The sequence below is a fragment of the Marinobacter panjinensis genome, assembly GCF_005298175.1.
GTDB classification, from domain to species: domain Bacteria; phylum Pseudomonadota; class Gammaproteobacteria; order Pseudomonadales; family Oleiphilaceae; genus Marinobacter; species Marinobacter panjinensis.
On record NZ_SZYH01000002.1, the window covers coordinates 342,394 to 397,879 of the forward strand.

Consider the following 55,486-nt stretch of genomic DNA (forward strand, 5'->3'; position numbering starts at 1 on the left):
GGGGCAAGCCTTCGGTAGTGAACAATGTGGAAACCCTGTGCAACGCGCCGGGGGTGATTCTCCATGGCGCGGACTGGTATCAGGGACTCTCCGGTGACCGGAGCGAGAATGGCGGCAGCAAGCTGTATGGCATTTCTGGCCTGGTAGAAAAGCCAGGGCTTTGGGAGCTGCCGATGGGGACGACAGGCGGCGAGATCCTGGACCGGGCAGGGGGCATGCGTAACGGTCGGCAACTCAAGGCGTGGCTGCCGGGGGGCGCCAGTACCGGCTTCCTGTTGCCGGAGCATCTGGATATGCCACTGGATTTCGACACCGTGGGCAAGGAGGGCAGTCGCCTGGGCACCGGCCTGCTGACGATAGTGCCGCAGGAGCAGAGTATTGTGGCGCTGGTGCGCAACCTGGAGGAATTCTTCGCCCGGGAGTCCTGTGGCTGGTGCACCCCGTGTCGCGACGGCCTGCCCTGGACCGCCAAGGTGCTGCGAGCTCTGGAGCTGGGGCAGGGGGAAGACGGCGATATCGAGTTGCTGGAGAAGCTGGCGGCGGACTGCGGCCCGGCGCAGACCTTCTGTGCCCATGCGCCCGGTGCTGCGATGCCCCTGAAGACGGCGCTGAAGCACTTTAGGCACGAGTTTGAAGCGGGGGTCAGCGCACGCCCGGTTAAAGCAGCGGAGGGACAGGCAGACTAATGGCAACGATTCACGTGGATGGACAAAGCTACGAGGTTAACGGAGCCGATAATCTGCTCCAGGCTTGCCTGTCCCTGGGCCTGGATATTCCCTATTTCTGCTGGCATCCGGCCATGGGCAGCGTGGGTGCCTGCCGCCAGTGCGCCGTACGCCAGTACAAGGACGAGGACGACGACAAGGGCATGCTGGTGATGTCCTGTATGACCCCGGCGGCGGATCAGACCCGCATCGATATCGACGACGAGGAAGCGAAGGCTTTCCGCGCCAGTGTGGTGGAGTTGTTGATGATCAATCACCCCCACGACTGCCCGGTCTGCGAAGAGGGCGGCCACTGCCACCTGCAGGACATGACGGTAATGACCGGCCACGACCGGCGCCGTTACCGGTTCAGCAAGCGCACTCGCCGTAACCAGTTTCTGGGCCCGTTCATCGCCCACGAGATGAACCGGTGCATTACCTGTTACCGCTGTGTGCGCTTTTATAATGATTACGCCGGGGGCACCGATCTTGGCACCTTTGGCAGCAAGGACAATGTCTATTTCGGCCGCTACGAGGAAGGCACCCTGGAAAGTCCCTTCGCCGGTAATCTCACCGAGGTGTGCCCCACCGGTGTGTTTACCGACCAGAGCCATTCTGATCGCTACACCCGCAAGTGGGACATGCAGTTTGCCCCCGGTATCTGTCACCAGTGCTCGATGGGCTGCAATATCAGTCCGGGGGAACGCTATGGTGAAATTCGCCGGATCGAGAACCGCTATCACGGCGAGGTGAATGGCTATTTTCTCTGTGATCGCGGTCGTTTTGGCTACGGCTACGTAAACCGCTCCGACCGGCACCTTACACCAGAGTGGCGGCAATCGCCGGACAGCGAGCCGGTCAGCCTTGGCGTGGATGACGCACTTGCCCAGGCAGGCGACGCCCTGCGCCACGCCCGCCGGGTTATCGGCATCGGCTCGCCAAGGGCCAGCCTGGAGAGCAATCACCAGTTGCAGGCGTTGGTCGGAGCGAACAACTTTTCCACCGGCATCGAGGCCCGGGAGCAGGCCTGCCTCGAACTGATGAACCATCTCCAGCGTCACGCTGGCCTGCCAACCCCGACGCCCCGGGAGATCGAAAACCACGACGCCGTGCTGGTGCTCGGGGAGGACCCGGTTCAGAGTGCCGGCCGCCTCGGTCTGAACCTGCGTCAGGCAGCCGTGACACGATGTGCGGCACTGGGCGAAACCATTGGTATACCGGACTGGAACGCCGAAGCCCTCAAGACCCTGGCACAGAACCGCTATTACCCGCTGTTTATTGCCTGGCCGGCGCCCACGGACCTTGATCAGGTGGCTGCAGCGCGTTATGCCCTGGACCCGGACGGCATTGCCCGGCTGGGGTTTGCGGTGGCTCATGCCATCGATCCCGCGGCACCGGTCGTGGAGGGTCTGACGCCTGACGATGATGAAGCTGCCCGGAGTATCGCCAGGGCACTGATGGCGGCGGAGCGACCGCTGATCGTCAGTGGTGGCTCACTCGCCTCCGAGGCCGTGCTTGAGGCCGCAGGCAGTGTTGCTCGGGCCCTGTCCCGTCGCGCCAAAAGAGGCGGGCTGGTGCTGATCCGGCGCGAAGCCAACAGCACGGGATTGTCCCTGATGGGTGGTCAGCCACTGGACTGGGCGCTGGACGAACTGGCCCAGGGTAATGCCGATGCCGTGGTTGTGCTGGAGAACGACCTTTATCAGCGCTTGCCCACCCAAAGGGTGGATGAGGCCCTGGCGCGGGCGGAGATGCGCATAGTGCTGGACCACCAGCGCACTGCCACGGCTGCCCGGGCCAACTTTCTGTTATCGGCTGGCAGCTTCGCGGAGTCCGATGGCACCCTGGTGAACCTGGAGGGTCGTGCCCAACGCTTCTTCCAGGTCTACGAACCCGGCTATATGCGGCCGGAGACTCGCATTCATGAAAGCTGGCGCTGGTTGCACGCACTTTCCGCGAATCTGCGAGGCGAAGCCGCCAGCCATATCAACCTGGATACCGTTGTTCGGGCGTGTGCCGATGCCCACCCGGCGTTAGCCGGCATGGTCGACGCTGCTCCGGATGCTCAATTCCGTATTGATGGCTTGCAGCTGGCCCGAGAGCCTCACCCGTACAGCGGTCGCACAGCCATGCGTGCAGACCAGGATGTCAGTGAGCCACGGGTACCTCAGGATGCTGACACGGCCTTCGCTCACTCCATGGAGGGTTACAGTGGCTACCAGGAGCCCCGGCAACAGGTGCCTTTCGCCTGGGCGCCGGGCTGGAACTCGCCCCAGGCCTGGAACAAGTTCACCGATGAGGTGGGTGGGCACCTGCGCGGTGGTGACCCCGGGGTTCGCCTCTTACACCCGGTGCCCGGACAGGGGAGCTACCGCCAGCCCACTCAAAGCGTTAAAAGCACCGATGCCCTGCGGGCCCTGAACCTGCCCCGCCTGTTCGGAGGCGAGGAGACCTCCGCCCGGGCTACGCCTATCCAGCAACGGACGGAGTTACCCTGCCTTACTCTGAGCCCTGACGATGCCCTACGGCTGGCGGTCAGGAGCGGAGACCTCGTAACCATTGATCAGGGCACGAAGCTTCCGGTTCACGAGCAGGAAAACTGGCCCACTGGCTGGGCGGGCCTGCCGGCCGGGCTGATCCCTGGTTTGCTGACAGGTGAATCCGTAACCCTGAACGAGTCCGCGGGAGATCAACCATGAACTGGTGGACTCCGCAACTCGAGGCCATCCTCTGGGGTATGGCGCAGGCACTGGTGATCCTGCTCGGTGTGGTGCTGGTGAGCGCCATCCTGATCGTGGTCGAGCGTCGCCTGCTCGGCTTGTGGCAGGACCGTCACGGTCCCAACCGGGTAGGGCCTTTCGGCACCCTGCAAGTGGTTGCGGACATGATCAAGATCTTTTTCAAGGAAGACTGGATACCGCCCTTCGCTGACCGCCCCCTGTTCGTGCTGGCTCCGGTCATCGCCTTCGCCTCGTTGCTGTTGTCGTTCGCGATTATTCCGATCACGCCGGACTGGGGCGTGGCGGATATGCATATCGGGCTGCTGTTCTTCCTGGCCATGGCGGGCATTAACGTATACGCCGTATTACTGGGAGGCTGGGCCAGTGGCAACAAGTACGCCCTGCTGGGTGCCATGCGGGCCTCGGCCCAGACACTGTCCTACGAGGTGTTCATGGGCCTGGCGCTGATGGGGGTGGTCGCTCTGGCCGGGTCCTTCAACCTGCGTGATATCGTCGCGGCGCAGGAAGGCCTCTGGTTCGTGATCCCCCAGTTTTTCGGGTTCGCCACTTTCCTGATCGCCGGCGTCGCCGTCACCCACCGTCATCCCTTCGACCAGCCCGAGGCCGAGCAGGAGTTGGCGGATGGTTATCACATCGAATACTCCGGCATGAAATTCGGCATGTTCTTTATCGGCGAGTATGTGGGCATGTTGCTGGTGTCGGCGCTGATCGTGACGCTTTTCTTTGGCGGCTGGCATGGCCCATGGCTGCCACCGATCCTGTGGTTTGCACTCAAGACGGGCTTCTTCCTGCTGCTGTTCATTCTGTTGCGGGCTTCGTTGCCCCGGCCGCGCTATGACCGGGTGATGAGCTTTGGCTGGAAGGTGTGCCTGCCGCTGACTCTGGTTAATTTGCTGGCCACCGGAGCGGTGATGCTCCTGGTGGGCGCATAGGGAGGACTTATGGAAAAAGAGGAAAAAGAAAAGGTCCCACTGATCCGGTCGTTGTCCTCAACCTCTTTTCTGAGGCTGGTGCCGGCCACCTGGTCCCAGATACGTACCCTGGGAATGGTGTTCATGCACAGCTTCCGCAAACGGGAGACGGTGAATTATCCGGAACAGGCGGTTTACCTGCCGCCACGCTATCGCGGCCGCATTGTGCTGACCCGCGACCCCGACGGCGAGGAGCGCTGCGTGGCCTGTAACCTGTGCGCCGTTGCCTGCCCGGTGGACTGCATCTCCCTGCAGAAGGGGGAGCAGGAAGACGGCCGCTGGTATCCGGAGTTCTTCCGCATCAATTTTTCCCGCTGCATTTTTTGCGGCATGTGCGAGGAAGCCTGCCCGACGTCGGCCATCCAGCTGACACCGGACTTCGAGATGGGCGAATACGATCGCCAGCAACTGGTGTACGAGAAGGAAGACCTGCTGATCAACGGCCCCGGCAAGGATCACGACTACCACTTCTACAAGGTGGCGGGCCTGGCCATTGGCGGCAAGGACAAGGGTGAGGCGAAAAACGAGGAGGCACCGGAGGATGTGCGTACGCTGCTTCCCTGACCAGGTAAGGAGACACTCATGGAACTGGCTTTCTACCTCAGCGGCCTGGTGGCAATTCTGGCCACCGTGGGCGTGATTACCGGCACCCACGCAGTGCATGCGGTGGTGTACCTGATCGTTTCGCTCATTGCCGTGGCGCTGGTGTTCTTTGCCCTGGGCGCACCCTTTGCCGGTGCCCTGGAGATCATTGTCTACGCAGGGGCCATCATGGTGCTCTTCGTGTTCGTGGTAATGATGCTTAATCTGGGTCCGGACACCGAACGGGAACAGACCCTGATGCACCCTCGCTACTGGGCAGGGCCATCAATGCTGGCCCTGGTACTGCTGGCAGCACTGGCAGCGCTGATCAGCCAGGGTGTCGTGGGCGAAACCATTGATGGGGAACTGCTTACTGCACGGGCGGTGGCGCTGACGCTGTTCGGACCCTGGCTGATGGTGGTGGAATTATCGGCCATCCTTCTGCTGGCGGCCCTGGTTACGGCCTCACACGTGGGGCGGCGCAGCAACGCCCCCGGCACCTCGTCACGCTCGACAGGAGGCGACTCATGACGGGTATTCCCATGGAGCACGGGCTGATCCTGGCGGCCATATTGTTCAGCCTGGGGCTGTTGGGACTGATGCTACGCCGCAATATGTTGTTCGTGCTGATGAGCCTGGAAGTGATGCTCAATTCTGCTGCGCTGGCTTTTGTGGTGGGCGCGACTGCCTGGAACCAGCCGGAAGGACAGGCCATGTTCCTGCTGGTGATCACCCTGGCGGCGGCGGAAGCCAGCGTCGGGCTGGCGCTGATGATCCAGCTGTACCAGCGATTTCGCTCCCTTGATCTCGATGCAGCCAGCAGGATGCGCGGATGATGGCATTGGCGGTCGTACTCTCGTTTCTGTTTCCCCTGGCAGGCACGCTGGTGCTGGCTTTTTCCGCTGGGCGTCTGAGCATACGGGCCGCCTCGCTCATCGGGGTGGGCAGTGTCGGGCTGTCAGCGTTGGCGACGGCGTGGGCGGCGATGACCCACTCCGGCGGCAGTGAGAGCGTGGTCCTTTGGAATTGGATCACGGTGGGGGCTTTCCAGCCCACCATCGGTCTGGCGGTGGATGGGCTGTCACTGGTAATGATGTCGGTGATTACCGGCGTGGGCTTCCTGATCCACCTGTTTGCCGCGTGGTACATGAGCAGGGAGGAAGGCGTTACCCGCTTCTATGCCTGGATGAACCTGTTCGTGTTCAGCATGTTGCTGCTGGTGCTGGGGGACAACCTGCTGCTGTTGTTCCTGGGCTGGGAAGGCGTGGGCTTGTGCAGCTACGGGCTTATCGGCCATTACTATCGCAGCCATGCCAACGGCCAGGCCGCTTTCAAGGCCTTTGTGGTTACCCGCATCGGTGATGTGTTTCTGGCTCTGGGGCTGTTCCTGATCTTTATGGAGCTGGGCACCCTCGATATCCGCACGGTGCTGGAACTGGCGCCGCAGGCCTGGGCACAGGGCAGTACCACCGCCAACCTGGCGGCGCTGCTGGTGCTTGGTGGCGCCCTGGGCAAGTCGGCCCAGGTGCCACTGCACACCTGGCTGCCGGATGCCATGGCCGGCCCGACGCCGGTGTCGGCACTGATCCACGCTGCCACCATGGTGACCGCCGGTGTTTACCTTATTGCCCGACTGCACGGGCTGTTCCTGCTGGCGCCTGACGTCATGCTGCTGGTGGGCGTGATTGGCGCGGTCTCACTGCTGTTGGCGGCGTTCGCAGCCCTCGCCCAGACCGATATCAAGCGAGTACTGGCCTATTCCACCATGAGCCAGATCGGCTACATGTTCCTGGCGCTGGGGGTAGGGGCTTTTGATGCCGCCATTTTCCATCTGGTGACACACGCCTTCTTCAAGGCCCTGCTGTTCCTCTCCGCCGGCGCAGTGATTGTCAGTTGCCACCATGAGCAGGACATGCGCCGCCTGGGTGGGCTCTGGCGCAAACTGCCGGTCGCCTACGGTGGCTTCATTGTCGGCGGCGCCGCGCTGGTGGCGCTGCCCCTGGTCACCGCCGGTTTCTACAGCAAGGACGAGATCCTGTGGCAGGCCATGGCCGCGGACCAGACCGGGCTGCTGTTGGCAGGCCTGCTGGGCGCCGTGCTGACCGGACTCTATACCGTGCGGCTGATCCTGGGCACGTTTCATGGCGAACCCGGCCATGGCGCACCGACCAGCGACCACGTCCGCGATCCCGAGCCGGGCACCAATCCGGTCACCCATCACCTGCCATTGGTCGTGCTGGGAATCTGCTCCACCTTTGTCGGGGCGTGGCTTTATCCCGGGCTGGGCGAGCTGTTTCCCGCATCGCCGGGAGAGACTGCCGACACCGGCCATACCCTCTTGCAGGTGCTGGCCATGGGTGCGGCCATCGCCGGCCTGCTGCTGGCGGCGTGGCTGTTCCTGTGGCAGCGCACCTGGCTTGAGGAGACGGTACGCCAGGGCTTCGGTAGCGGTCTCTGGAGACTCTGGCACAACGCCTGGGGTTTTGATGCGCTGTTCGACCGGATTCTCGTACGGCCCTGGCAGTTGACGGTGAAATACCTGCGGGTCGACCTGATCAACCTGATGATGAACCTACCAGCGCTGGTGGCGCGAGCCCTGAACGCCGGCCTGGTGCGTATCCAGAATGGCCGGGTACGCAGCTATGCCCTGGTGATGGTGTTCGGCGCCACGGTGATCCTGTTGACGCTGGCCCTGGTGCCGGGAGGGTCCGCATGATCCTGGTGTGGCTGATACTGATCCCGTTTGTCGGCGGCCTGTTGTGCTGGCAGGCCGAACGCTGGAGTCACCAGGCGCCTCGCTGGATTGCCCTGGGCACCATGCTGTTTGTGCTGGTGATCAGCGCGGCGGTATGGCTGAGTGGCGACTTCGCTCTGGCGGGTGATGGCGGAAGCCAATGGCTTCTGGAATGGCGGGCACCCTGGATTCCCCGTTTCGGCATCGAGATTCACCTTGCCATGGACGGACTGTCGCTGATCCTGGTGGCGTTGACCGGCTTTCTCGGCTTGTTGGCGGTGCTCTGTTCCTGGCAGGAAATTGCCGACCGGGTGGGTTTCTTCCACCTGAACCTGCTGTTTATCCTCGGCGGCGTGGTGGGTGTGTTCCTGGCCCTGGATCTGTTCCTGTTTTTCCTGTTCTGGGAAATGATGCTGGTACCTATGTACTTCCTGATCGCCCTTTGGGGGCACAGCGGTTCGGCAGGGCAGACACGAATCCGCGCAGCCACCCGATTCTTCATCTACACCCAGGCCAGCGGCCTTTTGATGCTGGTGTCGATCATTGCGCTGGTGTTCGTGTACTACTCAAACACCGGGGAGTTGTCATTCAGCTACGACAGCCTGCGGGGGACCGATGTGCCGGAGCCGCTGGCCTTCTGGTTGATGCTTGGATTCTTCATCGCCTTTGCGGTCAAGCTGCCGGTGGTGCCCTTTCACGGCTGGCTGCCCGATGCCCACGCCCAGGCGCCGACCGCCGGCAGCGTTGACCTGGCGGGCATTCTGCTGAAAACGGCCGCCTACGGCATACTTCGGTTTGCGCTGCCGCTGTTCCCGGAACAGTCCCAGGCTTTCGCGCCAGTGGCGATGGCCCTGGGGCTGGTCGGCATTGTCTACGGTGCAGTACTGGCCTGTGGGCAACAGGACATCAAGCGATTGATTGCCTATACGAGCGTTTCCCATATGGGCTTTGTGCTGATTGCGCTCTATTCCGGATCGGAACTGGCGATCCAGGGCGCCATTGTGCTGATGGTCGCTCACGCCTTCTCGACCGCTGCCCTGTTCATCCTCAGTGGCCAGCTTTATGAACGCATTCATAGCCGGGACATGCGCATCATGGGTGGACTCTGGGGGCGCGTACCGGTGTTGCCCGGGTTTACCCTGTGCTTTGTGGCGGCCTCCCTGGGAATGCCCGCCACTGCCAACTTCGTGGGGGAGTTCATGATCCTGTTCGGGACCTTCCCTGGCGCACCGGTGGTGGTGGTTATCGCCAGCATAGGGCTGGTGCTGGCGGCCATCTATTCCCTGCTACTGATGCAGCGGGTGCACTTTGGCACCGAATACCGTTCGGGCCCACTCGCCGGGCCTGATGCCCGGGAGTACGGCATCATGCTGGTGCTGCTGGTGCTCACTCTGGCAGTAGGACTCTATCCGCAACCCCTGCTGGATACCACCGCGGCCGTGGCCGCACCGATATCCGAACTGTTCACTGGCAGTGTGGACCTGGCAGTCCGGGCAGGGAAGGTAAACTGATGCTGACCCTGGCGAATCTGATCGCAATTCTTCCGCTGATCATCGTTGCCGCTACCGCGATCCTGGTGATGCTGGGTATTACCTGGCAACGGCACCACGCTGGAACGGCAATAGTGTCTGCGGCCGGGCTGATACTGGCCCTGGTAAGCGTGCCGCTGGCCTCAGCGGCGCCATCGTCACCGCCGCTGATGATCATGGACGGACTGGCCATAATGGGCAGTGTTCTGGTGCTGATCTGCGCTCTGGTGACGGTGGCCCTGAGCCACCATTACCTGACCGGTTACATCGGCTCACGGGAGGAGTTTTACCTGTTACTGCTGTGCGCCGTCACCGGCGCACTGGGACTGGTGGCCAGCAACCACCTGGCTACCCTGTTCATCAGTCTGGAACTGCTTTCGATGCCGCTCTACGGAATGCTGGCCTACAGCTTCCGGGCGGAAAGGTCGCTGGAGGCAGGCATCAAGTACCTGATTCTCTCCGCTGCCGCCACGGCCTTCCTGCTGTTTGGTATGGCGCTGATCTATGCTCGCACCGGTCGCCTTGACCTGATCGGTCTGGTATCGGGGCTGGTCACCAGCGCGGATGTCTGGAGCCTGGCCGGGGCTGTGCTGATGCTGGTTGGTCTGGGTTTCAAGCTCTCCATTGTGCCTTTCCATCTCTGGACCCCGGACGTTTACCAGGGCGGACCCGCCCCGGCCACGGTTTTCCTGGCCACGGTCAGTAAACTGGCGGTGTTCGTGGTGCTGGTGCGTTTGATGATGACCACGCCCATCTTTGACAGTGACTGGCTACGGGTCCTGATTACAGTGCTGGCTTTGCTGACCATGCTGGGCGGCAACCTGCTGGCGTTGTTCCAGCAGAACCTCAAGCGCCTGCTGGGGTACTCATCCATTGCCCACTTCGGGTACCTGATGGTGGCGATCGTCGTGGGGCGCGCGCTTGCTGTAGAAACCGTTGGGGTTTACCTTGTAACCTATCTGGTCGCCACCCTGGCGGCCTTCGGTGTGGTCACCCAACTGTCCAGTCCTTTCGGGGGTGAAGACGCGGCCGGACTGCACCACTATCGTGGCCTGTTCTGGCGCCGGCCCTGGCTGGCGGCGGTGATGACGGTGAGCTTCCTGTCCCTGGCGGGCATCCCGCTCACCGCCGGCTTTATCGGCAAGTTTTACGTACTGGCGCTGGGTGTTTCCGATAGCCGCTGGTGGCTGGTGGGCGGTATCGTGGCCGGCAGCGCCATTGGCCTGTTCTATTACCTGCGGGTAATGGTCACACTGTACCTGCCGGAACCCGGCATGCGCCGGATGGACGCCACCAATGACTGGGGCAGTCGGGTTGGCGGGCTGACGCTGTTGGTCGTCGCGGTGTTGATTCTGGTTTTCGGGGTGTACCCCACGCCCATGATTCAGTGGTTAACAGGACTATCTATTGGAGTCAGTTGAAGTGACAGTAAGCCCCCAGGAGCTTGAAACCCTGCTGGAAACCATCCCGGACGCGCGCGATGGTCTTACCCGCACCGAGCGCATCATTCTGTATGTGCTGCACGAAACCCAGCGAGAGCTGAACGGCCGCAATGTACCGACGGTGATGCTCTATGGTCGGGTGGTGGAACACGTTAATATCAGTGAGCAGGAGCTTCACGTTTATCTCGACAGGTTGGGCGTGCAGGGGTGACGGTGGTCGTTGTAAAAGCGAGATATGGGCAATGGAGGAGTTTTTCGTGGGCGGCGAGCTGATTGTCGTGTCAGTGACAGCGCTGGTAGTGGGTCTGGTTGTCGTCTTCCATTTTGAGGTCACTCAGCTGCTGAACCGTTTTCGCCCCAGTCAGAAACTCTCGTCACCAGGGACCTTCCGAAACCGGCCGGTTATACTCGCAAACATGTTCGTGCTGCTGATCGCCCATGTTGTGGAAATCTGGCTATTTGGTGTGGCCTTCTGGTACCTGCTGGATCAGGATGGCCTGGGTGCCATTGATGGCTACGCCCACCTCAGCTTGCTGGATAGTGTTTATTTCTCCGCGGCTACTTACACCACGGTGGGATGGGGAGACCTGGCGGCAACCGGCCATGTCCGGTTTCTGGCCGGCACAGAGGCCCTGGTGGGATTCATGATGATTACCTGGTCGGCATCCTTCAGCTATCTGGTCATGGCCCGCGCCTGGGGAGACGGTGCTCAAGGGTCATAATCAGTGGCCGACCGGTGCTTCGACGGGCGTCAAGGTCACCGGATCTAACCGGTAGAACCCGCGTAATACCTCGTATACCTCTGGTTGCTCCGCTTTGAGATGGTCGGGCTGCTGGAAGAAGGCTTCTGTCAGCACGGCAAAGAACTCGGCGGGCTCGGTGGCGCCGTATGGGTCCAGCCAGGGCTTCCGGTGGTGATGGAGCGAGTGCCGCAGATTTTCATAGGCCCGGGTCATGGTTTCCTGCCAGTGGCTGGCCTGCTTGCCGCTCAGAGGAGGCGCGCCGTCGGCAGTGCCATCCAGGTAATCCAGCTGATGGGCAAATTCGTGGAGGATGACATTATGCTGCCCGGCAGGATTGACCGCACCTTCCTCACATTGGGCCCATGCCAGCACCACCTGGCCGTGGCTTGAGGCTTCACCGGAGCGTATCTGGTTGCTCTCGCTGACCACGATCCCGTCGCTCTCGATATCCCTGACATGATAGGCGTCCGGATACACCAGAATGCTGCTTACCTCGTCGAAATCGGAGAAGCTGCGGGCAACGATTAGCAGGCAGGCGTGCCCTGCAATGGTAAGGCGCACAGTGTCGTCCACTTCAAACCCATCGCAGCCATAAAAGGATTTTTCCGCCAGGAAAAGCTGTATGTGCTGTTCAAGCTGCTGCCTCAGTTCCAGAGGTAGCCTGTCATAGACGGGCACCCGGGACTGGAGTATTTCCCGCCAATAGGTCGGGAAGGGCTGTTGCAGTTGCCTTTCCCGCCGCCAGCTGCGATAGAAAAACAGATAGAAAACAGAGGCGCCGATAACGGCCAACGCGCAGAGGGTGTAGATCAGCATTGGCGGGGCTCCGGTGCGTGTTAATGGCCTGATAGTGTAATTGGTCTTGGTAGGTGTCACCAGACTCTACTGTTACCAACCTGCAGTGTTAACCTTGCGCTGGTGATCATGGTGGTACTTGGCCGTTTTGAACGGGAACTGATTTCCGAAGAGAATCCGTGAACTCTTAATACAGACCAGGAGGTTTCCATGTCTGATACCAGAACTGTTGTTATTACCGGTGCCAACCGCGGCATTGGCCTTGAACTCGCTCGCCACTATGCCGGTGAGGGCTGTGATGTGATCGGAGTCTGCCGTGAAGCATCAGCAGAACTGAAGGAAGTGGCCACGCGGATCATCGAAGGGGTGGATGTAACCACCGACAGCGGCATCCAGAAACTGACGGACGGGTTGAAGGGGCAATCGATCGATTTGCTGATCAACAATGCAGGCCTGCTGCAGGATGAAAAGCTGGGCAGTATCGACTTCGACTCCATCCGCACCCAGATGGAGATCAACGCCTACGCACCGCTTCGAGTAGCGGAGGCGCTGGTGTCGCAGATTCCTTCTGGAGGAAAGATTGCCAATATCACCAGCCGTATGGGCTCCATTGCAGATAACGATTCCGGTGGTCGCTATGGCTACCGCGCCTCCAAGGCAGCGTTGAATGCCTTTGGCAAGTCCCTCGCCATGGACCTGAAACCCAGGGGCATAGCCGTTGCCCAGCTTCATCCCGGTTATGTGCAAACCCGCATGGTGAACTTCGGTGGGTTGATTACGCCTGAAGAGTCGGCAAAAGGCCTTGCAGCGAGGATTGAGGGGTTAAACCTGGAAAACACTGGCTCGTTCTGGCATAGCAATGGTGAGGAGCTACCCTGGTAACGGACGTCGCCCCATTGAGGAAGCAGGGAAGTTTATTTACAAGCATTCCTTCTAATACTAAAGTTTTAGATGGGTACTTGGGTTATAGGAGGATGGTCTGATGAGCAAAGCGCTGAACGGACATTTCACTTCCAGGGAGCAGGCCCGTAACGTCAAGGATGATTTGATTGCCATGGGCTTGCCCCAGGAAAATATTTATATTGAAGTTGATGAGCAGGTGATCAGAGTAATGATCCCGTCAGAGGAGCGACGGGAAATTGAAGAGGTATTTGATCGCCATCGTGTCACTTACTAGTAACTGACGGTCACGCGGCCATAGGCAGTGTGACCGTTGGCGTCCCTCGTTGGCTATTCACCTTTCAATTTAGCGTCCAGAAACCTATAGGCATAGCCTGCTACGCGATTACCTATTCTCTCCCCCGCTGGAAGAGACGACAGGAAATGCACGCCTGACCAGAAACGGCTCATTGAGCAGTTCTGCTCGAAGTCACTCCAGGTCGGGAAAACCAGCTCCAGGTCTTCGGTTGGCGTAAATCCCGGTTCAATTCGCGAGCTGCCTTGTGGCACGGGTACAACATAACCGAGCTGGTCTGAGCCAAGGTACAGCCGGCTGGCTTCAGCATGGGCAGCGCAGAAGCTGGCAGAAGCGGAGGGGTATTCCGGGTGGTCCGCCACTGGCAGGTAACTGGTCCATTCGGAACCCTTCAGATCGTAAACCGTCCCTTGCCCTGGGCCGCCCCATGCGGTGACCAGTTCATCGCCATAGATATAAGCAATGGCGCTGAATGGCCGAACCGCGTCAAAGCGCTCTTTTTCCTGCCAGATTGCGATGGCCGTATCAAAAGCAGCCATATTGGTCAGGAAGTCATACTGAATGAATTCAGCCAGTGACAGCTGCTGGCTGAAAGCGGCGAACACGGCCGAGAATCCCAGGCTGTTTATCTTGTTGTCAAACAGTTCCGCCTTGGCTTTTTGTTCATCCGTCATGCTGGCTGATGCCTGAAGGACTTCATCTGCCTGCTGCCGGTAAGCGCCATAATTGCGAACGTTACTTTTAACAGGCGGTCTGGCGCGGAAACGCTTGGGGTTGTGGTACGAGTAGGGCTCGGTAAGTCTCATTTGCGGGGTTACGAACTGCTGAATCTTGAACAGGCCGTTGCTGCCTGTCATCGCTGGCTGCCAGCGTGAGGGATCACTGAGTTCGTAGGCGGTATTGACCGGGGCATAGTCGGTATAGTCGGCATAAGGCGCGCGGTGATAAGTTCTGTCTCCTTCGTTGCCCAACTGGTTCATGCCGTCATTTTCCCGGGCAGCCACCAGTGCCATGCCTGCGGAGTTACCGATTCCCGCGGGCTCGGTCAGGTCTGTAGAGGTGTTCTCCGGGTCCAGCCCTACTGACTCCAGCATGGCGCGCCAGTCGCTGTTTCTGTGGGGGAAGAGGCTGTTAAGCGCATGGTATGAGGCATACAGCAGCGCGATATTGAGGTTTGTATTGTCTTCGCTTTCATTGGCCGGCCTTCGACCCAGGTTTGAATAGACGCCAACAGCTGTTGGATGGTAGGGAGCAACCGCGTCGAACCAGCTGTTGGTGATCAGCGTGGTTGCCCGCAGTACCAGCGTGGCGTCACTCGCGGTGGGTGAAACTTCGAAGATCGCCGGAATGGCGAAAGGAATGACCACTTCAATGGCGGCGTTACCGTTTGCCAGGTCGTGATGTTCGTTGGCCTTGGCGGGTATTATCACCATACACAGTATGAGTGACAGGGTCAGAATCCGGGGGTGCAGTGAATGGAACAGTTCAGGCTTGCTCATGGCGTTTACCTCCCATGGAGCACAGAGTGATGATGGTGTTAACCCATCCTGGTTCAGTCTGCTAACGCGCCATGTGCGGTTCTGCCACAGGTGGTAATGCTGCGACTACGCTGTTCGGGTTGGGGGGGGGCGTCATGCCTGCCTGTAATTATAGTTTACAGAGAGCGAGATCAATGGAGAAAGGCAGGAAAATTCTTCGGGATCCATAACGAAAAAAAGGCAGCCGAAGCTGCCTTTTTCAAACGTGCTGGCTGTTATTTAAACAGCAACTACGTTTTCTGCCTGAGGACCTTTCTGGCCTTCAGTAACGGTGAAGTCGACTTGCTGGCCTTCAGCCAGAGTCTTGAAACCGCCACCTTGAATAGCGCTGTAGTGAACGAAGACGTCCGGGCCGCTTTCGCGAGTGATAAAGCCGAAACCTTTTGCTTCGTTGAAAAACTTAACAGTACCGGTAGTTGTAGACATAATCATAATCCTGAATTCGATAATTTAATGTGCAGCCAGACCACCAGAAACGATGACTGGTCAGCGTTGTGCGGAAACAAAAAACGCGCGGAATCAAAAACAGGACGGGCAACTACCAAAACAACTGAGATGCGTCTTATTCGTGAACTGCTGTGCTAATCTTTCCTACGAGAGGCACTGTACTCTTATGCTCCCCGCCTTTGCAAGTCTATTTTGACAGGATCGACAAGGCATGACTCTTTTTCTCCTCCTAATCTCCCACCTGTTTGTTCCACTGGTGTTCATTGTTGCGGTTGGTTTCGGTAAGGCAGCATCCCGCATCCATTGGCTGAGCTATCTGGCTCTGGCCACTGTTTATCTGCTGCTTATCCAGCAGGCAGGCGCCTGGATATGGCTTGGTGGATACTGGCCCTGGCTGTTCTGGGCGGGACTGGTGGGGAGCGCAGCCTGGTTCCTGATGCGCCACCTGTCGGCTCTGCCGGTGTGGCCAGCCTGGCGGCCGGTGGCGATCTTGTCGCTGGGTTTCAATATTGCCGTGTTGGCCGCCCTCCTGGTGCCTGCCTGGTCTGTACTGGGGGCAGCAAATCCGGGTGCCGAGCCTGTTGAGTTGCGATGGCCCCTGATCGAGGGACAATACCGGGTCGGGCAGGGAGGCAATTCCCATGTAATGAATCACCACTATGGAATCGATGCTCAGCATCATGCGATTGACGTGGTTCGTACTGTTCGCTTCGGTTTGCGCACCCATGAGATGGTCCCCGACGTGCTGGAGGATTATGGAATCTGGAATGCCCCGGTAGCAGCGCCGTGTTCGGGCGAGGTAACGAACGTCGGCACCGGCTTACCGGATCAGACGCCGCCCCGGAACGATCGTGACAATCCTGCCGGTAATTTCGTGGCTATCCACTGTGGCAAGGTGACCGTGGTGCTGGCGCACTTACGCCAGGGGTCGGTTTCGTTGCGGCAGGGCGATAAGGTAATGTCAGGGGATCTGATAGGGCGAGTGGGCAATTCCGGGAATTCCAGTGAGCCCCACCTTCACGTGCATGCGGTACAGGGGCGGGTCTCCGATCACGATAACCTTATGTGGGAGGCCGGGGGCCGGCCCATGAGTTTCGATGGTCGGTATCTTGTTCGCAATGATGTTGTCGGAAAGAGGATTGATCGATGAAGTATATCTTTGAGGTTCGCATCCGGGAGGGGCATACAGCAGAGGAGTACGCCGATGCCTGGGTTCGTGCCAGCGAAATTATCCAGCAGGCACCCGGTGCACGAGGAACGGAGCTACACCGCAAGATCGACGACCCGAATGTGTTGATTGCCATTGCCAGTTGGGACAGCAAGGCTGACCGGGATGCCATGGAAGGGCAGCACAATCCGGAGGTTGCCCGGATCATCCGCAGTGCCGCGCCATTCTGCGACATTACCCCTCTCGGTGAGTTTGAAGACCCCGAGTGGGTTGTGATGCCGCCGGGCAAACGGGGCAACTGAGTGGCAGGTACCGGGAAACGCCCGCAGATTGCGCCTCGCACCGCGTTGATGTTCCAGGGCGGCATCGGCGTGGTGGGGCTGGCGGCCATCGCCTTGTTTGGAATTCCCGTCTATTACAATGGTGTGAGCCCCGCCACTGCGCTGTTCTGGGGGCTGGCCGGAAGTGTCGCGACCTATGCTGTGATCCTGCTGGTGAGCCGTCTGCCCGGTCTGGTCCGTGATTCGCTGGAATCCCAGCTTGAGCAATTACACCGGTTCGCGAGTGATTATTCCTGGACTGTCCTGATTGCCCTCTCGGTCTTTGCCGGCGTGGGAGAGGAGTTGCTGTTCCGGGGCGCGATCCAGGGCTGGCTGGCCCAGCATGTGCACGATGCCGTCGCGATTGTGTTGGCTTCGTTGCTGTTCGGGCTGGTGCACTATCTGTCATTTACCTATTTTGTCTTGGCCACCGGGCTGGGTATGACGTTGGGAACGGTCTATGCGCTGACCGACAGCCTGGTACTGGTGATGGTCTGGCACGGTGTATACGACATGATTGCCCTGTATTGTCTGCGCCGGTTTCCGGAATGGTTCGGGGTGCGGGTTGGATAAGCCAGCAAAGCTTCGCCTGTTCTTCGGACTGGAAATCCCGGAACCGGTCAAACAGCGGTTGCTGTCGATTCGGCAGCCGGCAGCGGGTGCCCGCTGGCAGCGAGCGGACCAATTGCATCTGACACTGGCGTTTCTCGGCAGTGTAGAGGCGCAACAGCTGCCGGTCATTTGCGACGCGGCCCGAAACCTGCCGGTGAAACCGTTTGATCTGACCGTGACGGGGGTTGGCTGTTTTGGTCACCCTGACCACCCGAAAAATCTCTGGGCCGGAGTGCGGCCGGTGGATGAGCTGGCCAGGCTGCACGAGGAACTGTGTCAAAGACTGGCAGCGTGTGGATTCGGGCCAGAGAAGCGTACCTTCAGGCCGCATATTACGCTGTCCCGTTTCAGGAAAGAGGCCGGTTCGGTGCGGGAATTGTTGCGAGAGCACCAGGCTGTCCAGACCGGTACGTTTGCCGTGAATCAGTTTGCGTTGTTCGAGAGCGTCTGTGGAGGGCAGGGGTCCGTTTATCAAATCATCGAAAGGTTTCCGCTGGCAGGACCAGAGTGACATTGAGCGCCCACGCGGGAAGAATTTTCGGTAAGATTCGAGGTTGAACCGTTTTTTGGGATGCTCCGAATGTTCTACTACGAAGTTGAGCCGCGATTCAGCGATACCGATGCGCTCGGTCATATCAATAATACCGTCTATCCGGTCTGGTTCGAGCAGGCCAGAACCCCGATTTTCCGGATCTTCCATCCGTCCCTGACACCTGAAGGCTGGCCACTGATACTTGCCAGAATGGAAATAGACCTGAAGGCACAGTGCTACTGGGCGACACCGGTTGAGGTACGCTCCGGTATCGGAAAGCTCGGCAACTCATCTTTCGAGGTCATTCAGGAAGCCTGGCAGAACGGCGCGCTGGTGGCCCGTGGCGTAACCGTGCTGATCCATTTCGATTACGAGACGCAGAAGTCCGTTCCTGTCCCCGACGAGATTCGTAACCAGCTTACCGGGCACGTTTTCGAGGAATAGGCGGGTCTTCAGTAAGCATAGCCGGGAGGTGTGATGGACAGCTTTAATAAAAACGAAGTGGAACGCATTTTCTCATCGGCACCATTCATCGCCGATCTGGGCCTCGAGCCGGTATCCATCGAATCCGGAGAGTGTCGCTCCAGCCTTGTGCTTGAGAAAAGGCATCTGCAGCAGGACGGCTTTGTTCACTTCGGGGTGCAGGCCACGGTGGCCGACCACACCGCTGGTGCGGCGGGCGCCTCCATGGCAAAGCCGGGGCAGATTGTGCTCACGTCGGATTTCTCGCTGAAGTTGCTAAGATCAGCCAGAGGCACCCATCTGGACTGTATTGCGACCGTACTGAAGGCAGGCTCTTCCCTGACCGTGGTAGAGTCTGAGGTATATTGCGGCACACCCGATGATATGCGGCTGGTCTCCAAGGCAACGGTTACCCTGGCCGTTGTCAGCCCCCGCTAGGCTGCTGACGCCCGGGCGGTCCAGTGTCGCCTGGCCACCAGAATAATGAGAGGTAATGTTCAGTGAAAGATGCGTTGCGAAGAGTATTCCGGCCCATTCTTGTTTTCTTCGAAAAAGGCGGAAATGCGGAAGGTTATCGTTCATCCCACCGGAAAATACTTCTGGTCGTCGGTTTTCTGTTCCTGGTTCTGTCGGGGATCTCGCTTTTCTTCTCCATCGTTGCTGAAACATTCAGCGCTCTGCTGCCTATCGTGCTGTTCTTTGTTATCAGCCTGGTCTGCTTAGTGGTGGGCCTGCTGGGCAGCGACAGCGCCGTGGCCAGGATCTGGGGTTCCCGCTAGCCCATGAAAACTGCCATCCCGCCGGCGAACTTTGTCGACCTGTTGCTGGATGCGGTTTGTGTGGTCGACCGTGATGGCTATGTGCGATATGTCAGTGCTGCCAGTGAGCGTGTTTTTGGTTATCAACCGCACGAGATGGTCGGTCGGCGCATCCTCGATTTTGTACACCCGGCGGACAAGGGGAAAACCCGGCAGGCAGTCAATGAGATACTGCAGGGTGAGCTGAAGCCCAACTTCGAAAACCGGTATGTCCGCAAGGATGGCTCGATAGCCCACATCATGTGGTCTGCACGCTGGTCCGAGGAAGAACAAATTCGCGTGGCCGTGGCTCGTGATGTGACCGAGCGAAGGCGGTCGGAAGCCATGCAGGCGGCCATGTATGCGATATCTGAGGCAGCGAACAGTCCGGCCAATTTGCCGGCCATGTACCAGCGAATTCACAAGGTGGTGGATGACTTACTGGTGGCCCCTGGCTTTATGGATGCGCTTGCTGAACCGAACGGCGAGGCGTTGAACATTCCTGATACCGAGAAGGACCGGGAGTTGCTCGAGTTTGTCAGAGTGCAGGTTGCGGCGGCCGTAGAGCGCAAGCAGATGCATTCCCAGCTGGAATTTATGGCCAACTATGATCAGCTGACCGGCCTGCCCAACCGTCGACTGTTCATGGACCGGATTCACAAAGCGCTGGAGCGTGCGGCCAGGGACGAGTGTAATCTGGCTGTGCTTTATCTGGACCTGAACAACTTCAAGGAGGTCAACGATGCCTACGGGCATTCAGCGGGCGACGAGGTTTTGCGGGTGATGGCTGAGCGGCTGGCGCAATGTGTGCGGGCGGCTGATACCGTTGGTCGCCTCGGTGGTGATGAATTCATCGTGTTGCTCGACACCATTGCACAATCGGACGACGCGTTCAGTGTTGCTGAAAAAGTACGTGCCTCGCTCAGTGAGCCCTATGAGTTGTCCATGGCAAGCCTGACCCTGATCCCCAGTATCGGCATCGCCGTATACCCGGAACATGGGAAGGAGCCGGAAACGCTGATTTGCCACGCGGACGGCGCCATGTATCGGGTGAAGAAGGGGGAGAGGTGAGCAGGTTCTTGCGCGGTTTGGCCATCGCTCTGTTGGTGACGCCTTTGATTGCTTTCGCCACATCTGCCCGCACGGAAACGTCAGTCCCCCTGTTTCCGGGGTTGGCCGAGCAAGCTGTAGAGCTTGAACGCCTCCACAGCCTGGTGATCGCCGTGGATGGTGAACCTGTGTTTTCTCAGGCATTCCGGGGCCCCGGAACGGATGAGCCAGCCAATATTAAATCCCTGTCCAAAACAGTACTCTCTGCCGTTGTCGGCATAGCTATCGACCGTGGGGTATTCGTCAGTGTGAACCAGCCCGTTGCAGACATTCTGGATGTGCCGGCCGATGCCAGTAAAAGGGTCAATGAGGTGACCATTGGCAACCTTCTGTCCATGCAGGCTGGCCTGCAGCGCACCTCTGGCCGCTATTACGGCGAGTGGGTCAACAGCGACAACTGGGTAGACTATGCTCTCAGCAGGCCGTTCGTGGCCGAACCCGGTGCTGAAATGCTCTATTCCACCGGCAGTTACCATTTGCTGTCTGCGGCGCTCACCGCGAACACTGGCCGCAGCACCCTTGCGGTCACCCGTGACTGGCTGGGTGAGCCATTGGGCATCCGGGTTCGTCCCTGGCTGAAGGATCCCCAGGGCATTTACTTCGGGGGCAACGACATGCACCTGTCTCCCATGGCGCTGCTTAAAATCGGCGAATTGTATCGTAACGGCGGTGTGCATGCCGGCAAGCAACTGCTTTCGCCGGAGTGGATCGACCAGTCATGGACACAGCGAGGCACGTCCCGGTACACCGATGACCGCTACGGCTACGGCTGGTTCGTGACCGATCTGGGAGGGCATCGCGCCTATTATGGCCGTGGTTACGGCGGGCAGATGCTGTACGTTTTTCCGGATCTGGAAATGACAGTGGTCATGACGTCTGATCCACAACCGCCCGCGTCACCGTCTTTCATGCAGAAACAGAATGCACTGCTGGAAGAGTTTGTTATTCCTGCCTTCCCGCTTCCCCCTGCTTCCTCGCCTCAAAACTCTCAAGCTCAACGTTGATGGCGTTGGTTGAGATCACGATTTCATACAGTGAATACAGCAAGGATATTGAAAGCAATATCAGGCTGATGCCGAACGCGATGGCGCCAGCGAACTCGGCCCCCACAAACAGCACGAACATGGACATGGTGCAGAGGAAAAAGCTCAGCACACCGTAAGCCTGCATGCGTTTGGTCAGCAAAATGCGTTTGCGCAGCATGCTGATCTGCCTGGCGATCAGGGCATGGTCCTCTTCCGTGTCCATCTGCTTGAGCTGGCGGATCAGCTGGGCAAGTACCAGAAAGCGATTGGTATAGGCCAGCAGCAACAACGAAATCGCCGGAAACAACAGGGCGGGGGTGGTCAGTGTCAACGTCGGCTCCTTGATGGATTGAATCCTGGGCAAAAGGTCTTTCAGTCTATAGTCGGTTCGGGGCGTTAGCCAGCCAGTGTTATTGGCCTCAGGCGACGACAGATAAAACGACAGGCGGGAAATCCGAGAGGGCAGAACGACAAGAGCTGGCAGGCTGACGTTTTTGGTTGTGCCAGTGTCGTATTGGTTCACTCCGATAACTGCAAACACGGTCACATTAGAGCTATCGACAACCCCGTAAGGGAGAGATAGCAATGGCCGTTAAATTCGAACAAGCACCTCAGGACTATCCGCAACAACGGGCGGGAGCCGCGCGCCAGCCTGACAGCGTCGACCAGTCTGATCGTCGCGTTCCTATCAACCTGCGCCAGTCCGGTCCTACGCCGGTGGAGATGCTGATTTCCACACGGGTCCGCAAATCGCCCTACTGGCATCTGTCCTATGAGGCTGGCTGCTGGCGGGCAACCGTATACAACCGTATGTATCACCCCCGGGGTTATGTCCACCCGGAAGACGGCGGTGCCATGGTGGAATACGAGTCCCTGATAAACGACGTCACCATGTGGAACGTGGCTGTGGAGCGCCAGATCCAGGTCAAGGGCCCGGATGCAGAACGCTTTGTGAACTACGTGATCACCCGGGATGCCACGAAGATAAAGCCCATGCGGGGCAAGTACGTCATCCTGTGCAACGAGGAGGGCGGTATCATCAATGACCCGGTGCTACTGCGGGTGGCCGAGGATGAGTTCTGGTTTTCTCTGTCAGACAGTGACCTGGAGTTCTGGCTGCGGGGTGTGAATATCGGTATGGGCTTCGATGTCAGCATCGCGGAAATTGATGTGGCACCGGTACAGATCCAGGGGCCCAAGTCCGAGGCGCTCATGGCGGATCTGTTCGGTGAAGGGGTGAAGGACATTCCTTACTACGGGCTGATGGAGGGCCAGGTTGCCGGCCACGACGTGATCGTTTCCCAGACGGGTTTCACCGGCGAAAAGGGCTACGAGATATACCTCAAGGAAGCCACCAAATACGCCGAGGACCTCTGGTACACCGTGCTTGCGGCGGGTGAACCCCACAACCTCCGGGTTATCGCCCCTGCCCACCATCGCCGGATTGCCGCGGGCATTCTCTCCTGGGGCCAGGATGTTGACCAGGAAACCCTGCCGTTCCAGTGCGCCCTGGCTTACCAGGTACCGCGCAACAAGGACGCGGACTACATCGGCAAGCAGAAGCTCGAGAAGGCCCGCGAGCAGGTCGATGCCGGTCGTCCGCCTTTCAGCCACATCATGGTGGGTATTCGCTTCGGCGGCGCACCGGTGACTGACTATGCCAACGATTTCTGGCTGATCAGTGGCCCTGACGGCGGTGAGCCCGAGGGCTATGTCACGTCACCCTGGTACTCCCCGGAACTGGAAACCAACATTGCACTCGCCTACGTGCCATTCGACCTGCGCGCCGTCGGCACGCACCTGACGGTCCACTTGCCGGTGGAGTATGCCGCAGCGGACGGCTCAACCAGTGTTGGGGCAGAAGTGGTGGAAGTGCCGTTCCGGCCTTCGGTGAACCCCAATGCCCGCGAGCGGGCCCGGGCCAAAGGCATCGACTTCGCCGATTAGCAAACCGGCAGGGCGAGCGGCTGCGACCGCTCGATCCCTGCTTGCCCATACGAGTGACAATGGGGTGCATGGGTTATGAAACTGGCGAGCAATAAACAGACGCTCGATCTCCGGGACTCGGAGGCGGCAGCACGGCTTCAGGCACTGGTGCGATCGGCTTCCATTGAAGCGACGCCCCGCCAGATACTGGCAGCGGAGCATTTGCCCGAGCTGCTGCCTGAGGGCACCTGCGTTTACGTGCCGTTTCTTCCAAAGGGGCAGTTCAGTGACACCCTGGCCGCATGCACGCGTCTGCTGGAGGTGGGTATGCAGCCGATTCCCCATGTACCGGCGCGAATGGCGGAGAGCCGCGGGCAGCTGCGGGACTGGTTGGCAGAATTGGAAGAGAACCACGTTGACCGGTTGCTACTCATTGCCGGTGACAGTGATGCGGCCGCCGGGCCCTTTCCGGACACGTTGGCTGTGTTGGAGTCCGGCCTGCTGGCCCAGTTCCGGTTTCATGGAATCGGTGTCGCTGCCCACCCGGACGGACATCCCATGGCGGACCGGGCAACCCTGACCCAGGCCCTGGGTATCAAGCGCGAATATGCCCGTACCACGGCCACGCGGCTGTGGGTGGTGACGCAGTTTACGTTTGATGCCGACGTGGTCATCGACTGGCTGCAAAGCCTGGGCAATATTCTGGAAGAGGTGCCTGTGTACATCGGGATAGCGGGGCCGACGCGTATGAAAACCCTCATCGCCTATGCCGCCCAGTGTGGAGTAGGGGCATCTGCACGAGCGATGTTGCGCCGTCCCGGCAGCGCCAGACTGCTGCGTGCCTGGACGCCGGACGCCATGGTGCGTGCGCTGGTCCGGTATTGCCTGGACAACCCGGATACCCTGCTTCGGGGCATCCATCTCTTCCCGTTCGGCGGCTTGCGTCAGTCGGCGCAATGGATTCAAGAGCACAGCGGGTCCTTTGAGGACCAGAGAGGCCAGTTCCATGAGTCTTCAGTACAATAAGCGGACATCTGCAACACCAACGCCGGCGGAGTATCTGCCGCCGGGCACGCCCGACATCGAGATCGCCCGCTCGGTCCAGCCTCAGTCTATCCTGCTGCTGGCGCAACAGCGTTTCGGGCTGCCGGGGGAGAGCCTCGTGCCCTTCGGTCACTACAAAGCCAAGCTGGACATGGCCTATGTGGATACCTCCGCGACCGCGCCCCGGGGTAAGCTGGTGCTGGTCACCGCTATCACCCCGACGCCGGCAGGCGAGGGCAAGACCACCACCAGCGTGGGGCTGAACGATGGCCTGAACCGCCTGGGGGTGCGCTCTTCCGTGTGCCTGCGGGAACCGTCCCTGGGCCCCTGTTTCGGCATGAAGGGCGGAGCGGCTGGCGGTGGCCGGGCCCAGGTCATTCCGATGGAAGACATCAACCTGCATTTCAATGGCGACTTCCATGCCATCACCACGGCTCACAACCTGCTGGCATCGCTGATTGACAACCACATTCATTGGGGTAACGAAGCCGGGCTGGACCCGCGCTATATAAGCTGGCGCCGGGTCATGGACCTGACCGACCGCTCCCTTCGCAACATGGTGTGCGGCCTGGGTGGGACGCTCCATGGCGTGCCCCGGGAATCCGGGTTCGACATCACTGTTTCTTCCGAGATTATGGCGATTCTATGCCTGGCGGATGGGCGTGCGGACCTGAAAGAGCGATTGGGGAATATCATCATTGGCCGGCGCTTTGACATGACCCCGGTCACGGTTCGGGATCTGGGCATGGAGGGCTCGCTGACGGTACTGCTGAAAGATGCGCTGCAGCCAAATCTGGTACAGAGCCTGGAGCATAATCCGGTGTTCATCCATGGCGGACCGTTTGCCAATATCGCCCATGGCTGTAACTCCGTAACCGCCACCCGTGCCGCCCTGGCCCTGAACGAAGTGGTGGTCACCGAGGCCGGATTCGGTGCCGATCTGGGCGCGGAAAAATTCATTGATATCAAATGCCGGCAAACTGGCCTGCGCCCCGATGCCGCGGTGGTGGTGTGCACCATTCGGGCGCTCAAGATGCAGGGGGGAGTTCCCCGCAGTCAGATGAATCTACCCGACATGGACGCGCTCAGGAAAGGAGCGGCAAACCTGGAGCGGCACGTCCAAAACCTGCAGCAGTTCGGACTGACTCCGGTGGTATGCATCAACCGTTTTCCGGACGACACCGAGGAGGAGATGGCACTGGTTCAATCGATCAGTGAAGACCTGGGGGTCAGGGCTGTGCCCGCTGATCACTGGGCGACCGGCGGTGAGGGTGCCACTGAACTGGCGCAGGCGGTGCTTGACCAGATGGACGAGGGTACCCCGGAGGTCAAGTTCCTCTATGAGGACAGCCTGCCATTGGCAGACAAGATCCGCACCATCGCCAGTCGTATCTATCATGCGGGCAGCGTGGAATTTACAACGGTGGCCAGGCGGCAACTGGAGGAATACGAGAGCCTGGGCTTCGGCCATTTCCCAGTGTGTATCGCCAAGACCCAATACAGTTTCTCGGCGGATTCGTCAGTGAAGGGCGCGCCGTCCGGGCACATGCTGCCGGTGAGGGAAGTGCGACTGGCGGCCGGTGCCGGGTTTGTGGTGGCAGTGTGTGGCGACATCATGACCATGCCGGGCCTGCCACGGCGCCCTGCAGCCCTGGACATTGCCCTGGACGAGAATGGTCTGGTGGTGGGGTTAACCTGAGCCGGTGTCCTCGCCCGGGCCATGACCTGAGCCATAAAAGGTACCGTAGGTCGGCTCGGTGCGGGCGCGCCTGAGCGCCTGCAGGGAGGATGACGGCAGACTGGTCATGGTCTCGGCCGGGGCGGTCTCGCTCGCTACCCGGGTATAAACCTCCATGCGCTCATACTTCGGAGCCCGCCCCATGACTTTACGGTAGCACCGGCTGAAGTGGGTGGCGGACACGAAGCCGCACATGGAGGCGATCTCTACGATCGAACATGAGGTCTGTTTGAGCAGTCGCCGGGCACGGTTCAGCCGTACCCGCAGATAATAACGTGAGGGCGTGCAGCCCAGGTGTTTCAGGAATAATCGTTCAAGCTGCCGGCGCGATATGCCAGCCAGTGTCGCCAGTTCCTGCAGTTCAATGGGCTCTTCGATGTTGGCTTCCATCAGCTGGGCAGCCTCTGCCAGCTTGGGCTGCGCACAGGCCAGTCGGGGATGCATGGGCATGGGTTGCTGTTCGCTGTCTTCACGCACGCGGTCGCAGACAAACATGTGGGAAATTGCATTGCTGAGCTCTTTGCCATGGCGTCGTGCCAGGAAGCTGAGCATCATATGCATGGGCACCGTGCCACCGGTACAGGTCATGCGTTCCCGCTCAACCGTAAACAGGTGATTGTTGGTCTGGACCCGGGGGAAGCCCTCCTGCATGGCTTCCAGGCATTCCCAGTGGGCGCTGCAGGCATGCCCGTCCAACAGGCCGGCACTGGCCAGGACATAGGGCCCGGTACAGACAGCGCCAAGCAGGACATGCCGCCTGGCCATCTGCTTCAACCAAGCCACTTCCTTGCGGGAAAAACTCCGGGTGACATCGATACCTGCAACCACGATGACCAGGTCAAAGCTGTGTTCTTCCTGAATGGATCCGTCCGGCACCATGGTGATGCCATCACTGGCACGAGCGTAGTCACCTTCGGCGGTCAGCAGTTTCCAGGAGTAGAGTTCGGTGCCGGCCAGCTGGTTGGCCACGCGCAGGGGCTCGACCGCCGTGGCCAGTGCAATCAGAGTGAAGTTTTCGATCAGCAGGAAGCCGACCCGATAGGGCTCCTGGGAGGGCCTGTTGATGTGCGAACCTGTGTCCGTGCCCATGATAAACCCCCTTGCCCCTCCTGGGCCTGTTGCGGTGCCTGGTGCTTGGCATTTCAGTGTTAACCACCGCTACCTGAACACTAGTTGTTGCACCCAAATTGTGCAATAAGTGATCAGTTACCGCGTAGCTTCATTCTAAGGCGGCGATCAGGTTATTCATGGTCCATATGCGACATCACTGCCCCGAACGTGGTCCCGATGCGACCAGTGGCGCTGTCGTAAATCATCGCACCAGTGTCGCCCGCAAGCATGCGATCGGGCAGCGGCGGCGATACTGTTGGTGTACATACCGAGGCAGGAGTCTGCAACGTGGCGATCAGTCTGTTCGAATTGTTCAAGGCAGGCATTGGCCCATCCAGTTCCCACACCGTGGGCCCGATGGAAGCGGCATGCCGGTTTGCCGGCACCCTGGAAGAGGAAGGAGTGCTGCCGTCCGTGTATCGCCTCAAAGTCTCTCTGTATGGGTCCCTTGGTGCCACTGGCAAAGGCCATGGCACCGGCCCGGCTGTGATGATGGGGTTGCAGGGCGCCAGACCTGACCGGATCGATCCCGAGGAAATGCCGGCTCAACTCGACCGTATTCGAAGCGCCGGCACCCTGTTACTGGCCGGGCAACACCCGGTTCGCTTCCGGGAAGCAACAGACCTGGTGTATTACCGCCGGAAGTCGCTGCCGCAACACCCCAACGGCATGATCTGCCAGGCGTTCGATAAGACAGGGCAGTGCCTGTGCGAAAAGACCTATTACTCTGTAGGTGGTGGTTTCGTGGTAGAGGGAAGCACCGACGGCACCCTGAGAATCCGTGAAGACGATACACCATTGCCGTACCCGTTCAGCAGCGGCAAAACGCTGCTGGCCCTTTGCCGGGACCAGCACCTTTCCATTGCCGACATCATGCTCGCCAACGAGCAGGCCTGGCGCACGCCGGATGAGATTCGCAAAGGTATTCTCGAGCTCTGGCAAATCATGCGGGCGTGCGTGCAGAACGGTATTCGTCATGAGGGGGAGTTGCCCGGAGGCCTTAAAGTGCGTCGCCGGGCGGCATCACTCTACGGCTCGCTGATGGACAAAAAGCGGGTAGATCTGATTTCACCGTCCTTGAGTGCGCTGGACTGGGTCAATCTCTATGCCCTGGCTGTCAACGAGGAAAACGCCGCCGGCGGAAGGATTGTGACGGCGCCTACCAATGGCGCGGCGGGCATCATTCCTGCGGTGCTCCACTACTACTGGGAGTTCTGCCCCGGGGCAGACGAGGAGGGCATTATTCGCTTTATGCTGACCGCCGCGGCCATAGGCGCGCTGTTCAAGGAAAACGCCTCCATATCCGGAGCCGAAGTGGGCTGCCAGGGCGAAGTTGGTTCTGCCTGCGCCATGGCCGCGGCCGGACTTGCAGCGGCCACGGGTGGTTCACCGGAGCAGGTTGAGAACGCTGCCGAAATCGGCATGGAGCATCACCTGGGCATGACCTGTGACCCCATTGGCGGGCTGGTGCAGATTCCCTGTATCGAGCGCAATGCCATGGCTTCCGTCAAGGCCATCGACGCCGCGATTATGGCCCTGCGGGGTGATGGCAAGCACTACGTGTCCCTCGACAAGGTGCTGCACACCATGAGGGAGACCGGCCGCGACATGCTGGACAAATACAAGGAAACCGCGAGGGGTGGGCTGGCGGTCAACATCATCGAATGCTGACCGCCATGCCTATTGACGGATAACCGGTCAGGATTTGACCCGATCGTTATCCGGATCAAACAGTGCCCGGTAACCTACCGCCTCGATACGGATGGGGTAGTGCTCCTGGAAGTATTCCAGGGTCAGTTCCCGACCCTCCTCGGCGTATTCCACAGGGATGTAACCCAGCAGGATGATCTTGCCTACCGATGGCCCCCAGGCGGCGCTGGTGTTGCAGGAACGCCGGCCATGGCTGTCCACCAGCACCTCGCCGGTTTTCGGGTCGAGGATGGGCCACTGGCCTACCGGATAGCGCAGCACGCCGTTGGCGTCCCGGTGGTCGTTCATTGTCATGGTGCACAGGTATGCCGCCTGGCGGGGCCATTCCCGTTGTTCCAGGTACGCTGCCTTGCCGTGGAAATCCGCTTCCTTGACCTTCGGCCGCTGCAGCCCGGCTTCATAGAGGTTGTATTCGGTTTCCAGGTCGACATTCTGCAAGCGCAGGCTCTTCTCCAGCCGCCGGGTGTTGGCGTAGGTTTCTATGCCCACCGGGGTAACGCCAGCCTCGTAGAGCAGGTCCCAGACCCGCAGGCCATAACTGAACGGGAAGTAGAGCTCCCAGCCCTGTTCGCCCACGTAGGAAATCCTGAAGGCCCACACCGGCACGCCGCGGATACTCAGCTCCCGGGTGGTGGCAAAGGGAAAGTTCTCCGCAGACAGTTGGTCCGGGTCAGTGACGAATTGTGCCAGGGTTTCCCGGGCCTTCGGGCCCCAGAGCCCCAGGGTGGCGAGTTCGTCGGTGCGATCCTGAATACGAATGTCGCCCAGCCCTTTCTCCCGGGCCATGCGGGTGATCCAGCAGTGGTCCCGGTGGCCGGTATCGCCACCGCAGACTACCCGGTAGTCGTTGTCGCCCCGGCGGATAATGGTCAGGTCGGAGCGGATGCCGCCGCGGGCATCGAGAAAGTGGGTGTAGACGCCTTTGCCGTGGGGTGTGGTGCCACCCACCTTGGCCACCGACAAATATTCCAGCAGCGCTTCCGCGTCGTTCCCTGAGATGTCGAAGATGGCGAAGTGGGAGAGGTTGATCATGCCCACGGATTCGCTCATCTCCAGCTGCTCGGCGTTGGACACTTCCCAGAAATGCCGCGCGTCCCACTCGTGCTCCCGCACCGGGATGCGGTCGCGGTACTTCGCCAGCAGGGTAGACTCATTGGCGGCGTAGCCATGGGCCCGTTCCCAGCCGGCGGCCTCCATGAAGTAGGCTCCCAGCTCGACCTCCCGCAGGTAGAACGGACTGGTCCGCATCTTGCGGCCGGTCATGTAGGGCTCGCGGGGATGAACCGCCGGGGTGTAGATCTTCTTGGCGGTCTCGTAGCAGCGGTTGTAGACGTAATCCGGTGTTTTCTGCAGCGGGTAGTGACGGGCGATATCGATACTGTGGGGGTCCATCTCCGGCGAGCCATGGGTCATCCAGTCTGCCAGTATTTTGCCCGCGCCGGGGCCATCCTTGACCCAGACAGCCTCGCAGAACCACAGGTTGCGCACTTCCGGAGCTTCGCCCATCAGGGAACCACCGTCGGGTGTTACCGACAGCAGGCCGTTGAAGGAATGCTTTTCCTCCCAGCCCAGCTCGCCCAGGATCGGAGTCATTTCGATGGCTTTTTCGTAGGCATCCATGACCTGTTCCAGCGAGAGATCCCGCATCGACGGTGACATCCGTGCCTCACCGGGTTCGGCAATGGCGCCAGGGTAGACCAACCGCGGATTCTCGGCCTCGTAATAGCCCCATTCGATACGACCACCTTCGGTGGTGGTGGGGTCACCGGTGTCCCGCACATAGGCAGAGTTGCCCTGGTCGCGGAACAGCGGATAGACAATCTGCTTGCCGGTGCCGGCCAGCTCCTCATAGGGGCCAAAAAACAGCAGGGGGTGTTCCAGCGGCATCAGTGGCAGGGGGGCGTTGGCAGTGTTTGCCATCAACGGGCCCCAGATACCCATGGAGAGCACCACGTATTCAGTCTCTATGTAGCCCTTGTGGGTTTCAACGCCACGGACCTGACCGTTCTGGACATCGATACGGATGGCCGGAGTGTAGGCAAAGGCCTGGAGTTTGCCGGTGGCTACCGCTTCCTCCACCAGGTCGCCGGCCACTTTCTGCGAGCGGGGCACCACCAGGCCGGCATCCGGGTCCCACATGGCGCCCTGGATCTGGCTTTCATCGACCAGCGGGAACAATTCCTTCGCCTGTTTGGGTGAAATCATGCTGACGTTGGTGCCAAACGCTTTCCCGGAGCCCACCTTGCGGCGTAGCTCATCCATGCGTTCGTCGTCATCAACCCGGGCGACTTCCATGCCGCCACATTTCACATAATTGCCACGCTTTTCATAAAAGGCCTGGCTGTACTTGGTGGTGTAGATGTTCAGTTTGTCGTGGGAGGTGGTGAAGCAGAAGTCCGAGGCATGGGAGGTGGAGCCAATATCTGAGGGAATCGCGGATTTTTCCAGCCCTACGATATCGTCCCAGCCCAGCTCAATCAGGTGGTGGGCTACCGAGGACCCAACGATACCGCCCTGACCGATGATGACGACTTTTGCACGTTTCGGTAGTTGTGCCATCTTGATACCCCTTTACCCACAATGAACGTCCGCATGCACCAAGCCACGGCCTTGATTCAATGTGGCCCGGATTGGTCGGGGGAGGTAAATCCAATACGACACCAAGCCGTCCAAAAACGGCAGAGGAGAAAGCAGGTCTCAATCCTGTTCAATTCTGCGAAGAAAATCCCCAATGTGTTCAAAGGCTTCTTCGGCTTCTGGCAAAAAATCCGGAAACATATGCCACACGTGCACCATGCCCGGCCATGTTTTCAGCTCCACCGGTGACCCGGCGTCTTTTGCCTTGTTGGCGTAGCGGCGGGCGTTGTCCAGCAGCATTTCCGAGTCGCTGACATGAATCAGGGTGGGCGGCAGGTTTTCCAGGTTACCCCGCAGCGGGGAAGCCTGGGGGCTTGATGGTGACAGGCGCATTCCGAAAAAGCTCAGCCACCAGAGCACCGGAAGCGGCACCCGCATCAGGCTGCCAAACGTAGGGCCAAGCAATGGGTCGGACTTGACGTTCAGGCGGTTGCTGGGCGCTGTCAGGGTCAGGTCGGTGGACGGCGACAGGGCAATGGCGGCGTCTGCCTGGCGCAGGCCCTGGTCGCGAATCCAGGCGATCAGCACCAGGGCGTGGCTGCCGCCGGCGGAATCCCCGGCCACCGCAACAAACTCCGCAGGCTCCGGGCCGTCCGGGCCGTGTCCCAGCATCCACTGATAGGCTTCCTGGCAGTCCCGCAGTCCTTCCCGGTAGCGATGCTCCGGCAGCAGTCGGTAGTCCACGGTAAATACAGCGGCATTGGCTACCTGCGACAGCCGATCGGTAATAGTGCGATGGCTAAGCGGACTGCCAGCAACCCAGGCGCCGCCGTGAATGTAGAGGACACGCCGCCGGGGGTTCACTCCGGGCGCCAATACCCATTCGCCTTTCGGCGCATTGGCGCCGGGTGGCCGGAACTCCGAAACGAATTTCCGCCCCTCACTGAGGTTGTCCATATGCTTGCGCAGGGCCATGAGCCGCGCCTTCCCCCGCAACCCCCTGGCAGAACGGCTCATGTCCCTGATGGTTTCCAGCACCTGGTTGTGGCCGGGGCTGGGGGTATATTCCTGTTTCGGGAAGTCGTCCCGGTCCAGGTGTGCGAGGTTCTCGCCGCGAAGAACCAGCACCGTTACCAGAACAATCAGCAGCAGTAATGCCAGTACAAACCAGATCATGAATCAGCCTTTTGGCAATCGAAGTCTCGGGATACTGGAGTTTTCGCCTATTTGGCCGGCAATGTAAACATTTGAGCGTATTGCCAATCGGGACTTTACTTGCAGTATGGACAGGATCGGCGTTCAGCACATTGTGTATCAGATCATCCTGGTGACGGTGGTGGCCATCGTGGTTGGCACCGCTGCCTCGCTGGCTGCGATCGGCTTTGTGGATGCGGTGCACTATCTGAATGACCGCCTGCTCATCTCACCTTATGCCCGTGTTCTGGCGGAAGACAGACCGGGGCTGGTGGCGGCCGCCACCCTGATTGTTCCCGCTGCTGGCGGCCTGATTGTTGGCCTTGTGGTTCATTTCCTGGTTCGCGAAAAGCGCGGTCTGGCGCCTCCGGACGCCATTCTTGCGGCCCAGACCAGTGGTCCGGCCCCTGGATTCAGAAGCGGTGTCGCCTCAAGCCTTGCCGCTCTGGTCTCGCTCGGCAGCGGTGCTTCCGTGGGGCAGTATGGCCCGCTGGTGTATCTGGGCGCGATGTTCGGAAACCTGGCGGGTCGCCTGCGGCTTAACCTGCGTCACCAGCGCTCCATAGCCATTGCCTGCGGAGTAGCGGCGGCAATTTCCACGGCCTTCAACGCGCCGATCGCGGGGCTGGTGTTTGCCCATGAGGTCATCCTGCGTCACTACTCGTTGCGCGCCTTTGCGCCGGTCACGGTTGCAGCGGCGACGGGTTACATCATTGCCAATGTAATATTCGATCGTCCCGCGTTGTTCCTGGTGAGTTTCGACCGCGTGGAACACAGCTACGAGTTTGTTTTCTTTGCCCTGGAAGGGGTGTTGTGCGCCGGCCTGGCGTGGGTCTTCATGTTATTGCTGAGGTTCAGCACCAACATTTCCCGGCGTCACATTGCAGTGCCCTGGGTCCGGCCAGCCATTGCAGGGTTGATGGTGGGGCTGGTGGCCCTGTGGATACCAGAGGTGCTGGGCATCGGCCAGGAAACCCTGCGCTTTGCCACCATCGAGGGGGCGTTCGGAATTGGTGAGCTGGGGCTGATCATTGTTGCCAAGCTGGTTCTGACGGCGCTGTGTGTGGGCTTTGGCTTTGTTGGCGGTGTCTTCAGCCCGGCCTTGCTGATTGGTATTCTTTTCGGCGCCTTTTATGGGCTGATGTTGCCTTACCTGGCACCGGTGCCCCATTCCGGGCTCGAGGTTTACGCGATCTGCGGCATGATGGCCCTGGCCAGCTCCGTTATTGGTGCGCCTCTGACCACCATCCTGATTGTGTTCGAGTTGACTCGCAGTTACGACCTGACCATTGCCGCTATGGTGGCTGTCGTCTTCGCCAACCTGATTTCCTACCGGGTGATCGGGCGTTCGCTGTTCGATCTGCAACTGCGCGAACGGGGGTTTGATCTTTCCCTTGGGCGGGACAAGGCGATTCTGGAAACCCACAGAATACGTGATTATCTCTCCACTAATGTCACTACTGTCAGTGAACGGGACACCGTCGGCGATGTTCGTCAGCGCCTGGTGGACGATCATCGGTCAGAAGCCATGGTCCTGAACAGGGACCAGAAACTGCTGGGAGTTGTCAGGTTGCAGGGCATTGTTAACAGCCAAGCTGATACGCCGGTACTGGAAACGGCTATCCAGTCGTTCACCACCTTTGATGAGGACACCTCGGTATGGCAATCCATGGAAATGCTGCGGGGCTTTCTTGGCGAAGCGGTTCCATTGGTAGACCGGCGCGGCCGGCTGAAGGGTGTGGTTCCGGAAGAGGCGGTGATACGGGCGTACCTGGAAATCATGCATGACCTGCGAGAGGAAGAAAATGAAGCGGCGTAGCCGGGCGATTCGTGCATTGATGATCATCGGACTGCTGGCGCTGTCGGCTCTCTTGCAGGCGCAAGGCCAGAGCGAGCGGCCAGAGGTGCTCACGGTGGTCACCTGGGGCGGTGCCTATGAGGACAGCCAGCGACGCGCCTATTTCGAGCCCTTTACCGAGGCAACTGGCATAGAGATCGAAACGGTGCATTACGACGGTGGTGTGAAGGTACTGAGGGAGCACGTCGCCAGCGGCGAGATCGAGTGGGATGTCATCGATATGATCCAGTCCGACGCCAGCACCGCCTGTGACGATGGCCTGCTGGAATCCATCGATCCGCAGATATTGGCGCCGGCACCTGATGGCACGCCGCCACAGGAGGATTTCATGGAAGGCGCCATTCATCGGTGCTTTATCACCCAGATCGTGTTTTCAACCGTCATTGCCTTCGATAACAGGGCGTTTCCGGGGGTTAAACCTGACAGTGTGGAAGACTTCTTTGACCTGGAGGCGTTTCCCGGTAAGCGAGGCCTCCGGAAATCACCGACAGGGCTATTGGAGTGGGCATTGCTATCGCTGGCGGTGCCGCGGGAGCAACTCTATGACCTGCTCAGCACCCGGCGCGGGCTTGAGCTGGCTTCCGGGCGTCTGGATGACATCCGCGAGGCCATTATCTGGTGGACCCGCGGCGACGAACCGGTGGAGCTCCTGACCAGCGGCCAGGCGGCCATGGCGACGGGCTACAATGGCCGTTTCTTTCATGCCAGAGCCATGGAGGGGGCGCCCATCTCGGTGATCTGGGACGGGCAACTGATCGGCTTTAACAGCTGGACCATTCTTCGTGGCACGGCCCAGGCCGACCTGGCTGCAGAATTCATCGCGTTCGCTACCCGAGCGGAGAATATGGCGGCCCAGGCCAACCTGATCAGCTACGGGCCGGCACGAAAATCAGCTCAGCGGAGGGTAGGGCTGCATACGGATGCGGGCGTGCCCATGCGCCCCTACCTGCCAACAGCGCCCTCCCATATGGATAACGCGGTTGTTCGCGATCATCACTGGTATTCGCAGACGGACGGGTTGAGAGAGCAATGGTTCCGCGAGTGGCTGGAACGCTGAAGGCGCAGTCAGACCAGCCCGCAGGCTTCTGAAATAACCCGGTTGCGCCCGGCGGCCTTGGCCCGGTAGAGCATGGCATCAGCGCGGCCTATGGCGTCATCAATGCCCTGGCCGGGAATGTATTCGGCGATGCCGACCGTCACGGTAACTGGTATGCCGGCAATGGGCGCCCGCTCAATCGCCCGTCGACAACGCTGGGCGGCATGGCGCGCGCTACGAAGATTCACTCCGGGGGTCGCCACCAGGAATTCGTCACCACCCCAGCGGGCGGCGAGATCTACCTCGCGTACGGTGCCGGAGAGGATATTTGCGAACTCCCGGATCACCGAATCGCCGACTTCATGGCCATGATCATCGTTGACGCCTTTGAATTCGTCGATATCAATAAGAATGATGGTCAGCGGGCGCTGGTAGCGGTCCGCCAATGCAGCTTCGGCGGACAGGAACCGGTCAGCACCGCGTCGGTTTGACAGGCCACACAGCGGGTCGGTGTTGGCCCAGTGCTGTAGGGTTTCTGCCTTTGTAAAGGCCCCCCAGGTTCGCTCGCGTAGAAAGGTTCCGGCGCTGGTCAGTGCCAGCAGCACAGCCAGAAACAGGTGAATGCGCAGAAGGTAAACCCAGTTATGGCAGTAGTCCCCCGCTGCCAGGAAACAACCCAGGACTTCATGGGTTGCCAGAGCTCCCGAGAACAGGAAAGTGGCTGCCCCGGTAATCATGCCCCCGCGGTAACCAAGAGTGATGAATCCTCCGACAATCAGTATCCCCACCGCCCAGTAATGCCCGCCGGCCAATAACAACAGGTGCTCGTTCAACGGGTCGCTGAAGGCAAAATGCCAGGCAAGGCGGCTGAGTATCATGGTGCCCACGGTGGCAACCAGGATGATTTCCATGGTTCTCAGAGAGCAGGCTCTGCGCCAAAGGGCGAAACCAAGGCCGGCAAGAACCACGGCAAACGCCGGATAGCCTACTGCAATGAAGGCGTCACCCTTTTCCCGAAATGCCCAACTGAGCAGGACGATGGCAAAGGTGAGGGTGAGTACACCCAGATAGATGCTCCGCCGGTAGATCTCAAGACGGTTCAGTTCTGTCTGAATGGCGTGAAGGTCATTCCCCGGTGCTGAGTCCATAGCGTTTGTAAATCCGTTTTGTGGAATTCCTTGTGCTGTCTACCTGAGATCAGAAAGATTAGTACATGCACACTACAGATATTATCGCGCAATCTGCGTCCGAGTCCATGATTGTCAACCGGTCCCGTTAGGCGGGATCATGGGGATGTTCCGATAAAGGGTAGACGATCGTCATGACAGATATGTATCAGATACTCGCTGACACCGTTCTGACGATTCATGTGTTGGTGGTGGTCTTTGTCGTTCTGGGGCTGGTTCTGGTGCTGGCGGGGAATCGCCTGGGCTGGCGTTGGGTGAACAACCCCTGGTTCCGGTTCGCACATCTGGGTGCTATTGCGGTGGTGGTGGCGGAAGCCTGGCTGGGTGTTGTGTGCCCGCTGACCACACTGGAAATGTGGCTGCGGTCGAAAGCGGGTGCAGAGGCCTACGGCGGCAGTTTTATCGAGTACTGGCTGCAGCAGATTCTCTATTACGATGCACCGGCCTGGGTATTCGTTACCGCCTACACAGTGTTTGGCCTGCTGGTAGCGGCTGCCTGGTGGCGCTTTCCGCCGCGGTCGGGAAAGCGCCGGTAAGGCAGGCGTTTGCTCAGGCGCGCTGCTGCTCACTCCCTTCCAGAATCTCCTGGATTTCCGTGGCTGAAAGTGTTTCTTTTGCCAGAACTGCTTCAGCCAGGGCTTCGAGCTGCTTTCGGTGGTCAGAAAGGAAGCTTACCGTGGCCTTCTCAAGCTCGATCAGCTTTGCCTGGACCTCGATGTCGATCAGTTCCGCCATGTGCTCGCTGTATTCCCGGGGCTGGCCCATTTCCCGGCCCAGAAAGACATGCTCTTCACCGATGCCCAGACCCAGAGGTCCGATCTTCTCACTCATGCCCCATTGCCCAAACATACGCCTCAAAAGCTTGGTTGCTTCCTTGAGGTCGTTCTGGGCTCCGGTGCTTACCTCACCGTAAATCAGCTTCTCCGATGAGCGGCCCCCCAGCATGACCTTGATACGATCGGTCAGGTAGCTTTCGGTGTAGTTATAGCGGTCTTCTTTCGGCGTTTGCTCGGTCACACCCATTGCCATGCCGTGGGGGATGATGGTCACTCGCGTGAGTGGGTCGGCCTGGGGCATGAAGTAGGCCATGATGGCGTGTCCGCACTCGTGGTAAGCCACCACCTGCTTTTCTTCCTGAGTCAGTTCGGCGTCTCGTTCTTCTCCGAGCACGATCCTGTCTCGGGCATGCTCGAAGCAGTCATTGTTGACCTTTTTCAGGTTCATCCTTGCGGCGGTCAAGGCTGCCTCGTTGACCAGGTTTTTCAGGTCGGCACCGGAAAAACCGATGGTGCGGGCGGCGATTTCCCCGAGCTCGACATCCTCGTCCAGCGGAACTTTCCTGACGTGGACGTCAAGAATGGCCTTGCGGGCTTCCTTGTGAGGTCGCTCCAGCGTTACCTTGCGGTCGAAGCGGCCCGGTCGAAGCAGGGCGCTGTCGAGCACATCCGGGCGGTTGGTGGCGGCCAGAACAACGACGTTTTCATGGCCTCCAAAACCGTCCATTTCTGTCAGGATCTGGTTGAGAGTCTGCTCACGTTCATCATGGCCGCCACCGAAACCGGCACCCCGGGAGCGACCGATGGCATCCAGCTCATCGATAAAGATCAGTGCAGGCGCTTCTTTGCGGGCAGTGTCGAACATGTCCCGAACCCGCGCTGCGCCAACGCCGACGAACATTTCGATAAACTCGGACGCGCTGATGCTGAAAAAGGGTACGTCGGCCTCCCCGGCGATGGCCTTTGCCAGCAGGGTCTTGCCGGTTCCTGGCGGGCCAACCAAAAGGATACCCGTGGGCATGTCCGCACCCAGTGCCTTGTATTTCTCGGGCGACGTCAGGAAATCAATGATTTCCGTGATGTCGCGCTTCGCGGATTCAATACCTGCCACATCAGACAGCCTGGTTTTGGAGAACTGTTTCTCTACCCTGCGTGCCTTGGAGCGGTTGAAGCCTAAAGCACCACCACCTTGCATCATGCGTCGCTGGGCGTAAGACCAGAACCAGAACATCAGTCCAAGGAACAGGAGCCAGGGCAATACGCTGGTCAGCACCTGTTGCCACGCCGGAGGTTCCGCCGGCTGGGCACTGAGGGTGACACCGTGGGATTCGAGCAACGGAAGCAGGTCCGGGTCTTCAAGCGGGGGCCGAACACTGTGAAAGCGGAGGGAAGTGCTGTTTCCGCCCCAGGCGCTGCCGCCCGCCTCTGTCAGCAGACCGTCAATATGGTCGGCCCGAAGCGTGATTTCTTCCACATGGTCGTTTGCGACGGCTTCCTTGAATTGCGAGTAGGGCAACTCGGTAACCGTTGGCCCTTGTGCCTCCTGGAGCCAGAAAAACATCAGAATGATTGCAGCACTGAGCCATAGGAATGAGTATTGAGCAGGTACTTGTGGTGTTTGCGGTTGCTCTGGCTGCTGGGGCTTTTGAGTCTGGGTCATGGTGTTCCGTCTGTATGGCTGTAAAATCTCCTGCCAATGGTGTTTTACACCGCGACTGGTCAGGTAGCAAGGGATAGAACCATGATTCCATTGGATCCGGAAAGCTGGAGTCTGCTCCAAGGTATTATCGTTTTTTGCGTGTGCGCTGCGGTTATTGCTCTGGCAGGCACGCGTATAACCCGGATTGTGGACCAGCTGGCGGATCGCACCGGCATAGGCGAAGCTGCTGCAGGGGCGGTGCTGTTGGGTGCGTCCACGTCACTGGGTGGGTCCGTGCTTTCGGTGACGGCGGCCTGGAACGGCCATGCTGAACTGGCGGTGAGCAACGCCCTGGGCGGTATCGCGGTGCAGACGTTCTTCCTGGCAGTGGCGGATATGGTGTATCGCCGCGCCAATCTTGAGCATGCCGCCGCATCGGTTCCGAACATGATGCAGAACGGGCTGCTGATCTGCCTGCTGTCACTGATCCTCTTCGCACCCTACCTGCCGGAGTACACCATTGCCGGCGTTCATCCGGTAACGCCGGTCATGCTGGGTGTCTATATCTATGGTATCTACCTGGTACGTGGTGCGAACGAGTCACCCATGTGGCGGCCCTCCATTACCCGGGACACGCGGGAGGACGAGCCCGACGACGTGACCGTCATGCCGACGCTGCTCCGGCTTTCGGTCGAGTTTCTTATGCTGATGGCAGTACTGGGTGTTGCCGGCTGGACACTGGAGCCGGCCGCAACGGTGATTGCGGCCAAAACCAACCTGACACAGACGGTTGTCGGGGTCATGTTGACGGCCATCAGTACCTCGATTCCCGAGTTGGTGACCTCCATTGCGGCGGTTCGACGCGGTGCGCTGACGCTTGCAGTCGGCGGCATCATCGGAGGCAATGCCTTCGATACCCTGTTTACGGCAGCTTCAGACATCGCCTACCGACAGGGCTCGATTTACCATGCCATGCCGGAGGATTCGAAGTTCTGGGCGGTCCTGACCCTGCTGATGTCCGGGGTGCTGATGATGGGGCTGATTCGCCGTGAGCGCCACGGCATCGGTCAGATCGGGATGGAAAGCGTGGTTATTATGGTTCTCTATTTGCTGGGCGTGGTGTTGCTTCTGGCAGGCGGCTAGTCGAACCGCCTTGCCTGGCTGAAACGGTCACGCCAGTAGTAACCGTTGAGCGATGAGTGGGTCACGCCAATCGATGTGGATGAGTGAATAAAACTGTCACCACCCATGTAGATTCCGGCGTGCTGGTCCTTGCCCTTGATGCGGAAAAACACCAGGTCACCGGCCTTGAGCTGATCGCGCCCCACCACGTCACCGGCTGCGAGCATCTGGGCGGTGGTGCGGGGCAATTGCCGCCCAAGGGCTTCGTCAAAGGCGGTCGCAATGAAGCCAGAACAGTCAAAGCCATTGGCAGAAATGCCGCCATACCGGTAGGGGGTACCCTCGTAGCGGTGAAAAACCTGCCACAACCGATCCGCCCTGGCCGAGTCACTGGCAGTGGGTACTTCACCGGAAGGCTGCCAGGTGGTGGACGGAAGGTTCTGATTGCTGGCACAGCCAGCCAGGCTGAGGGCTACCAGGATGGTGAGAAGTGGAAGCATCGGGCGTCGATTCACTGGATGTACCTCAAACTGTTCAGCATTCGGTCACTTTAAAGGCCTCAGTGCTTCTTTGTCAGGTTAAAGTTTGCTTTGATTTGTGTTCCAGCAAACGTCACTTGACGGCCTGAGGCTGTTTCGCGAACTATGGGTGGACGCTTTCTGCACCGAGGTTGTGATGAGCCCTCCCTTCTCTGACAAGACCCAGCGCCTTTACGTAAGAAACGCCGCTATCAGCGATATTCCCGGCATCATTGCCCTGAGCCTGCGTGTTTATGAAGGAACCGGAATGTATGGCTACACCGCAGGCCCACTGACCGGGCAGATCAACACCTTTCCGGAAGGGCAGTTTGTCGCCATGCTCGGTGACCGCGTGGTGGGCTACTGCGCGACCTTTCGCATCGGTGAGGATGTGGCGCTTTCCCCCCATGACTGGACCGAGATTACCGGTAATGGCTACGCCTCACGGCACGACCCGGAAGGGGAGTGGCTGTACGGCATGGAGGTCTGTGTGGACCCGGACTGCCGTGGCTACCGGATTGGTGAACGCCTGTACAACGAGCGCAAGAACCTGTGCCAGTCGCTGGGACTACAGGGGGTGGTGTTTGCTGGCAGGTTGCCGACCCTGGCCAGGCGTCTGAAAAAGTTTGAGTCGGTAGAAGCTTACCTGGAGGCTATAAAAGCCAAGAAACAGCGCGATCCGGTGTTGTCGTTCCAGCTGCATAATGGCTTCGAAATCCATGGCATTATTCCGCACTACCTGGATGCCGACCATGCCTCCCTTGGTTACGGCATCCACCTGGTCTGGCGCAACCCGAAGGTGGCCCGCAGTGACGACAACGGCAAGCGTAAACGCTATGGCAGACGGGTGCCCGATACCGTGCGGATCGGCACCGTGCAATACCAGCAGCGCCGGGTGGCGTCGTTCGAGGAGTTCAGTGATATTGTCAGGTACTTTGTAGACGTGGTGTCCACCTACAAGGGCGACTTTGTGGTATTCCCGGAGCTGTTCACCCTGCAGTTGCTGTCCATCGAAAGCCGCGAGGGCACCCCTGCGGAAGCCATCGAGGCGGTAACGGAATACGCCGAGCCCTTCCGCAACCTGATGCGGGACCTGGCCCTGCGGCACAACATCAACATTATTGGCGGTTCCACCCCGGTCAAGGAGGAGGACGGCAGGGTTCGCAATGTCGCCTACGTGTTCCTGCGGGATGGCCAGGTGTTTTCCCAGCCCAAGATTCATCCCACACCGAACGAAGCCTATTGGTGGAATATCACCGGCGGCAACCATGTCACCGCCATCGAAACCGATTGCGGGCCCATCGGCGTGCTGGTCTGTTATGACGCCGAATTCCCCGAACTGACCCGCCACCTGGTGGACCAGGGAATCCAGATACTGTTCGTACCCTTCTGTACCGACGAGCGCCAGAGCTACCTGAGGGTCCGCTATTGTTGCCAGGCCCGGGCCGTGGAAAACCAGCTGTTTGTGATCATGTCCGGCAATGTGGGCAACCTGCCCAATGTGCCCAACATGGAACTGCAATATGGCCAGAGCTGCATCCTGACACCCTGTGATTTCCCGTTCGCCCGCGACGGAATCGCCGCGGATACCACGCCTAACGTAGAGACGGTCGCTTTCGCTGACCTGCGGCCGGAAACGCTGATTACCGCCCGCAACAGCGGTACGGTCAAGAACCTGAAGGATCGCCGGCACGACCTCTACTCAGTGAACTGGCGCGGACAGTAATCCCGTCATGGCCCGCTCGATGAAGCTACGTCGATTTCTGCTCTGGTTGCTGGCGCTGCTTGTGCTGCTATCACTTGCCGGGGCCTGGTATGCCCGTGTCGCCTGGGAGGAGTGGCAGCAGTTGAACAGTATCCGCAACCTTGAATGGCAAGGGGTTGATGTATCGCTGGCCGGTGTTCAGCTGGCGCGTTTTTCAGTAACCCAAATGCGGCATGGCCAGCCCTGGTCTGTCGCGGGCGAGGAACTGTCACTGGGCTGGAGCTGGCACTGGTATGGCCCGATGCCGGACGTGGTGCGCGTCGGGCGGTTAACGGTGGACATCCTGTCATGGCCCGGCCCCCGCGAGGAGGCGACATCCTCGGCGGCTCCCGGCGCACCTTTCCGCAAATTGCCGGCCTGGCTGCCTGACAATATCGATATCGGCGAGCTTGTGCTGACGCTCCCGGATGGTATACGTGCCACCGGGGATCTCGCCGTCTCACGGCTCTCGGTGCCTGGGAAAAGGGAAGTTGTCACCCGTGCCATGAAGGTTGAGGCTCCGATTGCAGGGGTGACCCTGGCGGGCTGGGAGCTCCACGAAGGGCAGGCCAACCTGGTGTTTGCCGGCAAAGCCAACGAGCACTCCGCCACTCTGGACTTCAAGGAAGAAACGTATCTTGAACTCGCCGGGCTTCATGCCCCGGACAACGCTGCGCAACTGGACAAGGTCAGGGCCAGTCTGGCGGGCACAAAACTGACGACCGGGCATAGCCTGGAGCCAATGGCGCTGGAGAGTCTGGTTGTGGCGGGCCCCGCGGTAGCAACGGCAGCCGCTATTCGCCATCCGCAATTGCTGCCGCAACCCTGGCGCCTTGACGGCCGGCTGACGGGTAGCCTTCAAGCCCTGAGTCTTGACGGCAGGCTCTCTTCAGGCGCTGGTGCCAGTGCTGATATCGCCTTCAGCTTTCCGTTTGAGGGCACGCCAGCCCTTGATGCTGAAATCACAGCCGCCGGCGCAAAAGGACACCGTACCTTGGCAGATACCTTCACCGCCTGGCCGGGGGAACTTGAAATCGAAGAGGGCCACCTCAAGGCAAGCCTGGGGCTGCGTCTTCCATCCGCCGGCGTGCGGATGCAGGGAGAACTCAGCTTTTACGGCGTTGGTGGGCTGTTCGCACGAACCGCCTGGACCGGTCTTGATGGCAAGGTGGCCATTGATCTTTCAGGGGGGCAACTCGATGCCCGCACGTCCGGTCTAACGGTCGACACTGTCAATCCGGGCATTGCATTGAGTAATATCCGGATTGCGGGTGGCTATCGCTCGACCACGGAACAGGTTGCAGCCGGTACCCTGGTGCTGGGCCGGGCAACAGCAGAACTGCTGGGAGGCAGCGTCCGGATTGAGCCGGGAGAGTGGCAGCTTGCAAAAAGGCCACTGCAATTCCCCCTGGAGCTCAGTGGCATTGAATTATCGCAGTTGATGCAGATATATCCGGCGGAGGGTCTTGCCGGTAGCGGGATTCTTCGGGGCACAGTCCCGCTGCGGATCAGCGAGCAGGGTGTCAGTATCGATGCCGGAAAGGTTGAAGCGGTGGCGCCCGGTGGCACACTGAAGCTGCCGGCAGATCGGTTGAGAGGCATGGCGCAGAACAACGAGGCCATGGCTCTGGTGGTGCGGGCGATGGATAACTTTAACTACACCGTCCTCAACAGCTCGGTAGACTATGAGGAGGACGGTACACTAGTGCTGGGGTTGCGCCTTGAAGGCAGCAGTCCCGACGTGCGCGACGGACACCCGATCGTACTCAACATCAACCTGGAAGAAGATATTCCGGCGTTGCTGACCAGCCTGCAGCTCAGTGGCCGGGTCAATGAAGCGGTGACAGAGAAGGTGCGCAACCTGATGCAGAAACGGGATGCACAAGGCCAGTCAAACGGGTCGGGCCATTAATCAGGAGTGAGCTATATGGACAGATATACGCCGGGCCGTTTGCCCGGGAAAAGTGGTAATACGCTGATGATGCTGGCGCTTGCCCTCAGTGTGGCGGCCTGCACGCCCACGGTGCGGATGGAAGCACCGAAGGAGCCCATTACGGTGAATCTTAACGTCAAGATCCAGCATGAAATCTACGTGAAGGTGGATAAAGACGTGGATGAACTCTTCGGCGAGAAGGGGTTGTTCTGATGGTTAATTCTGAATCCAGGGAGTCACTCATGAAACGGTTTATTCAACTCGGTGCATTGATCCTCGTGCTTTGCCTGGCCATGCCCGCATTCTCGATGGGGCTGGAGGAGGCCAAAAGCCAGTTGGATACGGCCAAACAGCAGGGCCTGGTGGGAGAAACTCCAACCGGTTATCTGGAGGTGGTCAAGGCAGACGGTAATGCCCGTGGCATTGTCGACGCCATCAACAAGGCCCGGCGGACCGAGTACGCCCGCATTGCAGAAAAACACGACATTCCGGTCACCCAGGTAGAAACGGTGGCTGGCCAGAAAGCACTGGAAAAAACTCCGGCGGGGCAGTACATCCTGGTGGATGGCGAGTGGGTCAGAAAATAGATGGCTCGCTTCGAGGAAATTGGTACTGCAACCATTCCAGGCAATGGAACCCGGTTGCGGTTGCTGCAACGCAATGATGAATTCTCCATCAAAATAGCCGGCACAACCGGCGAGTTGATGAACAGCCGGTTACACGGCTCTGAAGATGCCCTGGCCACGCTTGCCTGCGAGCGTATCGCCGGGCTATCCGGGCCACGCGTACTGATTGGCGGGCTGGGGATGGGATACACACTCGCCGCTGCACTGTCAGCCCTGCCGGATGATGCCCGGGTCACCGTGGCGGAACTGGTTCCGGAAGTTGAAGTGTGGAACCGGGGGCCATTGGGGGCTGCCGCCGGGTATCCGTTGAACGACGCCAGGGCCAGCGTCCACATCGGCGATGTGGCGGAACTGCTGCGAGAGGGCGATGGCAATTGGGATGCGATCCTGCTGGATGTCGACAACGGCCCCGAAGGGCTTACCCGCAAGGAAAATAACTGGATTTACTCCCCGGGCGGTATCGCCGCCGCCCAGAAATCCCTCAGCCCCGACGGTATCCTGGCCTACTGGTCTGCCGGGCCGGAGCACGCGTTTACCGAGAGGCTGCGCCGCGCGGGGTTTTCTGTGGAGCCTGTCACCGTGAGGGCTCTGCGGCCGGGTAAGGGCGCACGCCACGTCATCTGGCTGGCCTGGTAAGCAGTGTTAACCTGTACGATCCATTGCCGAATGGTCATTCGCAAGACATGCACGCGGGTTGTATGTTTAGAAGTCAGAGGCACTGTTGTGTAGTAAGAGTCTCATTAATTTTCTGAGATACTCAGGAGGTATTTGATGCAATCCTCAATGAGTCTGACCGGCGAACAAGAGGGCCACAAGGTAGCGGAAGCAAAGTCGCTTCTTGATGCCCGGAATGTTAAAACAGTGCAAAGCATATGATTTAACAAGCCGGGATAGTGTCTATGGAAGATCTGAAGCGTTCGCGGGTAACCATTATTGCCGTCAGCGCAGTTGTTCTGTTTTTTCTTACCAACTACCTGGCGCGATTCCTGTTCGGGCTGACAGGAGTGTTGGTGTCGGTGGTTATTGCGGCGTTGATCGCGGCTTATATCAGTTGGTCGGTGGCCCGGATATTGAAGCGGGTGCCGACCGGTGACGAGCGCGCGCGGGTGCTGTGGTCCTATGGAGGCTTTCTCGGTGCACTGTTTGTTGCCTGGGCGGCCTACGTCGGGTTGTCTTCCGGGCTGGATATGGCGGCAGTGATATTTCTGCTCAGCCACTATCTGCCATACCCCGCACTTGCCCACCTGATGCTGTCTGACCGGATGGTGGGCAAGTTTGTGGGTGAGCCGGGCTAGTCTTCGCCTTCCTCGGCATCCCGGGCGCGCTCCTGACGCTCACGCTCTTCCTCTTTGGCGGCATCAATAACCGCCATAAGCTCATCCACGTCCGCGCTTTCCGTGTCATGCTCGAAGCAACCGGTAAGCCGGCTGTCGGGGTGCAGGTCGCCGGCCTCGTAAAGCGCCCAGATTTCCTTGCCGTAATCGGTATTCAGCAGGTCCGGTGCAAACTTGCCGAAATAACGGCGCATGTTGTCCACGTCCCGTTCCAGCATTTGCTCGGCGCTATTATTTCCGGATGCGTTAACCGCCTGGGGCAGGTCGATAATGACCGGACCGGTGGCATCCACCAGTACATTGAATTCTGAAAGGTCGCCGTGGATCAGCCCGACACTGAGCATTCGTACCACGTCGGCAATGACCTTGCCGTGGTAGGCACGTGCCTGCTCCGGCGTCAGTGTTACCTCCCCCAGCTGCGGTGCGGCCTTGCCTTCTTCATCGGCAATCATTTCCATCAACAGCACGCCATCCACAAACCCGAATGGCTGCGGCACACGCACGCCGGCGCCAGCCAGCCGGTACAGGGCATCTACCTCGGCGTTCAGCCAGGCGTCTTCCTGTTCCTTCTGGCCATAACGGGTTTTCTTGCCCATGGCACGGGCGCGGCGAGTGTTACGAACCTTGCGGCCTTCCTGGTATTGCACGGCCTGCTTGAAGCTGCGCTTCTGCGCCTCCTTGTAGACCTTGGCGCAGCGCACACTGTCGCCACAGCGCACAACGAACACCTCGGCTTCCTTGCCACTCATCAACTGGTACAACACTTCGTCCACCATGCCATCATCGACAAGGGGCTGTAATCGTTTCGGTATCTTCATAGATCTGTCGGTTGCCTGGTTTGCCTGGCCGGCAAATCATTTTGGCCGGCATGTCTGCGCGTATACTACCTGAAATTGACGCCGGAACCCTCATGCCCGAAGTGATCTGTAAATGCTTCAGGTCCCGTAGCTAATCTGCAACACTGGTCAAAACCTCTGACGCAGGAGAAAGTCTATGAATAACGATCCGGTTATGCTGATTACTGGTGCCTCATCCGGGATTGGTGAGGCAACGGCACGCGCAGCGCAGAAGGCGGGCTATCGCCTGGTTCTGTCAGCCCGCTCTGAAGACAGGCTGAAACAGCTGCAAACCGAACTCGGAGGCAGCGAGCGGGTAATGATCGCCCGCTGTGATGTTCAGAGCATGGACGACCAGCAGGCAATGGTCGATAACGCCATGGCGACGTTCGGGCAGATTGATGCGGTGTTTGTGAATGCAGGCCGCGGTGGTGAGCCCGGTGGTTTCAGTGGCGCAGATCATGACGTATGGAAAGACATGATCCTGACCAATATCTACGGCGCCGGGTTGACCGTTCAGTGCTGCTTGCCGGCGCTTCGCAAAAGCCGTGGCCATCTGCTGCTGACCGGCTCTGCCGCTGGCCGGGTGACCATACCGGGCTCCATGTACAGTGCCACCAAATGGGCAGTGTCGGCGATCGGTTATGGGGTAAGAGAAGAACTGCGGGGCTCCGGCATTCGTGTCACCCTCGTTGAACCGGGGATGGTTGATACACCGTTCTTTGACGAGAGCCCGGCGAACGCCCTCAAGCCGGACGACATCGCCCGTGCGGTCATGTATGCCGTAGCCCAGCCTGCGCATGTGGATGTTAATGAAATCCTGGTGCGGCCAACGCCCCCCGTGGAATAGGCCTGCAATTGCCGCTCAGTGAGTTGCTTCGCTGGGCGGCTTCTGGTCGATGTTCCTGGACAGGATCTTGTCCGCATCCAGTGAGGCTATGGGTACCTGGGTGTCGCGAGGGATGTCGCCGCTGAGCTGCAGCGCGAGGTAACGCATGGCACATACCCTCAGGAAAGACGTGAAGTTGCCCAGATCGTGCCCCGCGTCGATGGATTCATGATAGAGCTTTGTGATCATCTGGGGCAGGTTCATGCCGTCCCGGACGGCGATTTCCGTGAGTGCATTCCAGAAGGCGTTCTCCATACGAATGCTGGTGACCATACCGTCGATACGCAGGGAGTGGGTGCGGCTGACCCAGAGATCGGAATCCGCGTGGACGAAGAGTTTGCACATGGCGTTATCCTCATGAATCCGGGGCCGGTGTACCGACCCCGTTCCGTCACTTGTCCAGCAGTTTGAAGAACTGTGCCAGCCATTGAGGGTGGGCCGGCCATGCCGGTGCTGTCACCAGATTACCATCGGTCACCGCGGCGTCAACGTCGATGGCGGCGAAGCGGCCTCCGGCCAGTTCCACTTCCGGCTGGCAGGCGGGGTAGGCGGAACACTCGCGGCCTTCAAGCACGCCTGCGGCTGCCAGTAGCTGAGCACCATGGCAGATGGCCGCCACCGGTTTGTCGGTCTCGAAGAAGTGGCGCACCAGCTTTTTCACGTCGTCGTTCAGGCGCAGGTATTCCGGGGCGCGGCCACCAGGCACGACCAGAGCGTCGTAATCGGCCGGGTTGAGCCCCGCAAAGTCCGCATTCAGGGCAAACCGGTGGCCAGGCTTTTCGGAGTAAGTCTGGTCGCCTTCAAAATCGTGGATGGCCGTGGCCACGGTGTCTCCCGACTTCTTGTCCGGACAGACTGCATGAACCGTGTGGCCGACGGCCTGAAGTGCCTGGAAAGGCACCATGGTTTCGTAATCTTCGGTGAAATCACCGGTAATCATCAGTATCTTTTTACCGCTCATACCCTTCTCCTTGTGCTTGTTAATGGTAGCCTGTTCACATTACCAAGGGCCGGGCAACAGCGGGTATTAGGGGAATACTACAGTGTTATGTTATAACACTTGGTTGTGCCGACTCTTTCATTTACCGACACGGGCAATCTATGACTTCACCAATACCCACCAATCTGGTGCTCGGCTTTCTGGGCGTGGGTAAAACCACGGCCATACTGGACCTGCTGAAGAAAAAGCCGGACGGGGAAGTGTGGGCCGTGCTTGTGAATGAATTCGGTGAAGTGGGAATTGATGGCGCCCTGCTGGAAACAGAAGGCGCTTTCGTGCGCGAGATTCCCGGCGGCTGCATGTGCTGCGTGGCCGGACTGCCTATGCAGATTGGTCTTAATCAGTTGATCCATAAAGCCAGGCCGGACCGATTGCTGATCGAGCCCACCGGGCTTGGGCATCCTTCCCAGATTATTGAAACCCTGACGGGGGAGCACTACCAGGACGTATTGCAACTGGGGCCGGTGTTTTGCCTGGTGGACCCGAGACGGCTGGAGGAACCCAGAGTTCTGGACAATGTGCAGTTCCAGGACCAGGTTGCCGCCGCAGATATTGTCGTGGCCAACAAGACCGACCTGTGCCGGCCGGAGCAGGTTGCTCACTTTGATGACTGGGTGGCCAGCCTGCAGCCAGCGAAAACCGCCGTGTTCCATACCCGGCAGGGCCGGATGGATATCGGCTGGCTTGATGGCAGAACCGCTCTGGCAGAGGTGGGTTCGCCCCACGCTCACCACCACCATGATTCAACGGAGCCGGAGCCTGTTCCGGCTATCCGGGATGAACCCTGGCAGCGGGTCAGTAACCAGGGCCAGGGCCACTTCAGCCTCGGCTGGCGGGTACATCCGGAGACCGTTTTTTCCGAAACAGCCTTGCTGGCGTTATCCATGGATAGCCGCTTTGTCCGGTTCAAGGCTGTGGTTCATACCAGCGAGGGATGGCGGACCATCAATATGGCCGATGGAGCACTGTCGGTGTCCGAATGCGAGCCCAGGGAGCTGTCCCGTGTGGAGGTCATCAGCGAACAGGAACTGGATGTGGACGAGTTTGACACTGGCTTGCGGGAATCCATCGAGCAAACGGAACCGTCATGCTGAAAATTTCCAACACAGTTGAACTGGGTGACTGGGAAATTGAGCTTACCCAGATCCGCGCCCAGGGGGCCGGGGGGCAGAACGTCAACAAGGTGGCATCTGCTGTCCACCTGCGGTTCGACATCCTCAACTCCAGCCTGCCGCCCTTCTACAAGGAGCGGTTGATGAGCCTGTCTGACCAGCGCATCAGCAAGGAAGGCATCATTGTTATCAAGGCACAGAAATACCGCACCCTGGAGCTGAACAAAGAAGACGCCCTTGAGCGCCTGAAAGAACTGATTCAGGAAGCGGTAAAGCTGCAGAAAGCACGCCGGCCCACTCGCCCCACCAAGGGCTCACAACGCCGGCGTGTTGATAAAAAAACCAAAAAAGGCAAAACCAAGGCGCTGAGGGGCAAGGTTCAGGTGTGATTCCGGCCCACAGGCCCGGCCATGTGGGAGGGGTCATCGAGCTGGTCCAGCCAGGCGGTCCATCAGATGAATTACCTGTTGCTCGAACTGATCTCTGCGCTCCCGTTGGCTGGCCACGGGAACTTTGTGCCGGGTGCTGGTTGCCATATGTTCCCCCATTTTTGCCGCAAGGACGCGCCGGCAACGAAATGGTTCCCGCCAGTGCCCGGCAGACGGATTTTCAGGAATGTCCTGTTCCGGCTATTTTGATAACAATAATCATTGATTTATTGTGTAATCAAGTGAATGCGATGAAAAATGGAGAGCGCTATGACTGCACCAGAAGACCAGCTCCGCGTGTTCTACGATGGCGCCTGTCCAAGCTGCGTCAAGGACCGCAAGCTCTACGAGCGACTGGCGGGCAAGACTGGCGAATCGGTAGAGTGGGTTGATATCACCGGCCGTGACGACGAGCTGAAGCAGCGCGGCATTGAGCCGGAGGCCGCGCTCCAGGAGCTGCATGTTGAAGACAGCCGGGGCAATATCCATCGTGAACTGGACGCCTATATTCTGCTGATGTCGCGGGTGTGGCTGCTGAAACCACTCGCCTGGCTGATCGGTTTGCCGGTGATCCGGCCGGCACTGGCGAAGCTCTACCATAAATGGGTGGGAGAACGGCTGGAGAAGACCGGCCGTATGCCGAAGTAACCGGGCGCAGGTCGACGAATGGCCGCATTCAGGCTAGGGTTCAGTTAAGGATTTCCCTGAACCTGCGGAGCCTGCCAATGCAAATAGCCTATCGTGCCCGTGACCTGGCGGAAGCCCATATTGTCGCCGGGCTGTTGCAATCAAGGGGTATAGAGACCCACGTTGGTGGGCACTATCTGCAGGGTGCCATGGGCGAGATTGGTGCTGCGGGGTTTACCAATGTCCACGTTGAAGATGAAGACTACCTGCAGGCCCGCACACTGGTCGCCGAATACGAGTCTGCCGCACCCCCGGAGACCCCTTCGGAGCAGGTTGAAGACCGGGCCAATCGCTACGCCACCTGGTTTTTGTTGTTCCTGGCGGTGGTGATGGTGATCCTGTTCGGCGCGTTGTAAATCCGTTTCCTCTGCAGGCTGGCTCTCCGGACTCATGCCCGGAGAGCCAGGGCCATCAGTGGCCGTAAACCCGCATGGATGTGTTGCGGATGGAAAGGTCGTCCAGTGCCACCGATCCGATCGACGTTCCGCCAACCAGGACCTGGCCGATAGACATGTCGGCTTCGAAGGTATTGATGTCGATAGCCAGGCTGTCGACGCCGACCGCATTGGCATCCTTGTAGATATCCATGTCCACAAGGGTAAACAGTGGCAGTAAGGACGGGTTGTCCGGGTCGTAACCGGCTCCGGTGATGCGCATGTCACGAATGCCCATGGCCAGGAACGGCACGTCCAGCTCCAGCTCGTCAATGGCGAAACGGGTGGTCAGGTTGAGGGTGTCCGTGTCGGTATCCACGGTTGCCTGGGCCTGGAGAATGAGACCCTCGGCGGAAAAATTATCCGCCAGCAAGGTGTTTTCGCCGCTGTTGCCTCGCAGCTCCCAGGCGCCGGTGCGGACAGCAAAGTCTACCGGCCGCGCGGTAATCGGGAATACATTGATGATGGCATCGCCGTCATCGGCAATATCAAAGTCAATCTTGATGTTGTCGATCAGGTCCGTGCTGCTGGTGCCAAAAATGGCATCCCGTGCTGCTGTGAACTCCTCGAACATGTCGATGCGATCGGCACCGCCAACGAAGATGTCGCTGATGCCCAGCGTGCCTTCATCGGTGTAAGTGAACTCGTCCATGGTGACCCGGGTTTCCAGTTCAATGGTTACACCGGCCTGACCGGTAATCTGACCCATGTCGGAGTCATGCAGTGGTTTGAGTTCGGCATACCCGCATAAGGGCAGGCCGGCTATGGCTAACACTAACGCTGACTTCTTCAGGCTTGTCATTGTTATCATCCTTCCTGGTGTTGTTATTGTTACAAACCGGGAGGCCCATTCAGGGCCTCCCGTACTTCCCTCAGAGGTTCGGGGTCAATGTCAGGTCAATGCCATTGTCCGGACCGGCGAGGAACTGGTTCAGAACGTCGGTCAGCGGACCGCAGTTCTGCAGTGCTGGCAGATCGTAGTTACCGGTTACGTCACCACCTTCAGAGAGTGAGAAGTTGGTGCCTTCCACCGATGCCAGCCCGATGCTTACCGGGTCGGCCGTGCGGCAGTCTCTGCCGCCACCGACGGGGATCTTCAGGCCGAACAGCCGAACCGTCACTTTGGGAACTTTCACGTAGAGTGAAGAGTTGGCGGTCAGGTTGCCGTTGATCAGCGTGCCGGTAGTGATATCTGCCTGCTCGAACTCCACCCTGGCGTTGGCAGTAAGGCTCTTGAACAGCAGCGGGATCTTGAATTGTCCCTGGGTGGGATCCAGTGCAAGGTCCGCTTCGAACATGCCGGTAGCCAGCTCCAGTTGGGTTGCAATGCTGCCCGACAGAGGCAGTGAGCTGCCGGAGGCCTTGATGTCGGTTTGTCCTGCCAGGTCCAGGAGAACCTCGAGGGTGTCACCAGTGCCATCGTTACCCTGGCCACTTAGTGGAACTGAAACGTCCGGGGTTGCCGGGTCGTCGGAGGTGATGTCTAGGGAAGCGCTACGACCGCCGGTAGCAGAGGGCGTGAAGCTGATGTCGACGGTGCAGGCCTCCTCGGGTGCGACGGTAGTGCAGTCGTTGGTCTGGATGAAATCACTGCTGTTGCCACCACTGATATCGATACCGGTGATCACCAGCGATTCATTGCCTTCGTTGGAGATAGTGATTTCCGCGGAAGCAGTTTCACCGAGCATCACGGTGCCGAAGCTGATGTCTTCCGGAGTTACAACGATTTCCGGTATGGGAGCCAGCACGCTGGTGCCTGTCAGTGGCACATCCACCAACGGCGTCTCGGCATCGCCGGATTCGATGGTCAGAACCGCACTCTGGTCACCTTCGCCATCCGGAATATAGGTAATGGCTACATCACAGCTCTCGCCAGAGGCTACGGTTGTACAGCTGTTGGTCTGAGTGAACGCAGCAGCGTCGGTTCCACCGAGGCTGATGTTGTTGATGCCAAGCTCTGCCTGGCCGGTGTTGGCGATGGTAACCACCTCTTCAGCCGTGGTGCCGGCCTGCACGGTGCCGAAGTCGATGCTTTCCGGGCTGACGGCAATACGTGGCTCAAACTGCTCGTCGGGAACGACCTGCATGGTTTGCAGGATGTTGTCCTGTCCCGGGTTCTGGACACACGCGGACGTAAACTCGCCGATGGGTGCCGGCGCAATATCACCGTTCTCAACCCGGGCAATCATGTCGAGCGTAAGACCGCCGATGGTGATGACGGCCTCACCAACATCGTCTTCGTTAAAGGTGATGGCCGGAGAAGTACCCTGGGCCGGTACGGTAAATTCGCCGGTTTCATCGGGAATGGGTGACTGGGGAATGGTCAGGGGCACCGTCAGGTCGATCTCGCGATTTGGCGTGACGACCGTTGTTTCATTGGTGGCGGTGCCCTCAATGGTGGCAGAACCCACCAGTTTAAGGCCTAGCCGCGAATCTTCGTTCACCGTCGTCAGTGCGTCTACGGTGAATTCCTGGGTCGGCTCGCCCACCGTTGCCTGGGTGGGGACATCGGCACTGATCTGGGCGCGAATCGGCTGATCACCAATCAACGGGAATGGGCAGGTGAATTCCAGTTCCAGTGACACGGGTTCGGCAAAGGCATTGCCGCCACCGGTCATCAGCGCCGCGGCGGCTATCGCCGTACCGAACGTGCGGACGCTTTTGTTGGGTTTCCTGAGTTTCATGAGTTCGTCCTCTAGGGTTTCAGTCTTTGTTGTATGGGTATGCAGAAATCACCGATGAGGACTGCTGTATCGGTCTTGCAATGACTCCCTTTATGTCAGCGCGGCGGTTTATCCCCCGCGCCGTTGTATTAGGCCGCCGGGGGGCGGACAGGGTCATTGCTGAGGCCGGCAGGGTTTTTGTTCAAAGCGGAGACAGGGCAGGGGAATTTCCGTTTTCGTGACGCTCTTCAAATCCTCGTTGTCGCCCGGTGGGGCTTATTTGCGGTCTCGCGCCTGCCGGCGAATATCGCCCGGCGTATGTCCGGTCCATGACCGGTAGGCCTTGGTAAATCCGGCCTGATCGCTGAACCCCAGCTTTTCGGCAATGGAATCCAGGGGGACAGCGGTATCGGTAAGATACAGGGTGGCAAAGTACTGGCGAATATCGTTCCGCAGTTTTCGGAAAGAGGTTCCCGCCGTTGTGAGATGTTGGCGGAGGGTGCGGGGGCTCATATCGAGCCTGCGAGCAAGGTTGTCCATGGTGCAGGGTCGCCCGGGCTGGCTCATGATCATTTCCCGAACCTGCATAACGGTTTCATCCGCCTGCTCGGAAGGTTCATGTTCCCGCGAGCGGGCATTGGCCAGGATAAACTCAAGACCGGTTTCGTCACTGCGTATTGGCCGGCCGGACAGCGGCATGGTGACCTGGCTTGCCGGGGCGTTGAAACGAAATTCACAATCGCTGGCAATGGTGTTCCATTGTTCGGGGCTCAGACCGGTATCAAAATCGAATTCGAAACAGAAGTGCGTGCATACCTGGGAGGATATCCGGTGGATACTGCCCATGTAGATCTTGGTCAGGCAGGGGTGAAGGTCTCCCAGGCCCCAGTTGTCCTGCAGCCGTATACGGAACGTGGA

57 protein-coding genes (2 of these 57 running past the window's edge) are annotated in these 55,486 nt (G+C 59.4%); 41 read left to right on the top strand and 16 right to left on the bottom strand.

All coding sequences use genetic code 11. The features are described 5' to 3' along the window. The 11 genes in view from nuoF to FDP08_RS17950 are tightly spaced (at most 31 nt apart) and all read left to right on the top strand, a layout consistent with a single transcriptional unit that may run on beyond the window. Positions 1–686, top strand: partial view of an NADH-quinone oxidoreductase subunit NuoF gene (nuoF, locus tag FDP08_RS17900; protein ID WP_137437651.1) — the 3' portion only. Its footprint begins 685 nt before the window's first position; 686 of the gene's 1,371 nt are visible here — the last part of the coding sequence; the start codon falls outside the window, past its left edge; it ends in the stop codon at positions 684–686. Continuing rightward, complete coding sequence (gene nuoG, locus FDP08_RS17905; protein ID WP_137437652.1) at positions 686–3,403, top strand: NADH-quinone oxidoreductase subunit NuoG; 2,718 nt, start codon at positions 686–688, stop codon at positions 3,401–3,403. Before nuoF ends, nuoG begins: the two co-directional genes overlap by 1 nt. Next, positions 3,400–4,377, top strand: a complete 978-nt coding sequence (nuoH, locus tag FDP08_RS17910; protein WP_137437653.1) for an NADH-quinone oxidoreductase subunit NuoH — start codon at positions 3,400–3,402, stop codon at positions 4,375–4,377. Before nuoG ends, nuoH begins: the two co-directional genes overlap by 4 nt. Before the next feature lie 9 nt (positions 4,378–4,386). Then, positions 4,387–4,980, top strand: coding sequence for an NADH-quinone oxidoreductase subunit NuoI (gene nuoI, locus FDP08_RS17915; protein ID WP_137437654.1), 594 nt, complete (start codon positions 4,387–4,389; stop codon positions 4,978–4,980). A gap of 18 nt (positions 4,981–4,998) precedes the next feature. Further along, positions 4,999–5,529 (top strand): NADH-quinone oxidoreductase subunit J, encoded by a 531-nt coding sequence (nuoJ, locus tag FDP08_RS17920; protein WP_137437655.1) that lies wholly within the window; start codon positions 4,999–5,001, stop codon positions 5,527–5,529. Beyond that, positions 5,526–5,834 (top strand): NADH-quinone oxidoreductase subunit NuoK, encoded by a 309-nt coding sequence (nuoK, locus tag FDP08_RS17925; protein WP_137437656.1) that lies wholly within the window; start codon positions 5,526–5,528, stop codon positions 5,832–5,834. Before nuoJ ends, nuoK begins: the two co-directional genes overlap by 4 nt. Next, on the top strand, positions 5,831–7,714 hold the full coding sequence (gene nuoL, locus FDP08_RS17930) for an NADH-quinone oxidoreductase subunit L (protein WP_137437657.1): 1,884 nt from the start codon (positions 5,831–5,833) through the stop codon (positions 7,712–7,714). The genes nuoK and nuoL overlap by 4 nt, the downstream gene beginning before the upstream one ends. Continuing rightward, positions 7,711–9,243 carry an NADH-quinone oxidoreductase subunit M gene (gene nuoM / locus FDP08_RS17935; protein WP_137437658.1) on the top strand — a complete coding sequence of 511 codons (1,533 nt, stop codon included), beginning with the start codon at positions 7,711–7,713 and terminating at the stop codon, positions 9,241–9,243. The genes nuoL and nuoM overlap by 4 nt, the downstream gene beginning before the upstream one ends. After that, positions 9,240–10,682 (top strand): NADH-quinone oxidoreductase subunit NuoN, encoded by a 1,443-nt coding sequence (nuoN, locus tag FDP08_RS17940; protein ID WP_427901862.1) that lies wholly within the window; start codon positions 9,240–9,242, stop codon positions 10,680–10,682. The genes nuoM and nuoN overlap by 4 nt, the downstream gene beginning before the upstream one ends. Position 10,683: 1 nt before the next feature. Further along, positions 10,684–10,914 (top strand): hypothetical protein, encoded by a 231-nt coding sequence (locus FDP08_RS17945; RefSeq protein WP_137437660.1) that lies wholly within the window; start codon positions 10,684–10,686, stop codon positions 10,912–10,914. A gap of 31 nt (positions 10,915–10,945) precedes the next feature. Beyond that, positions 10,946–11,425, top strand: coding sequence for a two pore domain potassium channel family protein (locus tag FDP08_RS17950; protein ID WP_170979094.1), 480 nt, complete (start codon positions 10,946–10,948; stop codon positions 11,423–11,425). Here the strand turns inward: FDP08_RS17950 and FDP08_RS17955 are convergent, their stop codons facing one another. Beyond that, a complete protein-coding gene (locus FDP08_RS17955) occupies positions 11,426–12,262 on the bottom strand; it encodes a M90 family metallopeptidase (RefSeq protein ID WP_137437662.1) in 837 nt (278 codons plus the stop codon). Positions 12,263–12,451: 189 nt separating this feature from the next. On the opposite strand from FDP08_RS17955, the gene FDP08_RS17960 reads away from it, so the two are divergent. Together FDP08_RS17960 and FDP08_RS17965 are read left to right on the top strand one after the other, a co-directional pair. Further along, positions 12,452–13,123 (top strand): SDR family oxidoreductase, encoded by a 672-nt coding sequence (locus FDP08_RS17960; protein ID WP_137437663.1) that lies wholly within the window; start codon positions 12,452–12,454, stop codon positions 13,121–13,123. Between the two features lie 100 nt (positions 13,124–13,223). Beyond that, a complete protein-coding gene (locus tag FDP08_RS17965) occupies positions 13,224–13,418 on the top strand; it encodes a hypothetical protein (protein ID WP_137437664.1) in 195 nt (64 codons plus the stop codon). A gap of 53 nt (positions 13,419–13,471) precedes the next feature. Here FDP08_RS17965 and FDP08_RS17970 read toward each other — a convergent pair whose 3' ends face one another. After that, on the bottom strand, positions 13,472–14,935 hold the full coding sequence (locus FDP08_RS17970) for a vanadium-dependent haloperoxidase (protein WP_137437665.1): 1,464 nt from the start codon (positions 14,933–14,935) through the stop codon (positions 13,472–13,474). 258 nt (positions 14,936–15,193) lie between these two features. After that, a complete protein-coding gene (locus FDP08_RS17975) occupies positions 15,194–15,400 on the bottom strand; it encodes a cold-shock protein (RefSeq protein WP_027831301.1) in 207 nt (68 codons plus the stop codon). A gap of 232 nt (positions 15,401–15,632) precedes the next feature. Between FDP08_RS17975 and FDP08_RS17980 the strand changes: the two genes are divergently transcribed. From FDP08_RS17980 to FDP08_RS18020, 9 genes are all read left to right on the top strand, one after another. Next, positions 15,633–16,571 (top strand): M23 family metallopeptidase, encoded by a 939-nt coding sequence (locus FDP08_RS17980; protein WP_137437666.1) that lies wholly within the window; start codon positions 15,633–15,635, stop codon positions 16,569–16,571. Next, positions 16,568–16,891, top strand: a complete 324-nt coding sequence (locus FDP08_RS17985) for an antibiotic biosynthesis monooxygenase family protein (protein ID WP_137437667.1) — start codon at positions 16,568–16,570, stop codon at positions 16,889–16,891. The genes FDP08_RS17980 and FDP08_RS17985 overlap by 4 nt, the downstream gene beginning before the upstream one ends. Continuing rightward, complete coding sequence (locus FDP08_RS17990; RefSeq protein WP_228263379.1) at positions 16,892–17,482, top strand: CPBP family intramembrane glutamic endopeptidase; 591 nt, start codon at positions 16,892–16,894, stop codon at positions 17,480–17,482. After that, on the top strand, positions 17,475–18,032 hold the full coding sequence (gene thpR, locus FDP08_RS17995) for an RNA 2',3'-cyclic phosphodiesterase (protein ID WP_137437668.1): 558 nt from the start codon (positions 17,475–17,477) through the stop codon (positions 18,030–18,032). The genes FDP08_RS17990 and thpR overlap by 8 nt, the downstream gene beginning before the upstream one ends. 69 nt (positions 18,033–18,101) lie before the next feature. Beyond that, a complete protein-coding gene (locus tag FDP08_RS18000; RefSeq protein WP_137437669.1) occupies positions 18,102–18,497 on the top strand; it encodes an acyl-CoA thioesterase in 396 nt (131 codons plus the stop codon). A 33-nt stretch (positions 18,498–18,530) separates the two neighbouring features. Beyond that, a complete protein-coding gene (locus tag FDP08_RS18005; RefSeq protein WP_137437670.1) occupies positions 18,531–18,953 on the top strand; it encodes a PaaI family thioesterase in 423 nt (140 codons plus the stop codon). Between the two features lie 62 nt (positions 18,954–19,015). Then, positions 19,016–19,294 carry a hypothetical protein gene (locus tag FDP08_RS18010; RefSeq protein WP_137437671.1) on the top strand — a complete coding sequence of 93 codons (279 nt, stop codon included), beginning with the start codon at positions 19,016–19,018 and terminating at the stop codon, positions 19,292–19,294. Positions 19,295–19,297: 3 nt separating this feature from the next. Further along, positions 19,298–20,383: a sensor domain-containing diguanylate cyclase gene (locus FDP08_RS18015; RefSeq protein WP_137437672.1), complete on the top strand. Its 1,086-nt coding sequence runs from the start codon at positions 19,298–19,300 to the stop codon at positions 20,381–20,383. Continuing rightward, positions 20,380–21,426 (top strand): serine hydrolase domain-containing protein, encoded by a 1,047-nt coding sequence (locus FDP08_RS18020; protein ID WP_137437673.1) that lies wholly within the window; start codon positions 20,380–20,382, stop codon positions 21,424–21,426. Before FDP08_RS18015 ends, FDP08_RS18020 begins: the two co-directional genes overlap by 4 nt. Here the strand turns inward: FDP08_RS18020 and FDP08_RS18025 are convergent. Continuing rightward, positions 21,365–21,778, bottom strand: coding sequence for a DUF2721 domain-containing protein (locus tag FDP08_RS18025; RefSeq protein WP_137437674.1), 414 nt, complete (start codon positions 21,776–21,778; stop codon positions 21,365–21,367). The two genes, FDP08_RS18020 and FDP08_RS18025, sit on opposite strands and share 62 nt — an antisense overlap. A 254-nt stretch (positions 21,779–22,032) precedes the next feature. Here FDP08_RS18025 and FDP08_RS18030 point away from each other — a divergent pair, with 254 nt between their 5' ends. The 3 genes from FDP08_RS18030 to FDP08_RS18040 all read left to right on the top strand — a co-directional run bounded on the left by FDP08_RS18030 (position 22,033) and on the right by FDP08_RS18040 (position 26,116). Then, entirely contained in the window at positions 22,033–23,394 is a 1,362-nt protein-coding gene (locus tag FDP08_RS18030) for a glycine cleavage T C-terminal barrel domain-containing protein (protein WP_137437675.1), read from the top strand. 75 nt (positions 23,395–23,469) lie between these two features. Next, a complete protein-coding gene (locus tag FDP08_RS18035) occupies positions 23,470–24,399 on the top strand; it encodes a methylenetetrahydrofolate reductase (RefSeq protein ID WP_137437676.1) in 930 nt (309 codons plus the stop codon). Further along, positions 24,380–26,116, top strand: coding sequence for a formate--tetrahydrofolate ligase (locus FDP08_RS18040; RefSeq protein WP_137437677.1), 1,737 nt, complete (start codon positions 24,380–24,382; stop codon positions 26,114–26,116). The genes FDP08_RS18035 and FDP08_RS18040 overlap by 20 nt, the downstream gene beginning before the upstream one ends. Here the strand turns inward: FDP08_RS18040 and gbdR are convergent. Then, complete coding sequence (gene gbdR, locus FDP08_RS18045) at positions 26,108–27,244, bottom strand: choline metabolism transcriptional regulator GbdR (protein WP_137437678.1); 1,137 nt, start codon at positions 27,242–27,244, stop codon at positions 26,108–26,110. The two genes, FDP08_RS18040 and gbdR, sit on opposite strands and share 9 nt — an antisense overlap. Before the next feature lie 309 nt (positions 27,245–27,553). Between gbdR and FDP08_RS18050 the strand changes: the two genes are divergently transcribed. Further along, a complete protein-coding gene (locus FDP08_RS18050; RefSeq protein ID WP_137437679.1) occupies positions 27,554–28,936 on the top strand; it encodes an L-serine ammonia-lyase in 1,383 nt (460 codons plus the stop codon). A gap of 27 nt (positions 28,937–28,963) precedes the next feature. Here FDP08_RS18050 and FDP08_RS18055 read toward each other — a convergent pair whose 3' ends face one another. Beyond that, on the bottom strand, positions 28,964–31,534 hold the full coding sequence (locus FDP08_RS18055) for a GcvT family protein (protein ID WP_137437680.1): 2,571 nt from the start codon (positions 31,532–31,534) through the stop codon (positions 28,964–28,966). Between the two features lie 138 nt (positions 31,535–31,672). Continuing rightward, positions 31,673–32,728, bottom strand: coding sequence for an alpha/beta hydrolase (locus tag FDP08_RS18060; protein ID WP_137437681.1), 1,056 nt, complete (start codon positions 32,726–32,728; stop codon positions 31,673–31,675). A gap of 106 nt (positions 32,729–32,834) precedes the next feature. Between FDP08_RS18060 and FDP08_RS18065 the strand changes: the two genes are divergently transcribed. Further along, entirely contained in the window at positions 32,835–34,565 is a 1,731-nt protein-coding gene (locus FDP08_RS18065) for a chloride channel protein (RefSeq protein ID WP_137437682.1), read from the top strand. Beyond that, complete coding sequence (locus tag FDP08_RS18070; protein WP_170979096.1) at positions 34,552–35,661, top strand: ABC transporter substrate-binding protein; 1,110 nt, start codon at positions 34,552–34,554, stop codon at positions 35,659–35,661. The genes FDP08_RS18065 and FDP08_RS18070 overlap by 14 nt, the downstream gene beginning before the upstream one ends. An 8-nt stretch (positions 35,662–35,669) precedes the next feature. Here FDP08_RS18070 and FDP08_RS18075 read toward each other — a convergent pair whose 3' ends face one another. Then, positions 35,670–36,788, bottom strand: a complete 1,119-nt coding sequence (locus FDP08_RS18075; protein ID WP_137437684.1) for a GGDEF domain-containing protein — start codon at positions 36,786–36,788, stop codon at positions 35,670–35,672. Between the two features lie 173 nt (positions 36,789–36,961). On the opposite strand from FDP08_RS18075, the gene FDP08_RS18080 reads away from it, so the two are divergent. Then, entirely contained in the window at positions 36,962–37,363 is a 402-nt protein-coding gene (locus tag FDP08_RS18080; RefSeq protein ID WP_137437685.1) for a DUF2784 domain-containing protein, read from the top strand. Positions 37,364–37,376: 13 nt separating this feature from the next. Here FDP08_RS18080 and ftsH read toward each other — a convergent pair whose 3' ends face one another. Further along, complete coding sequence (gene ftsH, locus FDP08_RS18085) at positions 37,377–39,263, bottom strand: ATP-dependent zinc metalloprotease FtsH (protein WP_137437686.1); 1,887 nt, start codon at positions 39,261–39,263, stop codon at positions 37,377–37,379. 81 nt (positions 39,264–39,344) lie between these two features. On the opposite strand from ftsH, the gene FDP08_RS18090 reads away from it, so the two are divergent. Continuing rightward, a complete protein-coding gene (locus FDP08_RS18090; protein ID WP_170979097.1) occupies positions 39,345–40,385 on the top strand; it encodes a sodium:calcium antiporter in 1,041 nt (346 codons plus the stop codon). Here FDP08_RS18090 and FDP08_RS18095 read toward each other — a convergent pair. Further along, positions 40,382–40,864, bottom strand: a complete 483-nt coding sequence (locus FDP08_RS18095; RefSeq protein ID WP_170979098.1) for a C40 family peptidase — start codon at positions 40,862–40,864, stop codon at positions 40,382–40,384. The genes FDP08_RS18090 and FDP08_RS18095 overlap by 4 nt on opposite strands. 175 nt (positions 40,865–41,039) lie before the next feature. Between FDP08_RS18095 and FDP08_RS18100 the strand changes: the two genes are divergently transcribed. From FDP08_RS18100 to FDP08_RS18125, 6 genes are all read left to right on the top strand, one after another. Beyond that, positions 41,040–42,608: a bifunctional GNAT family N-acetyltransferase/carbon-nitrogen hydrolase family protein gene (locus tag FDP08_RS18100; RefSeq protein ID WP_137437688.1), complete on the top strand. Its 1,569-nt coding sequence runs from the start codon at positions 41,040–41,042 to the stop codon at positions 42,606–42,608. A gap of 7 nt (positions 42,609–42,615) precedes the next feature. Then, positions 42,616–44,538: an intermembrane phospholipid transport YdbH family protein gene (locus FDP08_RS18105; RefSeq protein ID WP_137437689.1), complete on the top strand. Its 1,923-nt coding sequence runs from the start codon at positions 42,616–42,618 to the stop codon at positions 44,536–44,538. Positions 44,539–44,553: 15 nt separating this feature from the next. After that, the gene (locus tag FDP08_RS18110; protein WP_137437690.1) at positions 44,554–44,772 is read left to right on the top strand and encodes a YnbE family lipoprotein; all 219 of its coding nucleotides are present in this window, start codon (positions 44,554–44,556) and stop codon (positions 44,770–44,772) included. Between the two features lie 29 nt (positions 44,773–44,801). Next, positions 44,802–45,146, top strand: a complete 345-nt coding sequence (locus FDP08_RS18115; protein ID WP_137437691.1) for a YdbL family probable chaperone protein — start codon at positions 44,802–44,804, stop codon at positions 45,144–45,146. Further along, entirely contained in the window at positions 45,147–45,821 is a 675-nt protein-coding gene (locus FDP08_RS18120) for a spermidine synthase (RefSeq protein ID WP_137437692.1), read from the top strand. It abuts the gene before it with no gap. Positions 45,822–46,084: 263 nt separating this feature from the next. After that, positions 46,085–46,480: a hypothetical protein gene (locus FDP08_RS18125; RefSeq protein ID WP_137437693.1), complete on the top strand. Its 396-nt coding sequence runs from the start codon at positions 46,085–46,087 to the stop codon at positions 46,478–46,480. On the opposite strand, the gene FDP08_RS18130 is transcribed toward FDP08_RS18125, so the two are convergent. Next, positions 46,477–47,337: a PA4780 family RIO1-like protein kinase gene (locus tag FDP08_RS18130; RefSeq protein WP_137437694.1), complete on the bottom strand. Its 861-nt coding sequence runs from the start codon at positions 47,335–47,337 to the stop codon at positions 46,477–46,479. The genes FDP08_RS18125 and FDP08_RS18130 overlap by 4 nt on opposite strands. Positions 47,338–47,512: 175 nt before the next feature. On the opposite strand from FDP08_RS18130, the gene FDP08_RS18135 reads away from it, so the two are divergent. Next, entirely contained in the window at positions 47,513–48,205 is a 693-nt protein-coding gene (locus tag FDP08_RS18135) for an SDR family oxidoreductase (RefSeq protein ID WP_137437695.1), read from the top strand. A gap of 15 nt (positions 48,206–48,220) precedes the next feature. Here the strand turns inward: FDP08_RS18135 and FDP08_RS18140 are convergent, their stop codons facing one another. Then, a complete protein-coding gene (locus FDP08_RS18140; protein WP_137437696.1) occupies positions 48,221–48,589 on the bottom strand; it encodes a ribbon-helix-helix domain-containing protein in 369 nt (122 codons plus the stop codon). A gap of 46 nt (positions 48,590–48,635) precedes the next feature. Further along, positions 48,636–49,205 carry a DJ-1/PfpI family protein gene (locus FDP08_RS18145; RefSeq protein WP_137437697.1) on the bottom strand — a complete coding sequence of 190 codons (570 nt, stop codon included), beginning with the start codon at positions 49,203–49,205 and terminating at the stop codon, positions 48,636–48,638. 140 nt (positions 49,206–49,345) lie between these two features. Between FDP08_RS18145 and FDP08_RS18150 the strand changes: the two genes are divergently transcribed. The 4 genes from FDP08_RS18150 (at position 49,346) to FDP08_RS18165 (ending at position 51,827) form a co-directional block, all read left to right on the top strand. Next, a complete protein-coding gene (locus FDP08_RS18150) occupies positions 49,346–50,338 on the top strand; it encodes a CobW family GTP-binding protein (protein ID WP_137437698.1) in 993 nt (330 codons plus the stop codon). Further along, positions 50,332–50,745, top strand: coding sequence for an alternative ribosome rescue aminoacyl-tRNA hydrolase ArfB (arfB, locus tag FDP08_RS18155; RefSeq protein ID WP_137437699.1), 414 nt, complete (start codon positions 50,332–50,334; stop codon positions 50,743–50,745). Before FDP08_RS18150 ends, arfB begins: the two co-directional genes overlap by 7 nt. 309 nt (positions 50,746–51,054) lie before the next feature. Further along, the gene (locus FDP08_RS18160; RefSeq protein WP_137437700.1) at positions 51,055–51,432 is read left to right on the top strand and encodes a thiol-disulfide oxidoreductase DCC family protein; all 378 of its coding nucleotides are present in this window, start codon (positions 51,055–51,057) and stop codon (positions 51,430–51,432) included. A 77-nt stretch (positions 51,433–51,509) separates the two neighbouring features. After that, positions 51,510–51,827 carry a putative signal transducing protein gene (locus tag FDP08_RS18165; protein WP_137437701.1) on the top strand — a complete coding sequence of 106 codons (318 nt, stop codon included), beginning with the start codon at positions 51,510–51,512 and terminating at the stop codon, positions 51,825–51,827. A 55-nt stretch (positions 51,828–51,882) separates the two neighbouring features. Here the strand turns inward: FDP08_RS18165 and FDP08_RS18170 are convergent, their stop codons facing one another. From FDP08_RS18170 to FDP08_RS18180, 3 genes are all read right to left on the bottom strand, one after another. After that, the gene (locus FDP08_RS18170) at positions 51,883–52,707 is read right to left on the bottom strand and encodes a DUF6160 family protein (protein WP_137437702.1); all 825 of its coding nucleotides are present in this window, start codon (positions 52,705–52,707) and stop codon (positions 51,883–51,885) included. Positions 52,708–52,777: 70 nt separating this feature from the next. Beyond that, a complete protein-coding gene (locus FDP08_RS18175) occupies positions 52,778–54,589 on the bottom strand; it encodes a choice-of-anchor D domain-containing protein (RefSeq protein WP_137437703.1) in 1,812 nt (603 codons plus the stop codon). Between the two features lie 255 nt (positions 54,590–54,844). After that, positions 54,845–55,486, bottom strand: the 3' portion of a protein-coding gene (locus FDP08_RS18180; RefSeq protein WP_228263380.1) for a helix-turn-helix domain-containing protein. The gene runs 363 nt beyond the window's last position; only the last 642 of its 1,005 coding nucleotides appear in the window; its start codon lies off the right edge, out of view; it ends in the stop codon at positions 54,845–54,847.

What these genes read in the sequence shown, in the direction of transcription:
- nuoG (WP_137437652.1), top strand. Translation starts at nt 686, where the DNA reads ATGGCAACGATTCACGTGGATGGACAAAGCTACGAGGTTAACGGAGCC.
- nuoH (WP_137437653.1), top strand. Translation starts at nt 3,400, where the DNA reads ATGAACTGGTGGACTCCGCAACTCGAGGCCATCCTCTGGGGTATGGCG.
- nuoI (WP_137437654.1), top strand. Translation starts at nt 4,387, where the DNA reads ATGGAAAAAGAGGAAAAAGAAAAGGTCCCACTGATCCGGTCGTTGTCC.
- nuoJ (WP_137437655.1), top strand. Translation starts at nt 4,999, where the DNA reads ATGGAACTGGCTTTCTACCTCAGCGGCCTGGTGGCAATTCTGGCCACC.
- nuoK (WP_137437656.1), top strand. Translation starts at nt 5,526, where the DNA reads ATGACGGGTATTCCCATGGAGCACGGGCTGATCCTGGCGGCCATATTG.
- nuoL (WP_137437657.1), top strand. Translation starts at nt 5,831, where the DNA reads ATGATGGCATTGGCGGTCGTACTCTCGTTTCTGTTTCCCCTGGCAGGC.
- nuoM (WP_137437658.1), top strand. Translation starts at nt 7,711, where the DNA reads ATGATCCTGGTGTGGCTGATACTGATCCCGTTTGTCGGCGGCCTGTTG.
- FDP08_RS17950 (WP_170979094.1), top strand. Translation starts at nt 10,946, where the DNA reads ATGGAGGAGTTTTTCGTGGGCGGCGAGCTGATTGTCGTGTCAGTGACA.
- FDP08_RS17955 (WP_137437662.1), bottom strand. Translation starts at nt 12,262, where the DNA reads ATGCTGATCTACACCCTCTGCGCGTTGGCCGTTATCGGCGCCTCTGTT.
- FDP08_RS17960 (WP_137437663.1), top strand. Translation starts at nt 12,452, where the DNA reads ATGTCTGATACCAGAACTGTTGTTATTACCGGTGCCAACCGCGGCATT.
- FDP08_RS17965 (WP_137437664.1), top strand. Translation starts at nt 13,224, where the DNA reads ATGAGCAAAGCGCTGAACGGACATTTCACTTCCAGGGAGCAGGCCCGT.
- FDP08_RS17970 (WP_137437665.1), bottom strand. Translation starts at nt 14,935, where the DNA reads ATGAGCAAGCCTGAACTGTTCCATTCACTGCACCCCCGGATTCTGACC.
- FDP08_RS17975 (WP_027831301.1), bottom strand. Translation starts at nt 15,400, where the DNA reads ATGTCTACAACTACCGGTACTGTTAAGTTTTTCAACGAAGCAAAAGGT.
- FDP08_RS17980 (WP_137437666.1), top strand. Translation starts at nt 15,633, where the DNA reads ATGACTCTTTTTCTCCTCCTAATCTCCCACCTGTTTGTTCCACTGGTG.
- FDP08_RS17985 (WP_137437667.1), top strand. Translation starts at nt 16,568, where the DNA reads ATGAAGTATATCTTTGAGGTTCGCATCCGGGAGGGGCATACAGCAGAG.
- FDP08_RS18000 (WP_137437669.1), top strand. Translation starts at nt 18,102, where the DNA reads ATGTTCTACTACGAAGTTGAGCCGCGATTCAGCGATACCGATGCGCTC.
- FDP08_RS18005 (WP_137437670.1), top strand. Translation starts at nt 18,531, where the DNA reads ATGGACAGCTTTAATAAAAACGAAGTGGAACGCATTTTCTCATCGGCA.
- FDP08_RS18015 (WP_137437672.1), top strand. Translation starts at nt 19,298, where the DNA reads ATGAAAACTGCCATCCCGCCGGCGAACTTTGTCGACCTGTTGCTGGAT.
- FDP08_RS18030 (WP_137437675.1), top strand. Translation starts at nt 22,033, where the DNA reads ATGGCCGTTAAATTCGAACAAGCACCTCAGGACTATCCGCAACAACGG.
- FDP08_RS18035 (WP_137437676.1), top strand. Translation starts at nt 23,470, where the DNA reads ATGAAACTGGCGAGCAATAAACAGACGCTCGATCTCCGGGACTCGGAG.
- FDP08_RS18040 (WP_137437677.1), top strand. Translation starts at nt 24,380, where the DNA reads ATGAGTCTTCAGTACAATAAGCGGACATCTGCAACACCAACGCCGGCG.
- gbdR (WP_137437678.1), bottom strand. Translation starts at nt 27,244, where the DNA reads ATGGGCACGGACACAGGTTCGCACATCAACAGGCCCTCCCAGGAGCCC.
- FDP08_RS18055 (WP_137437680.1), bottom strand. Translation starts at nt 31,534, where the DNA reads ATGGCACAACTACCGAAACGTGCAAAAGTCGTCATCATCGGTCAGGGC.
- FDP08_RS18060 (WP_137437681.1), bottom strand. Translation starts at nt 32,728, where the DNA reads ATGATCTGGTTTGTACTGGCATTACTGCTGCTGATTGTTCTGGTAACG.
- FDP08_RS18065 (WP_137437682.1), top strand. Translation starts at nt 32,835, where the DNA reads ATGGACAGGATCGGCGTTCAGCACATTGTGTATCAGATCATCCTGGTG.
- FDP08_RS18070 (WP_170979096.1), top strand. Translation starts at nt 34,552, where the DNA reads ATGAAGCGGCGTAGCCGGGCGATTCGTGCATTGATGATCATCGGACTG.
- FDP08_RS18075 (WP_137437684.1), bottom strand. Translation starts at nt 36,788, where the DNA reads ATGGACTCAGCACCGGGGAATGACCTTCACGCCATTCAGACAGAACTG.
- FDP08_RS18080 (WP_137437685.1), top strand. Translation starts at nt 36,962, where the DNA reads ATGACAGATATGTATCAGATACTCGCTGACACCGTTCTGACGATTCAT.
- ftsH (WP_137437686.1), bottom strand. Translation starts at nt 39,263, where the DNA reads ATGACCCAGACTCAAAAGCCCCAGCAGCCAGAGCAACCGCAAACACCA.
- FDP08_RS18090 (WP_170979097.1), top strand. Translation starts at nt 39,345, where the DNA reads ATGATTCCATTGGATCCGGAAAGCTGGAGTCTGCTCCAAGGTATTATC.
- FDP08_RS18095 (WP_170979098.1), bottom strand. Translation starts at nt 40,864, where the DNA reads ATGCTTCCACTTCTCACCATCCTGGTAGCCCTCAGCCTGGCTGGCTGT.
- FDP08_RS18100 (WP_137437688.1), top strand. Translation starts at nt 41,040, where the DNA reads ATGAGCCCTCCCTTCTCTGACAAGACCCAGCGCCTTTACGTAAGAAAC.
- FDP08_RS18105 (WP_137437689.1), top strand. Translation starts at nt 42,616, where the DNA reads ATGGCCCGCTCGATGAAGCTACGTCGATTTCTGCTCTGGTTGCTGGCG.
- FDP08_RS18110 (WP_137437690.1), top strand. Translation starts at nt 44,554, where the DNA reads ATGGACAGATATACGCCGGGCCGTTTGCCCGGGAAAAGTGGTAATACG.
- FDP08_RS18115 (WP_137437691.1), top strand. Translation starts at nt 44,802, where the DNA reads ATGAAACGGTTTATTCAACTCGGTGCATTGATCCTCGTGCTTTGCCTG.
- FDP08_RS18120 (WP_137437692.1), top strand. Translation starts at nt 45,147, where the DNA reads ATGGCTCGCTTCGAGGAAATTGGTACTGCAACCATTCCAGGCAATGGA.
- FDP08_RS18125 (WP_137437693.1), top strand. Translation starts at nt 46,085, where the DNA reads ATGGAAGATCTGAAGCGTTCGCGGGTAACCATTATTGCCGTCAGCGCA.
- FDP08_RS18130 (WP_137437694.1), bottom strand. Translation starts at nt 47,337, where the DNA reads ATGAAGATACCGAAACGATTACAGCCCCTTGTCGATGATGGCATGGTG.
- FDP08_RS18135 (WP_137437695.1), top strand. Translation starts at nt 47,513, where the DNA reads ATGAATAACGATCCGGTTATGCTGATTACTGGTGCCTCATCCGGGATT.
- FDP08_RS18140 (WP_137437696.1), bottom strand. Translation starts at nt 48,589, where the DNA reads ATGTGCAAACTCTTCGTCCACGCGGATTCCGATCTCTGGGTCAGCCGC.
- FDP08_RS18145 (WP_137437697.1), bottom strand. Translation starts at nt 49,205, where the DNA reads ATGAGCGGTAAAAAGATACTGATGATTACCGGTGATTTCACCGAAGAT.
- FDP08_RS18150 (WP_137437698.1), top strand. Translation starts at nt 49,346, where the DNA reads ATGACTTCACCAATACCCACCAATCTGGTGCTCGGCTTTCTGGGCGTG.
- arfB (WP_137437699.1), top strand. Translation starts at nt 50,332, where the DNA reads ATGCTGAAAATTTCCAACACAGTTGAACTGGGTGACTGGGAAATTGAG.
- FDP08_RS18160 (WP_137437700.1), top strand. Translation starts at nt 51,055, where the DNA reads ATGACTGCACCAGAAGACCAGCTCCGCGTGTTCTACGATGGCGCCTGT.
- FDP08_RS18165 (WP_137437701.1), top strand. Translation starts at nt 51,510, where the DNA reads ATGCAAATAGCCTATCGTGCCCGTGACCTGGCGGAAGCCCATATTGTC.
- FDP08_RS18170 (WP_137437702.1), bottom strand. Translation starts at nt 52,707, where the DNA reads ATGACAAGCCTGAAGAAGTCAGCGTTAGTGTTAGCCATAGCCGGCCTG.
- FDP08_RS18175 (WP_137437703.1), bottom strand. Translation starts at nt 54,589, where the DNA reads ATGAAACTCAGGAAACCCAACAAAAGCGTCCGCACGTTCGGTACGGCG.